Genomic DNA, 57,671 nt, shown 5'->3' with positions numbered 1-57,671 from the left:
GAAAATTCAGAAAATAATCAATTGTTGTCGAATGTACTTAGAATAAAACATCCAAAAATTATCAAAAAATGATATGAGTCTTTATACGTTCTATTAGGTGAACTAAGAAACTGTGATTGAAGATTTATGAAATTTCCTTTTCTTAAAACGGATCAATTACATATTACTTTTTAAATTGTTTATCAGATACTATAGTATGTATTACAAACAAATATATAAATCTTGTGTGTGTAAATAAGGAGAGAATAAAGAAAACAAAAAAAGAACTTGTAAGAATTCCTACAAGTCCTTATTTAGATAATGTAAAAAGGTGAAACAGAATACCTCATTATTTTTAATAGGGAAATTATCTTACTTATGGCTTGGTTTTATAGAAGATTTGTTCTTATTGTTGATTAAAGGGAAATTTAAGACTGGTAAGGGGAAAGTGCATAAAAGAGAAAGTCTCCTTTACTTATTCTGAAAAGATAATTCAAAAAGCTATTTGTGTATAGAATAAGCTATGCATAAATTCATCAACATTGGTGATAATAAATAAGAGAATCAATATATAAGCATAAACTTGTTAAAGCTCAGTGTAATTCTATAAATAGTAGATATAATTATCTGAAAAATAACATTATTTACTTTTCGAGTAGGGTAAGTAGAAAAAAATAGGAAGTTTTTCTTTGAAGAAAGCTCTTTTGACAGGAATAGATTTTTTCATAACTAGAACAAATAAATTAATAATCGCATATACTGTATTGTCGTTAAAGCAAGACATTATTTTCTCAGAACAAGGGAATCACTAGAAAAATACGTGATTCCTTTATTCTTCAATATAATATCAATAGTTGATTTGAAATAACCGAAGAAATAAAATCTTTGTTAATGGACAATCACATAATTTTAGGTATAGTAGGTTTATAATTTAGACTATAAAAATTAATGTGTCTTTTATTATTTAACCAAGAAGACTCACTCCATAAGGAACTCACAGCAAGTATGAGCATGTGGGAGTAGTTCAAAGCATGCAATATTGTTTGATTTGGCTAATACATAGATTTATCATCTCAGAACTGGTGTAAGAATTATAATGTTTATACCATTCTATTGTATTTTCTAAAGTCTGTTGTAGGGACCATTTTGGCTGCCAATTAAGATTGAATTTTGCTTTGCTAATGTCAAGATTCAGTAAATTTGCTTCATGGAAATTTATTGGACCTATATTTTCTGCTGTCCAATCCCCGCAGCCCCAAATATCTAGTAAACTGGTCACTAATTTTTCTACTGGAACAATATTGCTTAGGGATGGCCCGAAGTTCCATGCTCCTGAATAAAGGATACCATTATTTATAATTTTTTCTGTAAGGAGTAAATACCCGCTTAAGGGTTCTAGTACATGTTGCCAGGGTCTAATAGCAGTAGGGTTTCTAATAATAATGTTTTTGTTTGATTCTAATGCTCGTATACAATCAGGAATAATTCTATCTATTGACCAATCGCCACCACCAATTACATTACCAGCTCGAACGCTTGCAATTATTTTCTTGTGTTGAGAAAAGTTTTCTTCTGAAAAGTAAGAATTTCGATAGGAAGAAATTAAAAGTTCACAGCATCCTTTACTTGAGCTATATATGTCATGGCCGCCCATAGGGTCAATTTCACGATAACCCCAATGCCATTCTTTATTTTCATAGCACTTGTCACTTGTCACCATAATTCCTATTTTAGCTGATTCATGTAATCGAATTGCCTCTAGTACATTCATAGTTCCTACAACGTTTACCTCGTATGTTTCTCTAGGATATTCATATGAATACTTAACTAGAGGTTGGGCAGCTAAATGGAATACAATTTCAGGTTTATAATCTGTAAAAACCTTATTTAATTTATTAAAGTCTCTAATGTCTCCACGAATATCAATTATATTATTTTGAAGGTTAGTAATGTTAAAGTTATCATTTTTATTTTTAGGATCTAATGAATATCCGATTACAGTAGCACCTAATTCATTCAACCATAGGGATAACCAAGAACCTTTAAAACCAGTATGTCCAGTAATTAAAATTGTTTTTCCGTAAAAAGCATTATTAAAGTTTTGGTTTAACAATTAGTCCACCTCCTTTAGTACCCTATTTTTAGGGGGTTAGGTATAAATGTTTATTATTTTTATACCAATTAACAGTTTTTATAATTCCTTCTTCAATATTAATTCTAGGTTCCCAGGAAAGAGAGTTTTTTATTTTTTGCACATCTGCTTCAGGAACCCATCTTTCATTTGTTCTAGAGGAAATTGCACCGTAATTTGGTCTGGAATTGGTTTTCAAATGTTTGAATAATAATTCTACATAATGTTTCAAGGGGTGAATAGTGCCGCTCCCAATATTAAAGATTTCATTTTGTACAGTAGTATTTTCTACTGCTAGGATACAGGCATCTATTACATTTTCTATATAACAATAATCTCTTAATTGATTACATAAAGTTAAATTTACATCTTTGTTTTGTAATACTCGCAAGATTATATAGCTAAAAATTTTATGCGGCTCTTCGCCTTCTCCGAATATGCCAAAAGGTCTTAATGTTATAAGATTAGTATTGTTTTCGCTAGCAATTTGATGGGCGAGTATAGTAGCAGCAGCTTTGGTACTTCCATAGATGTCCACAGGAGTTAGTAACATATTTTCATGAATAGGTTCCATCTTGTTACCGTATTCAGAACTACTCCCAAAATTGATGATTTTTTTACAATTCACCAATTTTGCTGCTTGAATAATGTTACAAGTCCCTATAACATTTGTTTCTATAGCATGGATGTAATCTGTATGGGCAGAATTTACACCATAGGCTGCCAGGTGAAAGATATAATCGGGATTAATTTTCTTTATTGCATCTTGTACTTGTTTTTTATCTCGTATATCTATTTCATAGGTTTCAATATATTTTAGAATATCCTTTAGTCTCCAAGAGTTTGATGGTGTTCTTATGAAAAGAACAATTTTTGCTTGTAAATTTAAAAGTCTTCGTGCCAAGTGAGAACCAATAAAACCGTATCCACCAGTAATAAGGAAAGTTTTATTTTTAAATGAAGCAATCATAGTGATAATCTATCCTTTATTAAGATGTATTTTTAGTTGCTGAAATAAATAGATTTATTTTTAAATAAGGAAAGTATCAGTCTTAATTGTGATGAGGGGAGGGGTATTTAAAATAATTTTTTATTGTTGTTGTATCAATTTGGTCAGCAAATAAAGAGGAGGGAGATTTTTGAAAAGTATTATGAAGGGTATGACATGTCTTGTTCAATTGTTCAATATAAGGAATGTATATATAATCTAAAACTGCTGGAGGTAATTCTAAAGTTTCTTGTTTCCATAAATCGAACTCGTTTGGATTAATAATTTGCATACTTCCAAAATGAAAAGCTATTAATTCATCTTGATCAATAAAAACTTTATTATCTGTTTTGGATATAGAACTGCTATTTAAAATGACATTCCAAGGTGCTGCATCAATACCTTTATGAGTCATAATTTTTATATTAGAAAAGATGTTAGGAATGTGATTTAAATATTTTTGGTCACCCCATCTATTCATTTCAACATCATAATGATTATTACAATATTCTAGGCATTTATCTTTCCACCATGTTAAAATTTCTTTACTATTTTGATCGTTTTTGAAGCCTACTAAACCAGCTTGGTATATACCGTGTATGCTTTCAATTGCAGTAGAACTTCTTTGAGGGCAAAGGAATACAGAGTATTTCCACCACTCATCAAGAATGATATTAGGTGCTGTAAAGAAATACATATCAGCATCACAATATATAATGTGATCAACTTCCGGATAAAGACTAAGGACATGTAGACATAGGGGCGCTTTTAATGTCCAACAATATTCTTGTAAACTTCTATCATTTTTTATACTGAGGAGTTCATGATTTTCAATTTCTTTTACTGGAATTAGTATGGCGTGCTTTAATTTTAATTTCTCTAATATTTGATAAGTTAAATCATCCATACAACAGATCCATACAGTAAATTTAGCGTTGAAATTTTCTAAGGAATAATAAGAGGTCAATCCTTGAATTAATCGTTCTTTACTTATAATCATGGAAAAGTTCATAAAATGATTGGATTGATTCATTTTTCTTCTTAATTGTGAATCTTTATATAAAGTTTGAGCTTTATTTATATCTTTTTTACTTAAAAATTGTTTAGTATCTTTATTGAATTTATCCTTTAATTGCTTTAAAACAAATTGAATTCTCTCTAAATACGGAGTGTAAATATGGTTTAATATATTATTGGGTATTGAAATTTCTCCCAAAGACCAAAGGTCAAAATCATTTTCAGTAAAGATAGTAATACATGCAAAATGGTAAACAACTAGTTTGTCGTTTTCAATAAATACATCGTTTTTAGTCTTGTCAATTTTATAATCGTTATTATATATACAGTTCCAAGGCGCAGCATTTATACCTAAGTTATTTGAAATTTTTACTTTTGGAAAATATATAGGGATATAATCTAAATACTTTTGGTCTCCAAATTTCCCCTCCTCAGCCTCGGCACTGCACCAATCTATACATTTATTTTTCCACCATCTTACACTTTTTAGTCCATAGAGATCATTCTTAAATCCAATTAGACCGGCCTGATATTTTCCATACATCTTTTCTACCCAATCACGATCTCTTTGGGGGGTTAGGAAAATAGAATGGTCACCCCATTCCTCAAAAATAATATTAGGGTCAGAGAAAAAGCATAAATCACCATCACAATATAGAATAGATGGTAAATCATAATTGACCAATAAATATTCTATCAAGACAGATTTTAAAGTCCAACAATATTCATTTACTTTTCTTTTTCTCTTAATTGCTTTTAGTTCACGATCTTCTAATTCTTCAACTTGTAAAAGGTTTACATTAATTAAACTCATTTCTTTTAATAGTGAATATGCAAAAGGATCTATACAACAAATCCACAATGTGAATTTTTCTGAGTACTGCATTAGTGATTGCTGTAAAGCAATAATTTTCAAGACATACTCACTACCTACAATGACGCAGAAATGATTATTTAGATCATGTTGTTGATTATAGAATTGGGGATGTCTTTTTTGAGTATTTTTTTTGGAGAGATTTGAAGCTTTAATTCCTGTTGAAAGTGGGTTAACTATTTTCTCATTAGAGGGGATATACAATCGAGGTAAACTTATTTTTTTATCATTAGAGTTCAATGCTTATTCAGTCCTCTCCACTAAAATTTATTTGGATTCCAACTTTCATTTACAGTTTTTAAATCTTTAGGTGTATCGACACTAGCCCAAAAGTCATTGTGTTCATAGACTGCGAGCTCATTGTCTTTTATTAAATTTCGAAGAGGATCTTCTTCTAGAACACAATCATCATTATTACTTAAATAATCGAATATTTCTTTGTTAAATACAAAAAAACCGCCATTAATTACTTCATCAAGTAATGGTTTTTCTTTAAAATCAATAGCAATTCCATCTTCGACCTCCAATAGGCCGTATTGACTATTTTTTTTAATTCCAGTTAATGTAGCAATTTTTCCTTTTTCTTTATGGAATGCTATTAGTTGATCAATATCTATATTGGCTAATCCGTCACCATAAGTTAATAAAAAGGTTTCACCCTGTACAAAGGATTCAAGTTTTTTTAGTCTTGCCCCGGTCATTGTATCAATTCCTGTATCTATAAAGTGTATATTCCAATTTTCTAATTCCTGAAGTAGCGTATATTGACTGGTTTTAAAATTCAAACTAAAGTCATTCTCTTTCCAGCTAAAGTCCATAAAATATTCTTTAATTTTCTCACCTTTATATCCTAAGGGCAAAATGAAATCAGAATGTCCATATTTTCTATACCAATTCATTATATGCAAGAGGAGAGGCTTTCCTTGAACTCGAACTAATGGTTTGGGAATGTCCTCTAAAATTCCTTGCATCCGAAGCCCTTTTCCGCCACACAAAATTATGACTTTCATAGATTTATTTCCTTCCTCTCTATATATTTTACTAATTTAAACTATGTAGTTTGTTTGATAAATGTATACACGGTTGTACCATAATGACAATCAACTAAAAAATATATGTTAGATTTATAATTCAAATGCTGATTAAACGTGAAGAATACGCACTGTAGTTTATTCTCAATCTTATGTAAATTAGGTTATTTTAAAATCAATGCTTTATTTTATTTAATACTAATGAAAGAAATTGCTTGTTTATAAGATAAAAGAAGGGGAGGGGAATCAAAGGAATTGAAGAAGCTTATAATGAAAAATCTAAGAAGGAAATTAACTATTTAAAGGAAAAGTGAACAAATATTAAATTGTAGATTTTACAAATTTAAAAAAGAGCACCGTATAAAGGTGCTCTAGTGATGGAATCAATTTTGTAAAGAACCATTTATTCAATAAAGAAGGACTTATGAATTATTATATGAACGGTTTATTAATTAAGTGTGTATCAATTAGATGGGAATTTTATTTCTCTACACCTATTTTAATTTACTGGAAAAATCATGTTAAAAGTAAAAAGAAAAGTATTAAGTTAATGTTATTTTATTTAAAATATAATCCCAATCGGAATCATCACCTTCCCATCTATCCTGATAACGTGGGAGTTCAATTGAACAAACCCTTGATATTCCCCAATTTTGTTCAACGATATTAGATATATCCTCCTTAAAATTGACAATAAGAATATTAAAATCTTTATTTGTAATTTCGGATAATACGTTTTTTAATTCAATCGCTTCATCTCGATTTCCCCAAATCCTAATGAATAAAATCGATTCACTACTATTTATTTTTTCAAGGAATCGATTAATTCTAGTGTCTAATTTAGCTTTAAAAGAAGGATAAGTTGATTTCCAATCCTTTTCTGATTCAATAGGAAAGTCATGCATTGAAAAACAATTATAATAAGTGTCCTTTATACAATAGGTAATTCGTTCTGCCCATTTAGTTTGATTATCAAATTCTGATTCAATAAGACCGTAACTTTCTGAACCTTCTATGACCATATTTTCCAACTTCATAAATTTTTCAAACCGACTTTGAAGTAATCTGTTTACATCTGAAAGTGATGGATAATAAAACCAATCTAAAGGTCCAGAAAATGTTCTTAAATGGTGCCTTTTGATTTGGTTAGTGACTTGACACAATCCTCCTAAACTTACAATTACGCCATAGGATTTTTGTATATCATCTAGGTTCATCCTCATCATCCTTTTTAAAAGTAATTTAAATTATCTATTCAGTATATGATGCAATAACATATTGATGTGGACATATATATATCAAAGTACATAGAACTAAGACATTGGTATAAATTTGAAAAGTCAAAATCCCTAAGTTAAGGGATTATATCTTTAATGTTATATCATTGAGTTGCTATTGGGATGAAAGCTGGTAGGGATTATACTCTCCAGTAACTAAAATTAGAAACCAGTCCTTGATTACTACAGTAAAATTGTTGTACCTTTAAAAGAATCCTTAGATAAAAAAATCTATTGGTTAGCATTTAACCAGTAGATTTTTCTTTGAGTTATTATCTTTTACATCATAATTATAGAAGATGAAAAATTCCACTTAGAAATAATTTTAAGCAGAAGAATAGACTAGTCTAATTTCTAATGGTCCCAGTATCTTTTATTTTGACGTGTGTCTTTACATTTATTTTAGCCTCTGCTAACGCTTTCAACCAATCTTCTTTTCGTTCTTTCCACTCTTTATATTGAAAAGCTCTAGCATATAATGATAATCCGATTGGATCAATTTTATTCTGCTGTATTTCATCCAACATATTTTGTAATTCCTTATTAATTTCTTTTTCGATAGCGCTTTCTAAATTATTTATGTTTTTTTTATTATCATAATGCTCCTTAATTAAATTCGCATTGGTTTTTTCTACTAAGGCTACATTAGCGTTTATATCGAGATTAAATACAAACTTTCCGTTTTTAAAATTAACATCTATCTTCCTTGTCGCATTCTGTACGAAGATAGAAGTGTTTGTTTTTTTGTTGGATTTTTTAGGAGGAAGCTCAAGGTGTAGAATCATCCGGCCTGTAAGTTTTGACTTATTTATAAGATTGAAGAACTTAACATCTTTTTTAGGGATACGAGTTGAAAATTTTCCTTGGCGATCTAAAAGTGCAATTCCTATCGTGTCAATTTCATTCTTTGTTTTTTTGATAACTGGAACAATTTGCGTCATTCCTTCTTCATTTTGTTCTCTCGTTAGTTGTTGAATCGTAGAAGAAACGGATTGATTATTTTGAATGGAGGATTCGATTACACTACTTATATAAGATGGTAGTGATGGTTTATCTGGCTTATTAATTGTAAAAATTTCTTCTACAGGTCCATCAACAAGTACTACTTTAGCATTAATGGTAGCGTAAGGATCACGGTAAGAAGAATCAAGTTCCTGCAACCAATTTGATTCTTGTGCTAATTTTTTCCCAATTAAAATAATTTCAGCTTTTGAGGCTGTCATATAGCCCGTTAACTTCGTATCTATCTTGCTGAATCCATTATATACAGTGGATGCCTGTGTCCAATGCTCTATAGTACTTTGTTGCTGTTTATGATGAAAGAGTGGGATGCTTGTGCCAACTTTTATGTCTCCATTATGGGTTCTATCCAAGCCAATTAATAGGATTAATGAAACCTTCTCAAGAGGAATTCTCTGACTACAACCAATTATATATACACAACAAATTACAATCCATATCCATTTTTGAATCAAAGTTGTTTCCTCCTAGTAATCCAAGTAAAAAGAATACTGTAAGCGAAAAATAAGATTGGTAATAGAATAAAGAAAACGACATTTAAGATATCCATAAGAGAATATATAAACAAATATTGATCCACATCGGGATTTAGGAAAATAAATAGGCCAACTATAAGTAACATAAAAGCAAGTAGCGCCCAATTGCGGGCGTTTTTTTGAAGTGAAATGGTTACAGACTCAAAACTGAAAAATAAATATGGATATATTGTAGTGGAAAATACAATTAAATAGTAAGCGATATATATAATTTCTAATCGTTCTATGAAAGAAAAACGAACCCCTTTTAACAGATGAAATACTGGCCAAATTACGTCTTTTATCCCCTCCGGACTAAAGTATATATAAGAAAGAATAGTCACATAGAGATAGAAAAACATGGTTCCAGTATTCGCTATTAGTATTCCTTTTATGGCTTTTTGTTTTTTTTGTAAGAACGGATAAATAAAATATGCAATTTCTAAGCCCGCATAAGGGGTAATGGTATCTTTCGTTGCTTGTACAATAGGGTATATACCATCTTTAAAAATAGGTAGTAGGTGTAAAGGAGCATACATACTCTTTAATGAAAAAAGAAGAAATAATGGCATCCAAGTAGTAAAGAAGAAAACAAGCATAGAATAACTAGTAAGAGCCCTTAACCCACTCAGTGCTAAAATAATAAAAGGCAATAATAATAATATGGTGATTTGATAAGCGGGAATGGAAGGGAATATCCACACTTTTACAATATCAGTTGCCTTTAATAAAGTATTAAAGCCAGCAAAAAATAGATAAAAGGCGTATAAAAGAAGAAAAATTGTCCCAAGCCATTTACCAAAGTACGTTTTTAAAATCTGTGAGAAGTTTTTGTTAGGATTTTTTTGTAACATTAATATAATAAATACGCCAATTATAGAAGTAGTTATCCAACCCAGAATGATAGAAATCCAGCCATCTGTGCCAGCGGTAGTAGCAAGTGGGCTTGGCATAATTAGCATTCCTGATGCTAGTTGCAGTGAATGAATGAAAATAATAAATTCAAATAAAGTTATGTTTTGGAATTTACTATTTTCCATGCGAACCACCTTCTTTTTTCTTTTTTTGTTTTGGCTGTCCTGTACTCGAGCGGGTGGTGATCATGGAAATAGGAAATCTTACAAAAGAATCTTTTAGCTCTTGGAGACGAAATGGTGCTATTGGCAATCCGTATGGTGAACCATAGGAAGTTAGTGAAACAAAATGAGCAAATAAGAGCATTAATCCACTAACAATACCTACAATGCCATAAAAGTATGCCAATAACATCATTGGAAAACGAATAAGGCGTATAGAACTTGATAAATCGTAATTAGAAACAATAAATGATGCAATGGCTGTAATAGATACGATAATAACCATAACGTTACTCACAAGACCAGCTTGAACAGCCGCCTGCCCAATTACAATCCCTCCAACGATTCCAATAGTTTGTCCAATTGGTTGTGGTAAGCGAATACCAGCTTCACGTAGCATTTCTAGTGTAATTTCCATTATAAAAGCTTCCAATAAGGGAGAAAAAGGGACTTTGACTCTTGATGTTGCAATAGAAGTGTATAAGTCTATAGGAATAATTTCAAAGTGAAAAGAGACTATAGCAATATAAAATGCGGGTAAAAAAATAGCTATAATAAATCCTGCAAATCGTAATAAGCGAAAAAATGATGCGATGAGCCAATGAATATTATAGTCATCTGGGGTTTGAAAAAATCCAATCAAATTCATAGGAACAACCATTGCACCAGGGGATCTATCCATTAATACTGCTACTTTCCCATCAAGTATATGATTTGAAATGGCGTCTGGGCGCTCGCTTAAATAAGCCTGTGGAAAAGGAGTCCAATTTTGATCTTTTGTATAATTAGATAGCTCTCCAATACTTAATACCGCATCTGTTTTGATTTTACAGATTCTAGTTTCAATTTCTTGGACTACATCTGCGTTTGCTACATCACCTAAGTAAATTAAATAGACTAAAGAAGTGGCTCTTTCTCCAATCGTCAGCTTTTTGATTTTTAACTCTGTAGAAGGAATATATCGACGGATAAGACCTATATTTTTTGTGGCATTTTCAATAAATCCATCATGGGATCCTTTTATAGTAACTTCTGAAATTGGCTCTTGAATTGCTCTCTCTGCCCAGCCTTTTGTATTTATTAGAAGTGAACGCTTTTCTCCTTCCATAAACAGTACACATTGCCCCTCAAGTAATCCTTCTTTAATTTCATTCCATGTATATACTATTTTGGTATGAGTAGCAATAATATTAGAATTAAATATTTGACTGTCTTCATTTACTTCTTGTAATAATGGTGTAACAACATTGGTTTTTAATGCAACACCATCTGTAAGGCCTTCGAAATAATATAGTAAAATATTCGTGTTTGTTTTTAATTGCAAAGGATGTTCAATTAAATCTGCACTAATATCAAAGATGTTATCTAATGTATTTTTAAGTTCTTTTAAGTTACTTGTTTGGATCTTTTCAATGGTTTTATCTGTCTTAGTTTCTAAGGTCTCTTCATTTAAGGACAAAATTGACACCTCTTTAATATATAACGATTAGTTGTATTTATTATTTTTATATGATTGAATTTTATTCACTAATTTAAACTAATTGGAGATAAGAATTAATAAATTTGATGTGCTATATTATTAATTCAATAATTGGGAGCAAAAAGCAGATGTAATTTGTGTGGAAATTTCAGTATTAAGATAGAATTGAAATTTGAATGATTATAATAAAAAGAGCCCTTGATAGGTTCTTTTTTTAGTTGGTAAATATGATGTCAACAATAGATGGCGATAAAGGTAGTAATTTAGATGTCTTTATGTTAATCTGCTAAATTTTGTAAGGAGAATTCTTTTTTTCATACCTTCATACTCAATGAAAAAGGATATTTCATTTATTTGGGTGTTCTAGTGTATTTTAATTTTGCGCACCAACAAATTTTGTTTAGGGACAAAATGCGTTTTCTTAATTATCAGAAAAAACAGTGCGACAAAATTCCTATTAATTATTTTGGTAGGTATCAAATATTTCTTTGACCTTATTTTCTTGATATTACCGTACGTTTATATGTTTCTAAGGGAAAGAAATACTTTCATTTTTATTACCATCTATTGTTTGATTAAGATGGTAACATGAAAGTGAAACGTTTACAACCAGAAAATAAAGAAAAAATATTAAAATACGACTTTTTTCGACAATCATTCTATGTTTATATTTCATTTTATTATAGGAAAAGGCGGGGGAAAGCGGACCTTTTCCTATAAAATGTTTTGTTGGAATTAGAAATAACTAAAAAAGTAATATTATCTTAAAATTAAAATGAAATTCAATGATAAGGTTATAATTGAATTTTTAAACCTCATGTGTATTGAAAGTATGGTCAAATCTTAATCCACGTTGCGTTTCTTCCTTTTGTAACTAGCTTAATATGGCCAAACACTTGCAAGGAATTTAAAGCCTTACTGATTGTACTTTCTGCAATGTCTGGATAAGTGTTACGAATACTTTCCTTAGTAAAGGGTTGTTTTTGTTTAAGTATAAAATCCTGAATTCTCTCAACTTTAGTATGTTTACATATAGAATCTAGAACTGTGTTATGTAGATCTTTGTAAGCCTCTAATATAATGGTTAAAAACGTTTTTAACCAAAAGCTATTATTATGTTCCTCGCAGTACCAATTCACCGAAGATTTATAAATCGAATTGTAATAATCAGATTCGTTTTTCTTAATATATTTATCCAAACATACATATTTTACAAATGTATGTCCACTCTTAATTAACAGCAATTGCATTAACATAAATGCCAGCCTGTTATTACCTTGATTGAAAGGGACTATGCAATAAAAATTTAATATAAAACGAGCTATTAATAAAAGTGAATGTAGCCCCTTACTAGTATTTAATGAGTTGTATTGATCACATAATTGCTCCATAAACCGTGGGATAAGTTCATGCGGAAGAATGCGGTAACTATTCAAGTGCATTCCATGTTCTGGAACTCCTGGAATAATAAAAGGTTTTTCACGCCATTTGGCACTGTCAGAGGTAATATAATGTATTAGTTGAAAATGTAATTCCTGTATAGTTGCTGGATTAATTAATAAAGTACAGGAGTTTTTATGTACAAAAGAAAGTGTTTGATAATAGCAGAAAATAGCATCTTCAGAAATATTTTGAGGTACTATATCATCTAAAATAAGTTCTTTTAATCTTTTATTAGGAACTTTTATATCCTCATAAATAGTTGTGAAATTTTTTATGTAATGTAGTGGTATAGTTTTTTCTAAACTATTAAATATGTCAGGGTTTTGTTCCTGATAAGCAGCTAATTTTCCTTTGAATTCGCTAATTTCACTTATTAAATTGATTAACCTCCTTTTTAATTCAATATTTTTGTACTTATCATCAAAAAAGTCTCTCATTTTTGTTCCTCCTGTAACCCCTTAACACGTTGTTGCATATATCTTTCCATTCTAAAGGTATGCCACGAAATCATTGTAAAATAAAGATATTGTAGGTCTGATTTTGAATATATATATCAGAATCTATATTTTTATTTAACAATTAAAATGTGGAAATTATAAAGAAGAATCGTTACGATTCAATTTTAATAGGCATAATCCTAACATCAAATGCAAAAATGTACAATAAAAAAATATAAAATATAAAACTATCAAATCTTTTGAAAGATTATCTAAAAGAGTTTTAAGAAGTTGTAGGTATAGATGTTCTTTGGTTTAGGAGTAAATAATAAAGCGATAATAAAGTTTTCATAGGTAATTAAAAAGTAGATAGACTATTAATTTGTGACAATTACGTGCCTAATCTATCATATGCTTTTATGAGAATTCTAAAATTAAATCCTAACGAGCTGAATTTTCTATATTTAGCATAAATATTAGGGAGGCGTGCTGATGAAATGTATCATTTTATATAGAAATATGTAACGTTTAACACTCGTATTGTAAAATATTTTGACATACGTTAATTTAAATATTAGGTACAGGAACATTTAATAAAAACTCAGTACTAAAATACCCTTTAAACGTTTCACCCTAAGAACTTTTCTCAAGCACACTGAAGTTCATCCTTTGTTTCTGTGCCTTATTAGATAAAAATAACACAATAAATTATTAGAATGTGATAGTTAAAATTGTATTTTTAAATCTTTTCTATTTTTAAACCTTTTCTCTTTTCTTAAACATTAACAATTTCTTGATAATCTGTTTAAAGTAAGGAAATACAGGATAGAAAATAGCTATTAATAAAGAAAATACAGTTAAGCTAGATACCTTAAGTTATTTTATAAGTAATTAAGCGTTAGTTTGAATTAGTAGGGGTATTATATGTGTTTTAACCTCAAGTGTATATGTTTAAGGTTAAAGAATTTGTGAGTGGTATAAAAGTAGCGGAAGTCTGGAAGAAACGGATATAATCGGTTTCTTCTAGACTTTTTTGCTTTTTGTAATATAAAAAATTTATTTTTCCTACATGAGGAATTTTTTTGTTTTAATATTTGAATTTTTTGTGAAATTAAATGAAGTTTTTATTCTTCTTTTAATACATAATGTTACAAAATTGCTTAATTGTATTTACTTTATTTTTATAGGAGATTAAAAATAATAATAAATGTACCAATTTATGAGAGATATTAATATATTAATTGACGATTTGTTCGTTTATCCCTATATTGCTATTATATTAGCGAAAGCAATATATTGGGGGGACAAAAATGAAATTGAAATTAACATCTAAATTGGAAAGATTAAGAACAAGTAAAAAGGGGATTGGTGCTTGTGTTTTGGCTGCAGGCATGACAGCAATCACAATGACTCCTCAAAGTGCGTATGCACACGGGTTTGTTGAAAAGCCGAGTAGTCGTGCTGCTTTATGTAGTCAGAATTATGGGGCATTAAATTTAAATTGTGGAAATGTAATGTATGAACCTCAAAGTCTAGAAGCACCTAAAGGGTTTCCCGATGGTGGACCGATTGATGGTAAAATCGCTTCGGCAGGAGGACTATTTGGAGGAACTCTTGACCAACAAACAACAAATCGTTGGTTCAAAAACACAATTAAGGGTGGAGTAAATACATTTACATGGAAATATACAGCAGCACATTCTACAAGTAAATGGCATTATTACATTACAAAAAAGGGATGGGACCCTAACAAACCATTAACACGTGCTGAATTAGAACCAATCGGAACTGTGAAACATGACGGTTCGGCTGCATCAAATAATTTAACACATACAATTAATGTACCAACTGATCGTAATGGTTATCATGTTATTTTAGCTGTATGGGATGTAGCAGATACGTCAAATGCGTTTTATAATGTAATTGATGTAAATTTAGTAAATAATGAAACTCCTGATACAGTAGCTCCAAGTCAACCAACTGAATTAAATGCCTCTAAAGTTTCTGCCAATAGTGTTGAAATAACATGGAAGGCTTCTACTGATAATATAGGTGTAAAAGAATATCAAGTGTTACGTAATGGAGAAGTAATTGATACGGTACCAGGTACAACTTTTATTGATAAAAAACTAAAAGCAGATACGGAATATACCTATACAATAAAGGCATTAGACTCTGCTGGAAATATATCAAAAGAAAGCGAAAAACTAAAGGTTAAGACAACACATGCAATCCCAGATATAGAGGCTCCAAGTCAACCAAAAGGATTACATAGTATGGGTACAACAGCGACAACTGTTGATTTGATGTGGAGTCCATCAGAAGATAATGTAGGTGTTGACCATTATATTGTATATAGAGAAAGCGCTGGGGTTATGAATAAAATTGGGACCGCGGCTAATACATCCTTTATGGATAAAGATTTGAAGGCTAATACATCGTATAAATATGTAGTGACGGCGGTTGATTTAGCTGGAAATGAATCTAGTAGAAGTGATGTTTTGAATGTAACAACAAAGTCAGAGGATTCCGTATATGAAAAATGGGATGCAAGAAAAGCATATACTAAAGGTGATAGAGTAGTACATGAGGGGAAAGTGTATGAAGCAGTTCAAAATCATCAAGGAAATGGCGACTCAAATTGGATTTTTGCTTTATCGCTTTGGAAGCCAGTTTTGAATAAATGATAAGCTGAAAAAGGTAGTTAACAATTTTGGATTGCTCTTTAAAAATTAAGGGCTGTTTCAAATATAATTATCTAATGGATTAAATGATATGTTAATAAAGTGAAACTTTAATCAGTGAAGGTTTTGTTCATCCCCCACTGATTATCATCCCTCACCAATCGGGCTTTTACGGGCGCCCGTTAATGCGGGATAAAATTTAAACGCCATCCTAATGTTTACGAAATGAAATTAAAAAAGAATCCCAATGGAATTCCATTGGGATTCTTTTTTTCTAATTTGTAATAGCGTATATTTTCACTGTGAATTTGCTAGTGGCACCAATTGGACTTGCAATATAATATTTAGTATTTGTGTAAGCTTCAGTCCTAGATTCATGTGAAATATTTTTCCAACGAGTGGAATCTATTCCTAGGGAAACATCAATCATTACATTGAAAGAAATAGTAGAAGGATAATCTTTTTCTGAAGGCACAATAACCCATTTTAATTCTTTGGTACCTACAGGTAAACTATCAATTTTAAAGTTTTGGCTGGATCGATTTTGTTGCCCTGATAAAGGACTAGATTCAGATGATATTTGTGAAATTAATATTTCCTTTTCATTTGAATGTATACCATTTAATTTAATGATACTATCAATTAAACCTGGACCGGGAAAATCAGCTGCGATGATACCAGAATGTTTAATTGCGCCTTGTTGTAAGAGTTCGGTCCCAAGTGTATTCATCCCCCCATAGTATACTTGTCCGTTTCTATCGCGAGGGAAATCACTCCACGCATTAGTGGAATTCGTTTGAATCAATTTAGGACTACTGTCAGTATTTCTGCTCTCTTTTCCGCTTGCAACAAACCAAGGATATACATTATTTAAAAATGCGGCTGCGCCCCCCGTACCACTAAAATGGTTGAGATGAATTTTTCCATTATTAAAATTAATATTTGTATTTTGTAGATGGTTTTTTATCGCAATCCATTTTGTATATATTTCGTCTGGTCCGCTTCCAATTTCAAATTTATCTTGTATATTTAAACCTTCGTAATCAATCCCGTACAATTGAGCGGATGTAAAGTTTTGTAAGATTACAATTTTTCCGCGGGTATCTCCTAAAGTAGGGTTATTTCTATCTGAAGTTGGTACGGAATTAGGATCCCAAAAATATGAAGCATTAACGTTTTTATATTTTAAAAATATCTCCTCAAATGATAGAGATCCACTTTCAGGATTAGTTTCTTCTTTTAAGCGCATTAATATTGTTTCTGTTGGATGATCTTTTAAAAATTGAATGGTCTCTTTTAATACATCTTCAAACACAGCTTTTTGATTTACAACGCCATGATACATTGCAAAAGAATCTTTTACACGTTTAACACGCATATCTACATATCGAATTCCAGAATTTAATTGTTGGGATAAACTCATAGTTTGATTTCTTGTCAAATTTTCATCAAGAAAACTCGCTCCATGTAAAGCCATCGTACCGTGAGTCCCTGGAATAGATATTTCACTTATTTTTGTTGAACCTTCTATTTTCGACATCCACGATGGATTTTGATACCCTATATTGGATTCATAGGAGTAACCTGGATGACTATCAGCTAAAATAGTAGATGGTGTACTTAAACTTGCTAGTGTAATACAAGTAAGGATGCTAATTTTAAAGAAATTTCTCATTTTTATTTTGTTCATTTTTTCTCTCCTGACCTTTAAACAATTGTTAGATGATTTTTTACTATATTTATTGTTTTTCATTCTTAAGATAATAAATTTTTGTATTTAAAAATAATTAACAATAGGAGGAGTAAGTTATTTGAGACTTTAATAATTTTTTATTATAAATTGTCCCTAATAGCCAAACGGATTCTTGAAAACTCGAAGTATAGCCTCCAAAAAACAACTGTTTATCGTATTGAATACAAACAAAACAGAAGTCCTAAAAAAGACTTCTATTTTGTGACATATAATGAATGATAAGGTGGTAAACAAATCAAGATAATGTGATTGAGTGGTAAAAATTTATTAATAGCTGTTTTAGAATCTCTTATAACAAGGCTGATTACAAAAAGCGGATCTCTACACTGCTAATAAAAATTGAAAAATTCTACTCATTAAAACTTAGACTAACTACAGTTGCAATTGATTGGGCTGCATGTTCCCAGCTTCCATCTATAACTTTACCAATCTGCTGACCAAGTGCATTTAAATCATTTGGATTAACTGGAATTCCATTATACGCAGCAAGAATTGATAAAAGTGGAGCAGCAAATGGTGTCCAACCACCTCTGTCAATATTAAATACAGGTTTATCTAGTACCTTTCCATCTTGTACTGTAAACTCATAATAAAATTGATCATCTGGACGAAAACTTAAATGATGAGAGATTTGCCCCTTAACATATTTTTTTCCTGCACCTAGATTTACTACTTCTATTTCCTTTACATTAAATTCATGTTCAAATACTTTGATTTTTTTGACTTCTGGACCATTTAAGGCAGCTTGAACGGCTGTTTCCAAATTGTTTTGTGCAAAAGGTTGAATACTTAATTGTGCCTCTTTTAGTTGAATAGGAGCCTCCTTTTCTGCAGCAAACACCGAGGTAGTAGGTAGTGCACCTGTAGCTAACGTAGCTGCAAGTGCCGTTGTCATCATGATTTTTCGTTTCATCTTCATAGTTTTCCTTCCTCTCTTAAAGTTATGATATATAATTTTTTAAGATTGACACGGTACAATTTTTTTCATAATGCACGCAAAAAACTGGTTTAAGAACTATGTGAAAAACGTGTCGGAAAATTAAAATTAATTATATATGTATTTTAAATGATATATATCTACACATATTTTTTCAATTTTTAGATAAATTAAACAGTCATTACTGCATAAGAGTCAATTTAGCACTTTATTTATCTATACACTTCCTATAAACACATTTAGTTCATAGTAAAAGTAATATATTTGATATTAAATGTCTTGCATAATGCGATAAAATTTCACAATTTTTTATCAATATATACAGAAAAAAAGTAACGAAACTTAAGTGATATTTAATACTTTTCATATTTGTGAAGTATGTGAATTTGCTTATTGTAACATCTAAGATGTTAGATGTTGTTTTTTAAACATTACTTATCCGGATTCATGAAAAGTATTTTAATATATTTTTTATTTTATATAAAAATATATAGTTTTAATATTAAAACTAAAATATGGAAGTAACATAGGGGATTTACGCATATAGTAATGTTGATGGTTAAATTAACAAAATTTTCATTTAAATCAGATAAATCTATGATGTTTTTAACTTATAATAATGTTACTACGATGAAAAAATGGCTACTAATTAGTTAATTTAAAAATCAATTTTAGATAGGAAGAGGATAATGAAGACCAGAGATACTTATAAAATTATTGTAATTGGTGCTGGGACTGCAGGAATATCTTCTACTGCACATTTATTAAGAAATATCCCCCTATTGAAAGAAAGTATAGCGATTATTGATCCGTCAAAAAAACATTATTTTCAGCCACTATGGAGTTTAGTGGGGGGAGGAATTGTTTCAAAGGAAAGTACAATGCGTGATCAAGAATCGCTTATTCCAAAAGGGGCAACGTGGATCCCTAAAAGTGTTGTTAAGTTATTTCCGGATGAAAATAAGATACTGTTAGATGACGGACTGCTGCTTGAGTATGAAATTCTTATTGTAGCAGCTGGTATACAAATAAATTGGGAAGGTATTAAAGGCTTAAAAGAATCTATTGGGACTAATGGGGTATGTAGCAATTATTCTTATACATATGTTGATTCTACTTGGAGAGAAATCGAAAAATTTAAAGGAGGAAATGCGCTTTTTACCCACCCTAATACTCCTATTAAATGCGGTGGTGCTCCACAAAAAATTATGTATTTAGCAGAGGAGTATTTTTGTAATAGTGGTGTAAGAAACAGAAGTGAAGTAATGTTTTATTCTGCAAACAGTAACATCTTTCAGGTTCCGCGATATGCAAATACTTTAGAACAAGTACTAGAAAGAAAGCAAATTATAACGAACTATAATAAAAACTTAGTAGAGATTATCGCTGAAAAAAGAGAAGCAATTTTTGAAGATATGCAAACAATGAAAAGAGAAACAGTACCATATAGTATGATACATGTTGTTCCACCAATGGGACCACCTAACTTTATCAAAGAAAGTGAGATAAGTGATCATCAGGGCTGGGTAGATATAAGTCCTTATACTTTGCAGCATGTACAGTATAAGAATATTTTCGGACTTGGAGATTGTACCAATTTACCTACCTCTAAAACTGGAGCAGCAATTCGAAAGCAAATACCTGTCTTAAAACAAAATATTATGGACGTACTTAACGGAAGAGACTTGCAGGCTAAATATGATGGATATACATCATGTCCGATTGTTACAGGATATAAAAGTCTTATACTCGCTGAATTTAACTATGAACATGAGCCACAAGAAACGTTTCCATTTAATCAAGCGAAAGAACGGTATAGTATGTTTTTACTTAAAAGATATATGTTGCCATATATGTATTGGAATTTAATGTTGAAAGGGATTCTATAGGAGAAGATAAAAAGTGGTTACAAAAATTGAAAATCAATTTGAAATAACTAATTGGAGGGAATAGCTATGCTTTTAAAATATTTTTATGATGAAAAATTAGCACATGCTTCCTATTTAGTCGGTTGTCAGAAAGAAGGCGTAGCAATCGTTGTTGATCCCAGTCGCTATATAGAACAATATATAGAATTTGCTAAGAAAGAGGGGATGGAAGTAATTGCTGCGGCTGAGACTCATATTCATGCTGATTTTCTTTCTGGGTCTAGAGAACTTTCTAATCTTTACCATGCAAATTTATATGTATCTGATGAAGGAGATTGTGATTGGAAATATCAATATCTTAACGAAGGTCGATACAAATTGGTTAGAGAGGGCACAGAGTTTAAAGTAGGTCATATAAAATTTAATGTAATTCACACCCCAGGGCATACGCCTGAAAGTATCTCTTTTTTAGTAACTGATACAAGTCAAAATAATTTTACGAATGATAAACCGATAGGGATTTTCACAGGTGACTTTATATTTGTAGGAGATATAGGAAGACCTGATTTATTAGAAACAGCTGTTGGTATGAAAGATACAGCACAAATAGGAGCGAAACAATTATTTGATTCTATACAAAAAGTAAAAATACTCCCTGATTATTTGCAAATATGGCCATCGCATGGTGCGGGAAGCGCATGTGGAAAAGCATTAGGAGCAATTCCAACTTCTACATTAGGTTATGAAAAAATGTTTAATTGGGCATTTCAATGTAATGAAGAAATTGATTTTATATCAACTTTATTGACGGGACAGCCAGAGCCTCCAAAGTATTTTTCATTAATGAAGAATTTAAATAAGTATGGTCCTCCAATCCGTAAGAAGAGAAAGATTACTGCTATTAATACAGTAGAAGAACTTCAAGAAGTTATGAGAAGTGTCCAGCAAATAGTTGATATAAGGGATGTAGAGAGTTTTGCTTCTGGTCACATTGAGAAATCAATTAACATACCGTATAACAATTCTTTCACAACTTGGTGTGGATGGTTACTAGATTATAAAACAGAGACTTTAATAATTCTAGATGAGGAAAAGGTTAAGGTTGAGGAAGTCATTAGGGACTTTGAATCTATTGGGCTAGATAATATTGTTGTTTTTGCACCTTTAAAAGTAATAAAAAAATTTGATATATTAGAAGGCTACAAGGAAAAAACATCAATTGAATTATATCGGTATATAAAAGATAGAAGTGTTAAGGTTATCGATGTACGTAGTAAAAAAGAGTGGGAGGAAGGACACCTTCATGATGCAATACATATTATGTTAGGCAATCTATTTGAGAAGATAGATTCTGTACCGAAAGATTGTCCAATAGTTTTACAATGTCGAACTGGTTTGCGTTCCGCTATAGCAGCTAGCATCTTACAAAAAGCTGGTATAAAGGAAGTAGTTAATTTAAAAGGCGGATTTCTCGAGTGGAAAAAGTTTGGATTACCATACGAGAATTAATTTTTATCTAGTAATTCATTAAATTAGATATTTATCTTATTAATTAATAGCTTATGTTATTACAATTATAATAAAGATTAGGTGATAAAACCAGTATTGTAATACATTGTATATCGTATTAATATTTATATATTCTTGTTAAATATTATAGAATTGGGTGATGATATTGATGAAAACAATTAAATCTATAACATGTATGTCAGTTTTATTATTCATTTTTACATTATTTTTACCAAAAAATTTAGCATTCGCAGAAGAGATGGATAAGGTTTGGGATCCAGAGAAAGGGACTATTTCTGGTTATATCTGGTTTGATGAAAATGAGGATGGTTGGATTGATCCTGAGGAACAAACAATCGCACCTGAAATAGGTGAAATAAAGTTATATTTAATTAATGAAAATGAAGAAATAGTTGAAGAAAAAATAGTGTCTAGATTACAAAATGGGCAAGCTCATTACTATTTTGAGGTAGAAGAAGGAAAGTATAAAATACGAGCTGAGTTTACTGAAAAGGGAAAATATCAGCTTACTAGAGATGAAAGAGATTCATTTTTCAATTCTACAACAAACGAAACAAGGTATTATGAAATTATGAAGTCATACAATATAGATAGTATTCAGCTCGGGTATAAAAAGCTTCTTAAGTCTATTTAAAGTAAGGAAAAAAGCTAAAGGTGATAGTAAAAAGGTTGGATTTCAATTTTAAGTGGGGCATGCGCCTCTCTTTTTTTAACAGATTTGTTGATTATATTATTTGATGTTATATGAGAAAAATGGAGGCGTTTATCGTTGATGATTTTTGGACGATTAGATCGTGAACAGAGCTTTCATGTATTATTTTGTAACTTCACTGTAATGGAATTATGTACGACTACAGCACCAGAACATTGAGTTTTCTAGTTCTTTACAATAGAGACTTGTACTTTATTGTATCATTAGATTTATCTCACAGAATGAGAAAATGTAATATGCTCCTATTTGAAGGATTTTTTATTATTGGTAATTTCATGTACCGTATTTAAAAATAAATCCAATTTGGAAGAAGTGAAGCAGGATGAGCTTCCTACAAAAGTGAAAGAAAAACTTGCTGCGAAATAATAAAAAGGATTTGGCCTTAAAGGTCAAATCCTTTTCTGTTTTCAAAATCTTTTTGTGAAATGAATATAAATCCATATCTTTTAAATTGAGATGTTGTTACGCCGTAACTAGTTTGTTTATTTCCACTAATTACTTAAGTCTTATCATTTTTGCACCAAAACTTATCCGTCCATTTGGTAAGGCATCGAATAAACCTTACGTATACCACTGCGATTTCTGATAACTTACATGTAGAGATATCACTCAATATAACAAAAATGTAATGTTAATGAAATGTAATTCCACCGATACTAGTAATGAAATTATATAAAATGAAGGGGAGTTAAAGAATTTTTATAATGAAAAAGGAGAAGTATTAATGCGAAATATATTAAGTGTAGAAAAAATTGAAAAATATTATGGTAATAAAGATAACGTAACAAAGGCTATAGATAATATTAGTTTTAAGGTAGATGAGGGAGAATTTGTTGGGATAATGGGGCCTTCAGGAAGTGGCAAAACTACATTACTTAACTGTATATCAACGATTGATCATGTTACGACGGGAAAAATAATGATAAATAATAGTGACATTACGCGGTTAAAATCAAAATCACTAGATAAGTTTAGACAAAATGAATTAGGGTTTATATTTCAGGACTTTAATTTATTAGATACTCTTACCGCTTATGAAAATATTGCCCTAGCGTTAACTATAAAAGGTGAGGAAAGTTCAGAAATTGATGGGAAAATACAAGCAGTGGCAAAATATTTAGACATTGAACAAGTATTAAGCAAATACCCTTATCAAATGTCAGGCGGACAAAAACAAAGGGTTGGTTCGGCAAGAGCTATTGTAACAGATCCATCTTTAGTACTTGCAGATGAACCAACAGGATCGTTAGATTCTAAATCAGCTAGATTATTACTTGAAAGATTTGAAAGTCTAAATAAGGATTTAAAAGCTACAATACTTATGGTTACTCATGATGCATTTACAGCAAGCTATGCCCGTAGAATTCTTTTTATTAAAGATGGAAAAATATTTACCGAGTTGGTCAGAGGGAATGATTCCAGAAAAGAATTCTTTACTAAAATTATCGAAGTTATAACCCTTCTTGGAGGTGATGATAATAATGTACTCTAAGATTGCTATTGGGAATGTAAAGAAAAGTTTTAAAGATTATGCCATATATTTCTTAACACTAACACTGGCTGTTTGTATATTTTATAGCTTTAACTCCATAGAATCACAAAAGGCATTTGTGGAAATTAACGCTGCAGATAGAAAGTATGTGCCTACAGTAATGAACGCTATCTCAGATGTGTCAGTATTTGTATCCGTAATATTAGGTGGTTTAATATTGTATGCAAATAATTTCTTAATTAAAAAACGTAAAAAAGAATTAGGAATATATATGACTTTAGGTATGGGAAGAAGAAATATATCCAGAATATTAGTAACAGAGACATTTCTAGTTGGTATTATATCTTTAGTGAGTGGGCTTATAATAGGTATTGGAGTATCACAGGGATTATCTACATTTGCATTAAAGTTATTTGACTTGCCCATCAATAAATATAAATTTGCAATTTCAACAGGTGCTATAGGTAAAAGCGTATTATACTTTGGGATCATGTTTTTGCTTGTTATGTTATTTAATGTATATGTTGTTTCTAAATACAAAATAATTGATTTGTTAACAGCAGGTAAAAAAAACGAAGATGTAAAATTTAGAAATCCTCTTATCTATGTAATCATATTTATTATGTGTGTAGCATCACTTGGATATGCATATGTGACTGTACTAAAAATCGGATTGAATTATAATAATCCTATGCTCATGGTATCAATTATTCTTGGCATATTAGGTACATTGCTGTTTTTCTTTAGTTTATCTGGATTTATATTATATGTTGTAAAGAAGAATAAAAAAGTCTATTTTAAAGGGTTAAATATATTTATCATCAAACAAATAAATAGTAAGGTTAATACAAATTTTATATCCATGTCTGTAATATGTTTAATGTTATGCCTTACAATGGTGGTTTTATCTACAGGAATCAGCTTTAACAGAATAATGGACGAAAGAACGAAAGAAACAACACCATTTGATGCCAGTATTAAATTGGAGAATAAGGATGAAAGTTACACTATAGAAGACGTATTAAATAAAGCTAATTTTAAAATAAGTAATAACGAAAAATATGTATCTTATAATGTATATCCAACAGGGATGGAAGTGGTGGACTTAGTACCAGAAGTACGTAAAGATTATAAAAAAAGTGGTATGGATTTCATTAAAGTATCTGATTATAATAAAATTTTAAATCTTAAAGGTGAAAAGGAAATCACTTTAAATAACAATGAAGTTTTACTTTTATCAAATGATAAGCGGTTGCTTAATTCGATAAATGAAAGATTAAAAAATAGCAATAAGGTGAATATTAAAGAAAAAGAATATCTTGTAAAATATAATAAAATTATACAAGAGAGTCTTTACACTTCTGATACGCAACCTTATTTCTTCACAATCGTTATAAATGATGAGTTTGTATCAGGCTATAAAATTACTGAATCCGTACTTAATGTAAATTATTTAGATGGAAATAGAGAAGAATATAATAAAAAATATGATAACGTTGCACGGGGCTTTTATAACGAAAATGGCCCGAAATTAAATATTATTCATATATCAGGCATATCTAAGGATGAAGTTCGAGCAGAAAGTAAAGGATTGAAAACTATCATACTGTTTATTGGGATATATATAGGTATTGTATTTTTAATAACGAGTATGGCTGTATTAGCTCTTCAACAATTATCAGAAGCCAGTGATAGCATAGATCGATATAAATCTTTGAAGAGAATTGGCTCAAACGGAACAATGATCGATAAAACGATTTTCATTCAAACTTTCGTATACTTTAGTCTTCCAGTTATTCTTGCCCTAATTCATTCTGTAGTTGGAATTTATGTAGTCAATGATTTTATTAACGCATTTCAACAAATAGACATGATTTTACCAGCATTGATGACTGGCTTAGTATTTCTTGTAGTGTATGTAGGATATTTCTACACGACATATGTCGGTTATAAAAATATTGTAAAAAGTAATACTTAATTTTATAATGCTCATTAAGGCTATTACACCTTGTTTCTCAAGATGTAATAGCCTTATATTCTATATAGGAAGGGAAAAATCATGAAAAAAATCATTCTTATTGAAGATGATGAAATCATCAGAGAAGAATTACAAAATTTTTTTATAAAGTATGGATATGAAGTAAAGGCTCCCACAGATTTTAATCATATTATCGAATATATAGAAAGTGAGAATGCAGACCTTATATTACTAGACATAAATCTTCCTGTGTTCGATGGCTATTATATATGCAGAGAAATACGTAAAACTTTAGATGTTCCAATCTTCATGGTTACAAGTAGAGATAGTGATGTAGATGAACTGATAAGTATGAATTTGGGAGCAGATGATTTTATAACAAAGCCTTATAATACAGAAATACTATTAGCAAGAGTAACAAATATTTTAAGAAGAACATCTGGAGATTTCAAGATGAATCATATCTTAATGTATAGGGATTTTACTTTAAATCTTTCAAATGCAACAGTTACTTATCAAGACAAATCTGTAGAATTAACTAAAAATGAAGTTAAAATACTCTCATGCTTAATAAATAATCGTGGGAATATTGTAAAAAGAGATTCACTTATAGAAACTTTATGGAAATCTGATTATTTTGTGGATGATAGCACCTTAACTGTTAATATAAATAGATTAAGAAAAAAGCTTGAAGAGATAGGTATAGAAAATCCGATTGCAACAAGAAGAAGCTTAGGATATATAATGCCATGAATATAGGTGAATTTATTAAAGATAAAATAGTAGTAATACTATCTAATGTACTGGTATATATCATACTAGCAGGTATATTGCTGATTGCGCATGTTCCGTTCATTATCATATTCTGTGTCTTTTGTATTTGGTTTTTTCCATTGATTTCATATATGGCTATAGAATTTATAAGATGTAAAAATTACTATAATGAGATTAATGGCATATTAGAAAACTTGGAGAAAAAATACTTGCTTCCAGAGGTAGTAAAGGAAACAAACTTTATACATGGAGAAAAACTTAACGCTATACTAAAAGAAGTAAGTAGAGATATGCATGAAAATGTAAAGTATTATAGAGATATGCAGTTGGATTACAGAGAATATATAGAGACATGGGTGCATGAAATTAAGACACCAATAGCTTCTACAAAGCTTATAATTGAAAATAATCAAAATGAAGTAACGAATAAAATTGACTCTCAAATGGATCGAATTGATGGGTTTGTAGAACAGGTTCTGTATTATTCTCGAAGCAATAACGTTAATAAAGACTATATTATCAAGCCAGTCAACCTTGATAATGTAGTAAGGAATGTAATTAAAAGAAACTATAGGGATTTTATTCATAAGAGAATAAAATTAGATATACAGGATATTGATGAGATTATATATAGTGATGGCAAATGGGTTGAATTTATTATTAATCAAATAATAGGAAATTCTATAAAGTACTCAAATAACAAAGAACAAATGATACGTATATGCTCAATTAAGAAAACTAACTCAGTAATACTAACTATAGAGGATAATGGAGTAGGGATAGTAACTAAAGATATAAATAGTGTTTTTGAGAAAGGGTTTACTGGAGAGAATGGAAGAAAGTTTAGCAAAAGTACAGGAATGGGCTTGTATCTATGCGAAAAATTGTGTTCAAAATTAGGATTGAAAATTGGGATTGAATCTGAAGTGAATAAAGGAACTAGAGTTACATTAGTATTTCCTTTATCAGATATGTTAACTTTTGAGTCTTATTTATAAAAGGAATACTGCCATCTTCCTACGAATTCCATATGAAACTTAAAGACAAATTAAAACGGTATGAAAAGACTAGAAATTCTCATCATACCGTTTGTATTATTTAGTCATTAAACATATTGTTATATTTAATTGTAAATCGAATCGATGTTAATCTGGATTAGCCATTACTATTTTTGAAGCCCACTATTACTTAACGTAAGATTTGGTTGCTACACAGACCTCGTAAGCGAGAAATTGTACACCATATAAAACAGTAAAATAAATATCCGATCCCTTAGCGTACAAGAAATCGGATATTTTGAGTCTGAATTCTGTTCAAACGCACAGTTTTCTTTTTCTGATATTGTGACTCTATGCCCATCAAGCTAAGATTTTTAATTACCCCTAAAATGAAAAAGTTATTTTTTTACAGTCATTTATGAAAAATTAATTGAATTTCTTTTTTTTACAGATGATTAATTTTTAAAAATTATACTCAAGGGTTAGGGTTTCACAATAACTTTTATGAACTATTAATATTTCATAAAAGTTATTGTGAATTTTGTGAATGAGTGTTTTTGACTTTCTACTTTAATAAATCCATCGTGAGCTTCGATAATTGATTTCGCTAGTGCTAAGCCAATTCCAATGGAGCCTTCTTTATTAGAATTTTTTGTTTTGTAAAATCTATCGAATATATATGGCAAATCTTCTGATGCAATACCTTCACCAAAATCTTGAATTATTATTTCAGTATGAATAGGAGAGTTTGTGACTTCAATATAAATAGAACTATTATCATTTGAATGTTCAATGGAATTCTTTAAAATATTTAATAAAGCTTCTTGCATCCAAATACTGTCATGGAAAAGTGATATTTTTTCATTGGTTTTTAAATGTATGTTCATATTTTTTTTATTTAATTTACTGTTCAAACTAGCAATGACCTCATAAATTGTATCAATAATATCAGAGTTTTCTTTTTCAAATAGTATTGCCCTAGCATCTATTTTTGAAACTTTTAATAAATTATGTATTAAAAAGCTGATTCTTGAAATTTGAACATCATTATTGTGTAAAAAATGATATTGCTGTTCATTTAATTTACCTTGTAATAAGATATCATTGTTCACTGTTAGTGTTGAGAGTGGTGTTTTTAGTTGATGAGAAATATCTTGTAAAGTTTGAATTAAAAATTGTTTCTCTTCCGTTAAATTATGCATACTTTTTCTAATAACATTTTTCAGTTTATGAAAAGAATTAGCAAGTTTAGCTAGATCTCCTTCTCTATTTTCCTTGATATCAATGGTGTAATCACCTTCAATAATTTTATTCGCTGCAGCTGTTACATTTCTAATTTTTAAGAAAAAAGATTTATATTGTAAGTAATTTAGAAAAATTAGGATTAAGCTGAACCCTATTGCTCCAAGGAACATGTATATATTGTTTTGAGATATATGTTTATTTAAATAAGGAAAAAGTCTTGAGTCTAATTCAGCAGATAGACCATATTGATTTAATAGCATTTCTCCATCACTGGAATACTCTTTTTTATTCGCTGTATCATTTGTAAGTGCTTGTATTATTTCATATTCATTTTCTGGGTTTTGTGCAATTAGTTTCCCGGTAATTTCACTCCAAATAGTAATATAATCATTCTTTAAATGGTCATATAGAATATGAACTGTGATACCTTGATATATAATAAATAAAAAAGCGATTAATGCTAATGTAAGTATATTAATTTTTATTTCTCTATTTATCATTAAATTACTCCTTACTGACGTCTTTGTTCCAAAAATATCCAACACCTCTTTGTGTGATTATATAGTTAGGATTTTGGGGAATATCCTCAATTTTACTTCTTAATCTTTTTACATAAACGGAAAGAGTGTTTTCATCGAAAAACACTTCACTTTCATCTACTATTTTTTTCAATATCTCATTTCTTTGTAACACTTTATGAGGATTTAGCATTAACGTTAATAAGAGTTTGTATTCTAAATGTGTTAAATTTATACTTTTCTCATGCTTGAAAGCTCTAGCCGCTTCAACTTCAAGGTGTATATTTTCAGACCTCAATATAGTATTAGAAGCTGTTTTAATTTTTTTTCTTAATTGTACTTTTACTCTAGATAATAGCTCTTTTACCCTGAAGGGTTTTGTTATATAATCATCTCCACCAATATCAAGACCCATTACTACATTTGCCTCCTCATCCAGTGCTGTGAGGAAAATAATAGGTATATCACCTTTTCTTTTAAGATAGGTACATAAATCATACCCATTTCCATCTGGGAGTCCAACATCCAATATAGCTAAGTCAAATTTATTATTTTCGTATTGGTCTTTTGCATCTTGTACAGTAGAAACCCTTATAACCTCAAGTCCTTCTCCTTTTAGAGTAAACTCAATAGCCATTCCTAGATCGTTATCGTCTTCAACGAATAATACTTTATCCACAGTATCTCTCCTCATTTGTCTTTGATTATGGCAGTATTTTAGATTATGACAGTTATTTTACACGTTGATTGGCTAATTTAAAATAGTTTAGTATGGAAATGGACTTTTAGAGGCTTTTCTGAGTATAAGCATAATACCTAAATTGGCTTAAAGCTTTTCAGTATATAATGAGATACAACAATTACTTAAAGCAGAATATTTACGTAATTCATACATGTACTTGCTTATATTTTGAAAAACCTTGTAATAGTGTCTTGTTGAATTTGTACGTTTTTATACAATCAGTAATGTTTTGTTTAAGTTATCTTATACAAAAATCTTAAATGAAATTTGAATTCGCATTAATTATGTAAATGAATTTTAAAAAACAGATCATTGAGAATAAGAGCCGAATGGTAGCGGATTTTTTAGAATTTGAAAAGTATGTGTGTACTTAAATAAGTGTATAAAAGCCGTTTAATTTTAAAGTATATCTTGATCAGAGTTACGAGTATATAAAAAGCTAGATTTAGTAATCTTACTAAACTGTAAGATTAAAGTATATATAGTAAGACAAGCGTTATTCAATTAACAATTAAAGACGTCTATACTGAAGGTAATCATTCTTTATTAAGACTTGTAGCATTTTAGCCACTGTTTATATAAAGAAAAAACCTACTGTTCTAACCCCAGATTAAACATAGTATATGAGGAGGAAGAAAATGAAAAAGATAATAGGATTTCTAGCAGTAACAGCAATTTTTATAGGTATAGGGTTTGCTGTAAATCGTTATATAAATGGTCCCTCACAACCAGTAAACGGTATCATGGTATCTGGATCGAAAGAAAATATATCTGCTGTTAAAAATCTGTATAAAGATCAAAACGTACAAACAGCAGATTATAGTTATAAATTGGTCACAGAATTAATAAAACAAGAACTCACTACCGAACAGAAAGAAGATATTAAGAAAGAATGGAAAGAAAAAGGAGAAAATATGACCGAAGAAGAGATGGACAAAGAACTTGATAAGTCATCTGTTAGAAAGAAACAATACGCGGTTATTACAAAATCTACAGCAGAAAAATTCTTAAAAAAAGGAATTGTAAGAACACCCTTATCTAAAGAAGATAGTTCAATAACTTCAACCTCAGTAAAAGAAATAAAAGAATTAGCGAGTGAAAAAAATTTATTTTATAGAAAAGAAGCGGAAGATGAGGATGGAAATTTAAATTTAAATGGACAAATGATACCTGTTCAACATATTGAACAAAATAATTGGATTGGCTATTTTTCATCACCGATAGTAATTGTTAATGAGGAAACGTATAAACAATTAAAAGAAAAAGAAGTAAGCCTTTCGTTAATTCAGTTTGCAAATGAAAATTTTGATTATAAAAATAAAAATAAGGTAAATAAGGTGGTGGAATACGTTTCAAAAGTGTATGCAGTGAAAGACGAGAATGGTGAGTACGATAAGGATAAAATCTATTTTGTAGAGATCCAAAATTAATTTGTGAAAAGGATGAGTTGTATGGAGGTTGTTAGATTAGAAAATGTAGTAAAAACATATGGAGAAGGAGAAACGCAAGTACAGGCGTTAAAAGGAATTAATCTTTCCATTCATAGGGGAGAATTCGTAACCATAGTTGGAGCATCAGGTTCTGGTAAAAGTACCTTATTGCATATTTTAGGAGGGCTGGATCGTCCGAGTTCGGGAAATGTGTTTATAGGTGATGAAAATATCTACAGTTATAAAGATAATGAACTCTCTATTTTTCGCCGAAGAAAAGTTGGGTTTATATTTCAGTTTTTTAATTTAATTCCTGTCTTGAATGTACAAGAAAATATTGCTTTGCCAGCTCTATTGGACGAAGAACAGGTAGATGATCATTACCTGGATGAAATTATAAGAACTCTAGGGTTAAATGAAAGACGAGATCATTTGCCTTCTGAATTATCGGGTGGTCAACAACAAAGGGTATCTATTGGTAGATCTCTTATAAATAAACCCGATATTATCTTAGCGGATGAACCAACCGGAAATCTAGATACAAAAAATACAAAAGAAGTTCTGAATTTATTAAAAGTAACGGCTAAAAAATATAATCAGACGGTGATTTTAATTACTCATGATCCTGCTATCGCATCAAACTCTGATCGAATTATAACCATTACAGATGGCATAATTATTTCAGATAAACAATTGGTGCAAAATCAAGAAAAATGTGGAGGGGAGGAGTATTGATTCATAGTTACAAACAGTTAAGTCAAAAATATCTCAGAAGTAATATAAAACGTACTCTGCTAACATTAACAGGTATTATTTTAGCATTGGGGCTAATAACAACGATTGGACTTTTTTTTAATAGTGGATACACTTCGGGAATTGAAAATGCTAAAAAAGGTTCTATGGGTTCTGCAAATATTTCAGTTGAAAATTATAATCAAAAGCTTTTCAATATGATAAAAAGTAATCCGAATATATCTTCTTATGGCATCATAACTCCAGGAGAGGTGCTCCATGTTGATGAGATAGCTGTTTCTTATATGTATGCAGATCATCAAGCATTGAAGCTGTTAAAGTCTAGTATTCCTGTAGAAGGTAAGCTGCCTTCAAATGAAAACGAGGCTGTTTTGGAAAAATGGATGCTGCCTTACTTCGGTCCCAATCTTAAATTAGGCGGTATGTTTACTATTCATGAAAAAAAATATAAACTTGTTGGTTTGCTAAATAAGTCTAGTAGTACTCAGGAAAATAAAACTGGTCAATTATTGACATATAAAAATAAGTTCAAAGTTGGTGAAGGTAGCGTATTGATTGAATTGCATAAGTACGCAAACTTTGATGAAGTTGAAAATCAATTTAAATTATTGACGAATAAAGAAAATATAAGAGTGAATGACCAATTAAAGAAAGCCTTAAAGCCTAGTGTGGAGATAATGGCGGCAGCCGCTATTAGTATTGGGATTGTTGTGATTTCTACAATTGTTATTATTTATAATGCATTTCAAATTAGTATAGTAGAGCGAATGAAACAGTTTGGCCTATTGAGGAGTATAGGGGCTACAAAAAAACAAATCAGGAAAATTGTGATAAGAGAAGCAACATTTCTTTCTATTATTGCTATCTTTTTTGGGATTTTGTGCAGCATATTAGTAGTCTTTTTACTTAATCAAGTACTGATAAACATACTTAAAAACTCTATGGGATATACAATTAAATTAGATTGGTTAATTATATGTGTATGTTCTTTAATTACATTGATAACAGTTTATATTTCAAGCTATTTTCCTGCTTTTTTTGCAGGTAGAATTTCACCGTTATTGGCCGTAAGTAGCCGATTAGCTATAAAAAAAGAAAAAATAAAGAAAAAAAAGAGAACAAAATTAAAGAAACCACTATCTTTTCCGTTAAGTATGGCATTAAAAAATATCCAAAGGAATCCCAATAGATATACAGTTACAATTTTGTCTATTATTATAAGTAGTGTACTGTATATCACGTTTACGTTTCTCATAGATACTGTCATTCAGCGTAAACAACCGGAAATTCAAGCTCTAAAATCGGATATATCAGTTACCGTTAATTCAAATTTAGACAAGCCTAGCATAGATCGTATGAGTCAAAATATTTATAAAGTTAATAACGTAGAGAAGCTGTACAAGCAATATCAGGCAAATAATTTTTATACGAAAGTACCAAAAAATAAACAAATTAAAGAATTACAAGGAAATGAATCGCTGTATCAAAAAGTAAAATATAATAATCAAACTGTAGAAATTATGAAAACACAAATAAAAGCATACGATGAGAATAGTTTAAAGAAACTAGCTGGAAATGTAACTAGTGGAAGAATTGATATTTCAAAATTAAATCGTGAAAAAGAGGTTGTTTTAGTAAAACAAGCTGCATCAAATGATATGAATACAAGTAAAAAATATATAGGTTCTCTAAGCACTTTTCAGGTAGGGGATGAAATCCAAATAACAAGTCAGCAAGAAAGAAAATCTACAGAGGAAATCTCCTACAATGAAGAAAAACTAGAAACTTTAAAAATAGCTGCTATTGTAGAATTGGACATTTTTAATATGAGCAGAGTGATGGATACCATAACTTTTATTACTAGTGAACAAATAGCCGAATATATTACACCATCTCCACAAAAATTAAAAGGTTTTGAAATTGATTTAGAGAATCAATCTCGGGCTGATGCTACAATTTTAGATATACAAAAGAAACTGGGTGGAGATGCATCTATAGATGTACAAAATAATATTGTTCAAAGTAATTTCCATACAGACAATATACTTTATATAAAAATATTAGGGTACGGATTTATAGCTGTTATTACACTAATTGGTTGTGTAAATATTTTAAATACCATTACAGTCAGCATCATTATGAGAAGAAAAGAATTGGCTGCTTTAAAATCGATTGGTATGTCGCAGAAGGATTTGAAAAAGATGGTTATATATGAAGGACTTCTGTACGGTTTCTTTGGAAGCATACAAGGAATCTTTTTCGGCTGTATGCTGTCGTATATTCTTTATGTAGCACTGTCAAATACGGTGTCGTTTGAATGGATTATACCTTATCAATCTAGCTTTATCACATTTATAACTGCACTTTTGATTAGTTATGTATCGGTACTAATTCCGCTTCGGAAAATTAAAAAGGATAACGTTATAGATGTAATTAGAGAAGAATAGTAGTAGTTAAAACAAGATGTGCTTCTGAGGTTCAACTGAGATACGTATAAAACGGTTTGTAATCTGTATTATATTTCAATTTTACAGTTCAAATCGAGGAATTCTAAAACATAAAATACAAAAGTACCATATATTATATAAGGTACTTTTGTCAGAGTGTTGGGAACCCTAAAGGGTTTCCCAACACTCTGTAAAAATACACCTAGTTAATAGGTGTATTTTTTAGACTTGAAAACCACTTATGTAGTAGAGATTTCTCTCGGGTACAGTGTATCACATTAGAAAACATGCGTATACATCATATTTGTTACGTAAAATAGATTTCTTTTGGTATACGATTCATTTGAAATTTAATTTGATCCCCTTTTGGGAACTTAGATACCTTCGCCAGGTTCTGTATTAGAAGGAGCCCCGCCATGGTCCCCATCTGCTTCTAGTTTTGGAGCTGGATAATGTCCATGCGTATCTTGTATCGGAACAGGTGTTCCCAAACGGTTTAAAGCAGGAGCACCACCAGTATGACCATGAGATTCTAGCGAAGGAGCGATTAAATCTGCATGAGTCTCTTTTTTAGGAGCCATTCCTTCCCCATGTGTATTTGTAAAGGAAGGAGCCCAAGTATCTCCTTTGTTGTATGATGAAATAGGAGGTCTTCCGTGATCATAAGCAGGAGCCCATGAATCCCCATGCGACTCTAATTTCGGAGCAAAAGTTTCTCCATGTGCAGCTTTTACAACTCCGCCATCTCCAATGTTTACACCAAAAAGACCAAAAATAAAGACAAATAATCCTACAATCGTTAATCCAAGTTTTCCTTTCAAACTATACCTCTCCTTTTTGCTTTGTTTTTTCTATTTTGTCTAAACGTGGTAGATAAAATGAAACGAATCGTAAAAAATCACCAATTTTATACGGTATACGACTAATTCTGTGTAAGATTTTGTAAAACCTTCTTAAAACTAGAGTTTTCTAAAAAATATTTTCGACAAAAATCAACGTTCGTAGGAAGTTGTTTTTTAGAAGTGCCGATTTATTTGAAAAAGGGAGAGTGATCCACTGAAGAATCCAAGTAATTACTTAATTGAACAAAAGTGTTAAGCAAAAAAGAGCATCTAACATAAGTTAAATACTCCTTGTTTTAAGACTATTTTCAGTTATATCTCTAATGGAATAGTTATCACTAAAATTAACAATAACAGAAACTTTTTGATGTTTATTGTTTATGACATGTCCATGCAGATAAATTTCATGTGTTCTATATTCTTCTGATGGTTTAATTGTTTCGATTACAATATCGAGATTTCTTTCTTTTTTGAAGTAACCGATAGTTATTAGTTCAGCAGTCTTTTTTACTTCTGGCCATTCCTCATTGTATTCTTTTGGAATGAAATGAGCTGACGCCAAAAGTATAAATACAATAGGGATGGTAATAAAAGCTATACTTATAATTCCATAGCGTAATAAGTTTCTTCCCATTAAGTGACACCTACCAATGATGTTGTAGTGAACTACCCGCCACTTAAGATCCTAACGGACTGTTTGAAGTGGGGGCTTCTCGGTTAGTCGTTACTTTTGGTAGCTAACGAATTCGTCCTAAGACAGCCGAGCTAACTCCCTTGTTCCAAGGGTTATTTTATTGCTATCTATGCTAACGCTAATAGGCGTATTGCTTCATTTTTGATATTGATAGCTGCGTTATAATCTCTATCGATATTTACACCGCATATACAAGAGTAGACTCGCTCAGACAATGACATATTTTTCACATTTCCACAACTGCTACATGTTTTTGTGGAAGGAAACCATTTGTCTATTTTCACAAGCTGTTTGCCTTGTTCATTTAGTTTATAAGCTAAGAAAGAAGTGAACATACCCCAAGCATTATCAGCGACGCTTTTTCCAAAATGAAGTGCTTGCGATATTCCCTTCATATTTAGATCTTCAATAGCTACAACATCAAAATGAGTAGCTAACTCTTTAGACTTATGATGAAGGAAGTTCTTACGTTGGTTTGCTACTTTTTCATGCAGCTTAGCTACACGGATACGTTGTTTATTCCAACGCCCTGAACCTTTTGTACGTCTTGATAATACTCGTTGCGCCTTTGCTAATCGGTCTAACATTTCACGATAGAACTTAGGATAATTGGCTCTCTCATCCTCAGAACTGACGTATAATTGATCCATCGCAAAGTCTAATCCAACAACTGTTTCTACTTCTTTTTGTACGATCTCTTTTTCGTATTCAGTCAAAATGGACACATAGTATTTACCAGTAGGTGTCATAGAAATCGTACATGATTTGATTATATGGCCTTGTGGTATTTCTCTATGCTGTTTGATACGTACCATTTTCAGTTTTGGCAATTTGATATGACTGTTAAGCAACATAATATTTCCGTTCACTACATTCGTTGTATAAGACTTTCTGTCTTTTTTGCTTTTGAATGTTGGGAAGTCATTTTGACCACGAAAGAAATTTTTATAGGCAGTTTGCAAGTTTAGTTGAGCATTTGCCAAAGCTAATGAATCCACTTCTTTTAACCACTCAAATTCTGCTTTGTATTTCGCAGGAGTGGGAAGCTTTTGTTTCTTTAGTTGATCCTTATCATCTTTATGTTTTTCATACGCTTCTTTCCGTTCAGCTAACATTCTGTTATACACGAAACGTACACAACCGAAGGTTTTACGCATAAGATGTGCTTGGTCTTCTGTTGGATACAAACGGAATTTATATGCTTTATTCTGCTTTGTCATATCATTTCACCTCACTTTTCACTTTGATTTTCAATATATGTTTTTACTACGTCTATTGGCGAACCACCAGTAGTTAGCAAGCAAAAGCTTCTTGCCCAAAACATCTCTTTCCAAAGTTTCTTTTTCACTTGTGGAAAGTCTCTTTTAATAAGTCGAGAACTTGCACTTTTATAAGCATTGATGAATTTTGTCATTTCTGTATTAGGGTGTGCCTTGAACAAAATATGAACATGGTCTACATCATGATTCCATTCAACTAATGTGATGTTATAGTTTTCAGATAGTCGAACAAACATATCTTTTGCATAGTCTGACATATCATCATCAAACACATTTCTTCTGTATTTCACGACCAACACAAGGTGATAATATAACAAGAATACTGAATGGTTATTACTATCTAATTTCATTTATATACCAGCCTTTATAATTTATAAGACTGCTTATATCAGAGGCAAAATAAAAAGGAAAACCTTTTGGCTACGCCAAACCGAAATTCATCTCCCACCTACCGTTGGGCTACGCCCTTCACACGCTTGAGGAAGGAGAATTCTTTCGGGAAATTCGTTAAATATGGTCAATAGTCTGTATAATAAACCAACATTAACCAATTTACTATCAATTAAGGTGACAATAGTATTACAAATTTGTAAGGTTTATCAGGTAGAGAAACTAATGAAAAGGATATACAGTCGTTATTTTTCAGCATATCCTCTTCGGAATTTATCAAATACTTAGTTGAATGTCGTTATCTCTATATAGATATTTTATTTGAACAAAAAAATGACCCTTCAATTGAGTAAGAGTCCTAAAAGCAAAGAAAAAGTCCTAGAGGGGACTAGGACTTTTCTACTGAACGATACGATTTATAAAAAGAATATAATTAATATATTATAAGAATGTTTCATAAATGTATCGAAAAAGTGAACATTTTGTTATTCGAATCTAAGTTGAAAACCACATATTTAAGCATGTAGTTTAATAAGAAAAGAGGAACTTAAAATCTGATGAATCTCCACCAATATCGTTTAATTGTCCAATGTAAAGGTGAAAGGATATGAACGAAAAAGCCAATTTAGTAGGAAGTAAATTTAAAAAGTCCTGTATTTTGACAGGACTTTCAAAAAGGGAACAACAGTTAACAACTGAAGATACCTTTATATTACCATTAATGGTAATGTTATTCCATGTGTTATGTGTTGAGAAATAATCTCCTATGAGATGAAAAAAGTAACCAATGAAGTTAAGTGAAGAATTGATGTAAAAAGGACATTTGGACCTGTAAGTAATGGATATGAAACATATATTTATAGTCGAGAAAATGAACAGTTCATAAGCTAGAAAGTTTAGCTTGCATATAGCATATGTTGTAAAGACAGGGTGGGGATGAAGTATGGAACGACCGAACGTTAGTATTCGTGGGCTGTACGTTTCTTGGCGCGGGAGTGGGATCTATGTTTGGGAGCGCCCAAGCTGGGTGGCTGATAGGGATGGGCGCTGGGTTTCTTGGTATGGCTTTGACGAGATGTATTGGGAAATAATATAACAGGTTCACTTTCTTCAATAAATAAAGCGATAGGCACATAAGAATGTACTTACATAGGATTTCAAAAAGAGACACCAAAGGGCGTCTCTGCATACTTACATTTCCACTTTAATTATTAAAATACCCTTTTAACATACCTTTAGAAAAACGATTTGGATATAAAGCAATAAGCATCCCGTAGGGGCTTCCTTTCCAATAGCGTTGTAAGGGTGTCCGTAATTTTTGTTTTATGAGCCATCGTTGATTAAATACGTTTAATAGCTGTTTTTCATCCAGTTTTTCTTTCTCTTCAATGGTCCATCTTAATGCTTCTAGTGCTTTACATTTGGACCAAAAGCCAACTGGTGTAACTTTAAATTCCCATTCTTTAAAGCGACCTGGATATAAGTCGTTTATCATTTTAAATGGACTATTTCCCCACATTAATTGACATGGAGACGCTAATCTGTGAGTCTTTAGCCATTTTATACTGTATACATCCAGTATTTGTTCGGGCGATAATTTTTCTTTTTCTTCAATAGTCCATTTCAATGCTTCTAATGCTTTTTCTTTTGTCCAGAAGTTATTGGGCGTCATGAGAAATTCCCATTCTTTAAAACGATTAGGGTACAAATCGTTAATCATTGCAAACGGACTACTATTCCAGTACATAGCCAGAGGGGCACTAAGTTTGTTTTTCTCCAACCATTTTTTGCCGTATAGGCGTAGGAGCTTTTCGTTCGATAAACCTTTTTTTTCTTCAATCATCCATCTCAAAATCGTTAATGCCTTTTCTTTCGTCCAAAAATTTAAAGGAGTCATACCAAACTCCCATTCTTTAAACTCACTTGGGTATAAATCATTTATTGCTTTAAAAGGGCTATTTTCGTATCTATGTTTAAGTAATCCTCGTAATTTATACTTTACAAGTAATTGAGTGTTCCATTTTTTTCTGATATCTTCCTTATCCCATTTTAAGATATTGTGTAATAAATATGTGATTACTCTGCGGGCGAGCTTATTATCCATATCTTCTTTCCAAGTATTCGGAGGGAATCGTTTCCGTTTTCCATCCAATATTTCTTGATAAATATCTTCTATGGTAATGACTTTCATTGACAATATGTAAATCCTCCTACATTTGTATTTATATTTATACAGTATTAACATTCGAATTATTATATCTATATTATATAATTTAAATGAAATCAACATTAAAAACAATATATAATTTAGTTTTTTCTAAAAAATCTAATCATTTAACGAATTAATATTTATTTAAATTTTCTATTTTTTGTTATATACTTAATTAGAATCATTATATCTGTATATTAGGAGTGTATTTTATGGAGAAGCTTAACAAAAGCAATATTATTCGCACCGTTCCGCAAAATGGTTTCTTTGGACATCCCAAAGGACTATTTACTTTATTCTTTACAGAATTTTGGGAGCGATTTTCTTACTACGGAATGAGAGCAATATTACTTTACTATATGTACTATTCCATTTCAAAAGGTGGCTTAGGGATGGATCATGCCACAGCTGCATCCATTATGGCTATCTATGGTTCGTTAGTTTACATGTCAGGCATTATTGGTGGGTGGATTGCTGACCGCCTATTAGGTTCAAGTAGAACAATATTTTGGGGTGGCGTTTTAATAATGATCGGTCATCTCATATTAGCTCTACCAGGAACGGTTAGTACACTATTTATCTCAATGGTATTTTTAGTACTTGGAACAGGGTTATTAAAACCGAATGTATCTAGTATTGTTGGTGATTTATATAGTGAAACAGATACTCGTCGTGATTCAGGTTTCAGTATTTTCTATATGGGTATTAATTTAGGAGCACTATTATCTCCGTTTGTGATTGGAACACTCGGTCAAAAGTATAACTTTCACTTAGGTTTTGGTGTGGCTGCAATTGGCATGCTATTTGGATTAATTATGTATGTTCTTACGAAAAAGAAAAATCTAGGATTAGCAGGAACGCAAGTACCAAATCCTTTAACAGACAAGGAAAGAAAAAAGGTCCTTATACAGTTTAGTATTGGTATTATCGCAATTGCACTAGTTTGTGTGTTAACAATTCCAACAGGTATTTTAACGATTGATCGATTTACTTTACTTGTAAGTATCTTAGGTATTCTAATTCCAACAGGCTACTTTGTCTTTATGTACCGTAGTCCAAAGACGACAGAAGTTGAAAAATCTCGCTTAATTGCTTACATACCATTATTTATCGCTGCTACAATGTTTTGGGCGATTCAAGAGCAGGGAGCAATCATCTTAGCTAGTTATGCTGATCAACGTACGCAGTTAAACTTTGCAGGATTGGAGGTTCAATCTTCATGGTTCCAATCATTAAACCCTATTTATATTGTTTTACTAGCACCAGTATTTGCTTGGCTTTGGGTAAAGCTGAATTCACGCCAACCAAGTACAGCAAATAAATTTGCTATCGGTTTATTATTTGCTGGTTTATCATTCTTAGTGATGATTATTCCTGCATATATCCATGGTACCGAATCCCTTGTTAGCCCAATTTGGTTAGTCATTAGTTTCCTTCTAGTCGTAATCGGGGAACTTTGTTTATCACCTGTAGGTTTATCTATAACTACAAAACTAGCACCAGCAGCGTTCTCTGCTCAAACAATGAGTCTATGGTTTTTAACGAGTGCATCTGCACAAGCTATCAATGCGCAGCTTGTGCGATTATATAATCCTGAAACAGAGATTATTTATTTCGGTGTAATTGGCGGAGTATCCATTGTTTTAAGTGTTATTTTATATTTCATGGCTCCAAAGATTCAGGTACTTATGAAAGGGATTAAATAATAGAACTGTGCCAAAAACTTGTTACCATGCAGGTTTTTGTGCACAGTTTTTTAGTGCTTTATCGTATGTAAAACTAGCTCCTTTTAAACGAAGAACAACAAAGGCAAATTGATCAGAAGTAAGTCATTTATCGATATGGATGATTAGGAGAAAGCATTTACGGTAACCCCAAGTCGAGAATATTCCGATGCTAATATAGTTTATACATCTAACCCTATTTAATAGGTTAGTTTTGAAAGATGGAACTCCCGCATTCGAAAATGATGTACATAAGTTTTCCGAATGGGCAGCTTATTTTTTGTTTTGGGGTTACTTCAATATCTAAGCTAAATGCCTATGGAGCAAAACTAAAAAAAGACGCCAAATGGCGCCCCCAACTTGGGTTAATGAGGTTTTAGTTTTCCAATCTAAAGAAATATTGTATCAGCTCACAAACAGAGTATATCATAACATCCAAGAGAAATAATATGCATTATTACATATCGAAATAAATTTTGTATTCTTGTACTGACGGACTAGGAATAGCAAGATATAAAGCAAATAAGCGCTGTAAAAATATCAATTCATAGAAACGATTAATTTCTGATATAACATGTTTTAATATCACAAAAGCCATCACGAAATGATGATTGCATGATGGCTTTTGTTGTTTTCTTATTTCTTTGTCTCATTGACCCATGTAACGATGTCCTGGATGACATACGCAGGAACATTAGAAGGGACTTCGTATTCACTAGGGTGACTGAATTCCCCGTCGCCCTCCGTGAAGATGTGATTCAATTTCGGATATTCTTTGAACTGAACATTACTGCGGCTTGAAAGCCCTTCTTGCCATCTCGTAAAATCGTCTTTTACAGTTACTTGATAATCACGTGCGCCTTGCAGAATCAGTAATGGCTCTTTTCGTGATTTCGTTTCCTCAACTGGACGCCAACGAGTCACATCATACATGAAATGTGGAGAAGGATAATTATAACCAGCTGGTGGGTGATCTGGATCAAAAGTAGGATCCTTAATATAAGCGAATTGTTTTTTTAGTTCATCAATAAAATCCTTAGGTGTCCCGAGGTACTGATACTGATCAAGGAGCATGTCAGTAAAAGGACGTGCAGGAGGTGCCATTAAAATACTTCCTCTTACAAGTGATGAAGGTGCTTTGCTTAGTATACGCGGCATGGTGCCAGCTCCTTGGCTATGTCCGAGAATGAAAATGTTACCTGGGTCAATACTTTCCTGCTGCGCTGCTGATTTCGCTGCATATATGGCATCATCTGTAGTATCTTGGTCTAATGTAGCAGGTTCTGCACTCATTTTAAAACCGTGTTCTAAGGAACGTTTCTCGTAACGTAACACTGCGATACCGCTTGATGAAAGACCGGCTGCAAGGTCTCTAAAGATTTTAGCTCCCATAATTGTACTGTCACGATCTTGCGGACCCGAACCGTGAACAAGAACAACAACAGGCACTTTTTCGCCAGGTTTATGTTTTGGAACCGTTAATGTGGCTGGTAACGGGTATGTAGTATTTCCAATTACGATTTCACGTTCTTGGTAGGAATCAGGTTGGTCATAACTAGGATGCGGGATGGTATAAGATTTCTGTTGCATCGTCCTTACGCCAACTTCATCAACTTTACCACCAGGTGTGAATTTAAGGAGTAGTGGAATAGTAGTTCCTTCGATAGCTCCTGGAATTTCAACCGTTTGGTGGACTAAGTTTCGTTCTTTAATAACAGGTGTCCCCATGCTTGTAATCATACTCCCGCCACTTTGTGTCCACCAGTTTTGTAATATGTTTGCCGTAAACTTTGATTGAAAAGCAGCAGACGTCAACTGGAGTGCCTCTGCATATTTACCTTGCTGGAGATAGTCAAAAAATAAAGACGTACGTTCCGTTAAAGAGACTGGTTTCTTTTCTGCGGTTTGTGTCACTTGTGTATCCGCATGAATTGTTGTTGTAAGCGGAAAAGAAGAAACACCTAAAGAAAAGAGTAGGGTAAAAGAAAGTGCTGATTTTTGGAACTTCTTTTTTTTCATCTTTTTCATCCTGTTTAACCTCCAAAATGTAATGGTATGAAATAGAAATGGTAATTAGTGGAATGTTTCCCTATTGGGGTTTCGGTACATGTATGGGGGATTCCTGCATACATATCATAAAAATTCTGTTTGAAAGAGTAGAGGAGTTAATCAATGGTTTTATACATAAACCTTGGCTAAATCATAGAAATCTATAGTTTTTCAAACAATGATTCCAATCTCGTTATGATGTAAGGGAAGAAAAACAAGAAGAGAGGGAGGCATACGATGAAGAAATTTTTATATTTCTCTTCTGTCATCGTTTGATCTCTTTACATAATAAGTTACAGCATTAGTGTGCGTAAATATCGCCAGTTTACTATAACACAAGTCAGATATTTAACTATATATCGTAATATTAGAAAAGAAAACGATGCCAAAAAACGCTTGGATAGGGGAATATGGACAGTAGAAACAGAATACATATAAGTGTTTTATTATTTTATATAAATAATATTTATCATAAAGAAATCAGGGGTGTTCTATGAAGAAAGTAAAACTGTACATAGTAGCTATTACTTTATTATTGATTACGGGTTGCGCAAAGATGGATACTTCGAAAATAGAAGAAGAATTGCGCAGCTATGATAAAAAGATTAGTTTACATCCATATTCTGACCGTAGTTTATCTTATGAGAATAGAGAAACGCTTGAGGATATGCAATATCTTAATTTTGTTATAACTGGGAATGAAACTTTTCATAACTTGTCACATAACGAAAAAGTAAAAGTGTTAACAGATTGGAAAAAAGAAATTGATAATCAGACTTTGAATACCAGTTTCGATTGCGGAGATTTTAAATGTAGTTTTGATTATGGATCAGTAGTGGTCAAAGACAAAACAGACTTCTATTCGTTTTCTTTCAAGTCAGCACATACAGACATGAAGAAAAATGATGAACGATTCGAACATATAAAATCAAAAGAAGAAGAAGCGAGTGAAACGTTTTATAAAGAGCTAAATCAAAAGATGGAATGGTTTGTGTTGTCTTTGTATAATTTCAAGTTGCGTGGATATCCCTTTAGCTATGAAGAACCTTATCAAAAAAAGAAGACTTTTACACGTTCTTTTGACGAAATAGTGGGGTACAGTGATAAAATTCATGAACTGATGGTCCAAACGAAACAAGAAAATTTGATAGAAACATCTAAACGAATTCAAAATTATACACTTCAATATAATGATGTGTATCAGCCATTGCGTAATAAAAATAAAGAAGAAAAGAAACAGCTAGATTTATTGACATATGAAATTGCAAAAGAATTACTTGTCATTGCCAAGGCGTTTCCAACTCCTAATATGATAGACGAGAAGGTGAAAGAATTCAAAGACATACTTACTAAAGGTCTTTGATTTGTTCTACCTAGTTCTAAAGAAAAAGCTGATTATTGCGCGTCTATTTATCATAGAGAGGATTACGAAAAAGTGCATGAGGTAAACAATAGCACTCAAAATAATGATGATGTGTGGATTTGGTCTTAATTTGATTAGTAATATCATAATCAAAAAAGAAAGATGTTCTTAGGTTATAAAAGCTATACTGAAATGAGTATGGATTATAATATTCATTTCAATTAAATAAAGGAGAGGAGTCTATTCTATGACTTCTCTCCTTTGCTTTATTCGAACTTTGTTTGAGTCTATTTATATGACCATATTTAAGCGAGAATAGCTTTTAAAATCGACACTTTGTTTGTAGTAAATAATACATAATTTTGTTTTACAGTTCTAATTAATATACGGTCAGTTGTCCCGTATGCTGTTCCAATACGGATTGCAGTTGGTTCTTCAACTCCCGCATAGGTAGCATCTTCGGTAACCTCAAGCACCTCACGTAATGGGATTGTAACCTCCGCCAATTGCCATGAAATTATTAACTCTTCTTTTGTTTTTTTTACATCAATACCTAGCATTATACCAAGACCTTTCTATAATAGAATGCTACACTTCTTATCTTATTATAAAAAATTTCAGATTATTTTTCTACACGTATGAATAGAACTGATATTTTAATGGTGTCAAAAGTACGGGAAGATATACTATCAATCTATTAGGAAATACGCTATGAAGAAAAGTTCACAGGGAATTAATATGGATTTGACATGGTTACAGTATGATGAATGAATAACAGTAGGCGTTGCAGGAAGGAAATGTATGATGAGATTTAAATTAGTAGGAACCTTAACTTGTATAGTAGTAATATTAGGTATCTTTATCGTTTACACTAATGTATCTATTGGTAAAGAACCATATAAGACAAACCATGAAACTAGTGAAAACTCCATAAATAATGAAAAAAATAGAAAGCAAAATGTGACTTCAAGAAAGATAGCAAGCTCTTTTGCTAGTATACAGGCTGTAGTAAATAAGGAATATGGTTTACCCGAAGACTATAAGCCAGAGGATTTAGTTGTACCAAATGTACCGTTCTCATTTAGTGGAACGGTAGAAAAGAGTCATCTTCGTAAAGAAGCAGCGGAAGCGTTAGAAAAACTATTTCTTTTAGCTAAGCAAGATGGTATACAGTTGAATGCTGTTTCAGGATTTCGTTCCTATGAGTATCAAAAAGGTCTGTATGCCAGCAATGTTAAAAAAAATGGGCAAGAGCATACGGATCGCTTCTCTGCAAAGCCAGGGCATAGCGAACATCAAACAGGGCTAACAATGGATGTTTCATCTAAAAGTGCGAACAATGAACTAGAGCTATCCTTTGCAAATACGAAGGAAGGCAAATGGCTAAAAGATAACGCACATCGTGCAGGGTTTATCATTCGTTACCCAAAAGGTAAGGAGAATATTACTGGATATGCTTATGAGCCTTGGCATGTACGTTACGTAGGAGATATTGCTGAAAATATATATAAAGAAAAACTAACTTTAGAAGAATATATGAATCTGAAAAAATAAAGTATTGATCTAGTTAATATTAGTAGTGAGAGTGTTAAAAGATAGGGTATATACGCATCTGGCACAAACACCATTACAATCCCAGTTGATGATTAAAAGATTAAACGATATATACTGGAGCACAGTTATATAAATCAAATTGGCATATATCATGTAAGTGCGAATGCGGATGTACAGATTCGCACTTACATGAAGCCAAAAGCATACATTACAATAACTTACTTATAATCAGTTTACATAACACATCTCATAGGTATTTGTAAAAAACAAGTGAATAAATCTCAAAATAAAAAGAATACTTATGTCATTGAGATAGTAAGAGAAATTTAGTAGTTATATGTTGAAATCTGCATTTAAATAATATTTAGCGGAATGCTCAGCTAAATCAAGTACAATAAAAAGAATTAAAGGAAATGCTCTATTTCGACATCACAACAATTATATTTTGTAAAATACACCATCTATTTAGTCTTAAGGATTTAAAGTTAACTGATTTGTATTAAAATGTTATACACTGGCTATATCCTATAAGCGACCATTTAATCAATATTAATAATGTATAGCTGAATGTATCTGAAACTAAAAGATATTTAGACTGATGAAAGGTAAGGTATATGATACCTTTATAAAGAGGTGGAAAAATAAATACTCACAACTTCGCACGAAATACCAATTTTACGAACAATAAGATATATAAATAAAAATCTAATACAGTATTTAGGGATTTCGAGCTCAATTGCATGAATTTTATTGTATTGGTATGTGTCTATATAATTCATATTTTATATAGACATCATTAAATGCTGAACTATTCATTGAAAAATTACATAGTAAATTACCTTTTACTATATAGGATTTTTTCTTATTTTGATCTAATTACCTCCTCATAATCATGATTAAATTAACCAATTCATGTTAGATGATGATTTTTAAACTATTTTCATGTATTGATTTTTTGTATGAATTTATATATCAAATATGTTTTATTTTACATACATTTATATGTAGTTTTTGTACGGATTTTTATGGTCTAATACAAATTTATCACTTAGTTAGCTATAATTTTTATTTGACTAACTACACTATACCATTCAATTTTGAATATATTTTAGTATTTCATAATTTAATTATGTAAAATAAGTTTGTGTAAAAATTGAATTTCACGCGAACTTGTGTTCGTGTATTTTTTCTGTTATAGTATATATGAGGTGATTTTTATGGATTACAGCAAGCAACGTCAAAAATCCGTACATCGTAAAAAATTATACGAGAATCTAAATGAAATGCCCTTTTACATAGAAGAATTTGTGGAGTACAAAGAATTGCATGATGCTTCTCCCTCCACCCTACTGAATTATGTATATGATTTTAGAGTCTTCTTTAATTGGTTATTATCCGAACAAATTATTGAATTAAAACCTATTAAAGACATATCCTTCTCTGATCTGGAGAATTTAAAGAAAAAAGATGTTGAGAACTTTATGAGATTCTTAAAATTACAACAAAACATGCAGAATTCCTCTGTTAACAGAAAAATTTCAGCCTTAAAGTCCTTATTTAAGTACCTTACCTCCCTATCAGAGAATGAAGATGGAGAATGTTATTTTTATAGAAATGTAATGGCTAAAATAGAAATACATAAAGATAAAGAAACATTAAATGCTCGTGCAAAACGTATGAGATCTAAAATATTCCATAATGATGACGATCAAGAATTTTTGAATTACATTAAATATGAACATGAAAAATCTTTAACAAAACATCAGTTGTTCTATTTCCTAAGAGATAAAGATCGTGATGTAGCTATCCTCTCCCTCTTTCTTGGTAGTGGTATTCGAGTAAGCGAATTGGCCGATCTTCGTATGGAAGATATAAACTTAAAAGAAAGACTGATTGATGTAATCCGAAAAGGAAACAAAGAAGATTCTGTATGGATTACCCCCATTGCATTGAATGATCTTGAAAAGTATATGGAAATCAGAGATAACAAATATGCTCCAGGGAAAGAATTGAAAAATGTGTTTTTATCGAAATATAAACATACTGCACAACCTCTTTCAGTTAGAGCTATCCAAGATATAGTAGAAAAATATACTAAGGCCTATGGAAAAAGAATGTCTCCTCATAAATTAAGACATACATTGGCAAATAAATTATATATGGAAGAAAAAGATTCATTACAAGTGATGCAGCAACTTGGGCATACCAGTCAAGATACAGCTTTGCTATATACACAACTTGGGGAAACAACTATTAAAGATAGTTTAGGCAGAATAGGAAAGAATAAATAATAAAAGTTCAGCAATTTTGCATTGCTGAACTTTTATTATTTCCCTTGATAAGAGAGAGGATTTAAAATCTATGATAAATTTACTTAATTCCGAAATTTATTATATAAAAAATATATAGTTTAAATTCTACTTTAATTAGAGTTTAAACTGGTATATTAAATAACAGTTTTAAATCCCTAAAATTAGTGTTTACGTTAAATACACTTTTAACGAACAGTTTGACTTATATTCATTGTAAACACTAATTATTTTACATGATAAGCGTTTTTGTACTCATCGAGTGTATAAATGGTTTTAATATCTCGGAAGGGGATTGATACAGGTCCTTTTAAATGAGAATAACAGGTTTCTTCATATCCATACCTTTGATTTTCTAATACTTTGTCTATGATCCAAATCCTTTTTTCTAATTCTTGATTGTTAGATTCGACACCTCCAAAGCTCATGCAATCAAAATTACTTAAATGTGATTGGAATTTTAGTACATAGCAACAATGCTTTTCTTTCCAATCATCGTTAATCTCAGGGGCATTTAATAATTTCGATAGATTTTTTAAAAATTCTGGTCGCTCGTGAACTTTACCGAGGTATTTTGTAGCATCGTCAGTTGTAAAAAATGAAGTTATTGCATAATCTATAAATAACTTATAGATAACCCAATCTAAACTATCATTTATACTAGTAAAGCTTTTACCTATATCAATTATTTGTCCATTGTATACAATGGTTTTCCTTTCAATATCTATCGATATATCTTTTTTTAATAGATATTTTTGTAGGGGTGTTTCTAATGTAACAGCTTGTTGCAGATTTACTAGTCCAAACTTTTTTATTGAGTCTAGTTGATCATTTACTGTTGTTACGTGGAGAGAAGTAAGATAAATTTCTTTTTCTAAAACTCTAGCACTATCTATTTTAAAATATTTAAGAAAAGATTCTGCATTAGATTGAATTCCTTTTAAAGCAATTACATTAAAAAAATCTAAAATATCCTCTTCTTCAATATTGAAATGTGTACATAAACCTTTTAAATCATACGTAGTGATATCATATAGAACGTTATTATTCATACATTTTCTCCTTAATGCGCTTTAATAATAATAAATGCCTTCATCATCTATAAAATTATGATTTGCGAATTTTTTTCTTTTCCTTTTCTTGTATGTATCTATTAATTTTTGAAAGGGTGTTTTTTGACTTTCGCTTTTTTTAAAAGAACAGACGTTACATATACAATCATTATACTTAAATATATTTAAAGTTAAGCTGTCTCGCTTTAATGTTTTTGCGATGCAAGTCCGATGCTGACCGCTAGCCAATGCTACATGTCCACATTTGTAGTGATCTGCATTAATTAAAGTATTCCTCTCAAACCAATTTTCCTTAATCATATGAGAAGCTAAGAGTCTACAGTAATCAACTGATCCAGCACCGAAATCTTTATTTTTTTCACGTTCTTTTGTTTTTTGATACTGTGCATTAGTTAAATGTAAAGAACAAGTTCCAGTTCGTACTTTAAAACAGGCGTATCTGCTAAATCTAAATGCATACGAGTAATCTTGAGGATTAATGCTAATGTCTTCTTTCAAAAATTTCCACCTCTATACATGATTTGAATAGTATAATTATAACATATATCTTTTCACTTTTAACTGTTCGTTAAATGAGAATTTAACGAACACATGAAAGATGAGAGTTAATCTCCCCTTTTTGATGTATTGTACAAGGACATGAAAACGGATACTTTTTAGACATGAAAGTAGATACTTCATGAATATCTTTTATTACTAATATAAATATATAATTTAATTGGATTTTAACTTCGTATTCAATTAGGTTTGCTGAAATGCAAAAAAAGAGAGAAAAACTCTCTCTTTTATTTCTAATTACTATTTAATTTTGTTTCAAATTCAGTTAAAGTACTTGAAGCGCTACTAAACTTTTGTTCAGAAAGTTGTCTTGATTTTTGAGCTTTCTTCATTCTGTCTTCCATTGGATCTACGCCTCGTATAGATATTATCTAGGTCCTAGATACGGAGCATCCATTAACGCAAACACTTTTCGGAAAGCCGAAAGATTACGTTTAATTTCTATTGGCCCCTCCCATACAGTGATAACTGACCATGCGGTTGGCCCTCCTGCCCCCACTCCGGTTCCTCCACCAGCTCCTCCTGCAGAAGGAATTTTTCTTTCGCCATAACGATACCAAAGTATCTTTCCATCGCGAGTAAAGGCATAGAGAACACCATCCGCTGCAGCCACGATATCCTGGAACCCATTCCATCCAGTTCCGATTTGTTCGTAGGGTGCCCAGTCCAGAGAACCGGTCAGATAGCCAAGATGCTTGTATCTAAGGAGTATACCATCCTCTCGAATAGCGTAAATAATTCCATACCCACCTGAAAAGACTTTAACGAAATTTGCCCAGCCAGTTCCGACTTTGATTTGCCCACTCCAGGTTGTAACGTCGCCTCCATTTGCAGCACCATGATGTCGGTACCAAAGCAAATCACCATTGGGTTGGATTCCGTACACAACGTATTCACCACCTGAAAAGATTGATTTGAAGCCATTCCAGCCCCAGCCAACTGTACGAGGACCTCTCCAACGGGGTGAGCCATCAAAGTAGCCATCATGCCCATACCAAAGTAAATCACCATTAGATTGTACACCATAAATTGCAGCGCCGCCCCCAGAAAAAACTGAGGTAAATCCGCCCCAACCGGTACCAATCCCATTAGGCCCTTGCCAATTTGTTGAACCACCCGGTCGGCTCGCCTCCTCATTACGGTACCAATGGAGTTCTTCGTTTTGTGTAATTACGTAAAGAATAGCTGGTGGGTAGACTTCTGTGATAGGAAATTGACCAATAAACTGTTTTTTTAGTGATCCTGTGGCGGCAACGTGTTCAAGGGTTTCAGATATCTCATGTAATAGTTCACCACCAGCTTCGATCTCAGCTCCAAGCTCTAGGGAAGGTGATCCGAGGTTTTCAGGATTAATCGTGCACATAACATTGTTATCTGCCATTTGAAGATCGAAAAAATCGCCTTGTTTTCGTTGTCCGTTCATCCAATTTTGAACATCGTAATAAAAATTGCACTTATTGTTTATTGGGTATTTATTGCTAGAAATAACAAATGCACGAATTCTCCATTTTATGTGTTCAGCAATAGAGCGAGGTATACTCGTAATATATGGATCCTCTATTTGGGTATATTTATCAAATTTCGGACGTGCAGATCGGACTGAGACAGCAGATAAATGGCGTGAAATTCGCCCTGAATCATCATCTAGCCGCCCAATCTCTCCTTTCTGCACAACCCTCTCGCGTGCAGAAAGCCAGGTCAGTACAGCCATCTTGTATACGGGAAGTGTTGGCAAGTTCTTAAATTTTCCTTGTGCTGGATAGAGTTCTCTATTAATTTGTCCAGTTTGTGGATTGAAAGCATTTCTCGCCTCTACGTCAGTCCATTTCCAGATATCATAGTCGCTTCGAAGGAACTTATCAATTAAAATACCGGCCTCATTGGCAAGTCGTGATGTTGTAATGACGTCGTCAGCTGAAGTGTTTAACAGATCCAAACTGAGTCTCTTTGCATTATCACTATAATCCATCAATCGTTGCAATGTAGCTCGGTTATCGGTGATAGCAATCGCTACAGCGAATTCATCTAGCCTTTCTTCAATTCTTTCAAGAATGAATTGAATAGCATTGAGTTGATTTTGTATTGACTGCAATGCTTGTTCCGTCGTTGCTTCTTCCTTCATCCAACCTATAACCTCTGCAAAGAAAACGGCTGCTTTGATTCCTATTGAGATGGCAGCACCATAGGGCCCAGAAGCCGCGGCTACTGCCACTGCTGTATCCACCACAGAAGTTTCTAGCTCAACACCGTCCTCTGTGAGCTTTGTATCATCTGCCATGAAATACCTCCTTTTTTTAATGAGGAATTTTGAAACACATTATTAGATTTATGACATTGTTTTTCAGTATATGAATTTAGAAGTGAAAAAAGAAACATCTATTGTACTCAAGACATGTAAGAGAACAGAAGTGGAGTATAATAGGTAAATCTACATTTCTGTTAAAATTTGGTTTTGTTGAGTGGGAACAATAAAAAAGAGCTTAGAAACCACAACCTATAAGGCTTCTAAGCTCTTTATATTTTTCAGTTCCTTCATTTACTCGAAATACACTTTTACAGCAAAAACAAATAACCTCATAAAATATCATGACCTTCCCCCTCATCAGGGTGATATGTTACTTTTGAGTTGTCCGCTCAAAGATTGTAATAAGTTCTTTTGTGTAATCTTTAACGTTTAGATCGGGGTTCCTCATTAGCTCGAGGCTAAATCCGTCTATGGCATGCCTGATTGTTAACGCCATCACCCTTAAGGCCGTTTCGGAAAATTCTCGAAACACCCCCTCTTGCATCCCTAAACGTAGAATATTTTTAATGGGAAGAAAAATAGTTTCATCATGGTCTGCTACAAACCGAAGTTTCCCTTTATCTATCCTTTCATTTGAAACAATTTTGCAATCAGCTATACCATTTTGAAATATAGTTGTACTAACACTTGCAATTATATGTACTGATTTTAATTTATCCATTTCATAATTCTTGGCAATAATGAAAGATTTATTGGTGTTGGTAGTAAATATGCATCAATTTTTTCTGTATCTGTGACCTTATCACAATCTATATGCTCGACATGAGCAAGAACGCTTCTTTGCCGATTTCCTCATATATTTTTCAAAAATTTAAATTTGATAATTCTTGAAAAGAGAAACGATTATTTTATTATCACTATTAAACATAAATCTCATGTAATTTATAAAGACTTATTGGGCAAGATATAAAAAGTATTATAGAAAATCACAATTATAATTTAGGAGGAATTATTTTTATGGATTCACAAGGAGTAAAAGGTTTTGACCCTAAGTTTTTAGGCAATGATTTTGAAATACCGTTTCCAAGACTAACGGGTACAACAAGTGATGATTCTCTAAATAACGGAGAAATTTTTAATTTTGTTCACTTTTCATTAACAATAAATAAAAAGCTTAAATTTGCTATCTATGGTGCCAACAATATAGATCAAAATAGAATGAAAGAAGTACCAAGAGTTGATTTTCATTTCGCTCCTAATATTGATATGGAATATCAAGTAGGAAACGAGCTATATCGAAAAAATCCATGGGATAGAGGCCATATTGTCAGAAGAAGAGATGTATGTTGGGGTAGCAAGGAAGAGGCAAAACAAGCGAATTACGATTCATTTTCATGGGCAAATATTTCGTTACAACATCATGTTTTTAACACAGGAGCTTGGAGTAATTTGGAAAATTGGATACTTGATCATCCTACTCACCTAAATAAAAAACTTTCTGTCTTTACAGGACCTATTAATGCGAATAGTGATAGGGAGTATTGTGGTGTAGGGAAACCATTAGGCTGTGGTATTAGAATACCTGCTGCTTTTTGGAAGGTTGTTTTTTATATAGGTGTAGATAATAAAATAGGTTCAGCAGCTTTTATTATGAAGCAAGATGAATTTTGGAACGATGAACGTTTAAATGACTTAACTTCACTTGAAACATATCAAGTACCTTTAAATACAATTAGTCAACTGACAGGTATTGAATTTAAAGACTCACTTTATGATACCAATCCACTCTTTTTCTCGCCTAATATTGTTACTGAAAGTGAAAATATTAGAACACCTGAGGCTCGTATAATTCGTGATGCAGCTGATATAACTTTAAAAAAATAATTCAAGGTGATCACTGCTTTGTTTAAGTGAGAAAAATAAAGGTAAGCTAATTGTGCTTACCTTTATTTTAATGTTATTAGTACATTACCCCCTCCCCATCAACATAAGGACAATTTGAAAGTTATGGAGGGATTTTTAATAATTATCCAGTTTACATATTCGATAGATAAGAATGTTCACCCCAGTGGCTAACATTTTGTTTTCGCTTATCTTAGAGAATTATAAAAAATACGCCCGCTAAAATTGATGGGACAATTAGGTTCGGTAAAGCAATTGTTCGTACAATGCGTCAAGCTCAGAATATAGGTCATGTGGAAAAGCAATCAGAAGTTAGGACTATATTCATTCCAACAGGATCTATTACAAATATTCAATATTCTTTAAGTGAAAGTGATCAAGAATTTTTATATGAATCTAGTTATCAGGTTGCTCAAAAGTTTCTTGAAATATGGAATTTTGAGGCATATAAGAAAAACTATAGAGATGTACATTAAAGGAAACCGCTCTATTCTTATAACAATTGAATTCTGTTCCTATGTTTCTGTTGACATTTTGTGACTTTACACATAAAGCTGCCGCCATAACTTTGCCGCAAATAAAAAGAACAATTCAACATTTTACACTATATAATTAATTTCTAAATTCCTGTCCTTTTATATTGTAAAAAGACAGGAATTTATTATTTTAATACTATGAATATGTATTAAAAAAGCAAGCGTTAGACACTATATTGTCAAAATCAATTACTCAGATTGCTCTGTTTTTTTTAAAATCCAGCCTTAAGGCGGTTAGTGCATAATAGAATTTGAATCGCAATAAGAGACTTGTACGAAGACCAGCCTGCTCTTATTACGGTGATTTTTTCTGTATATTTGAAGAGTTCGTAGGTAGTTTCTTAAGAAAATCCTATTAATACTAATCAAACAAGCCTAATTACTTCACTTTTGAAATCATTAATTATTCTCAAGTGTCAAGGTTAAAATGTTCTGAACACCTGGAACTTGTGAAATTTCAAGGAGTGCATTCCCTAAGTAAGAAGATATTGCAGCAACATGCAGGATTACTCCCCTAGCAGGTGGTGTAACTCCGATTACCAATTGTTTTGCATTTCCTAGAGACATACTTCTTAATGCTTCTATATTAATGTCCGGTCCTTCAACCAAAATTAAACTTTCAATCATATTGTATCCTCCTAACTGCTACTATAGTTTTTATTGGAATTCGGCTAAACTTTAAACCTTATTCAACCGGTAATTCTTATGTAGTGAAATCTGATGCTGTAGCTGGATTTATTGATATTATTGGATGTTTTAAAGCTATAGCAACTATAAATCCTGATGGATTACTTATATCTACCGTTTCAAAATGAGTAAACCCAAGATTCTCAACTAAACTTTTCAAAAGTGTGCTATATGCTCAGCTTCATCAACTGCTCTAGAAGCATCTACTAGACCAAATCCTGTTGCAAGATCCGGACCTTGATGAGCAGGATTATTTTGTTTGGAATGACCTTTTATTACATCTCGTGCAGTTTGCTTTAAAACATCTCGAATTTGAAAAGGAGTTAGCCTTTTATTTACCTGTTTTAATAATGCGCATATTCCAGCTATTTGTGGTGCTGCAGCTGAAGTACCACTAAATGCTGCCCAGCCATCTCTAGAAGACGTTTGATCACCTTGTGGATGTTTTTTCCAGCGCTTTGTTCATCGTACTTCCCCCCTGGTTCAACTGGAAGCATTATATAAGCAGCTATAGGCTCGAGACCACATAAGCCACAAATATCAGGGCCTTGACGTTCTGAATATATTTTACTTTTATAACCGTTCGCAAATGGTGTTGCTTCCATAGAACCATCCTTTGCTACAAAAACACCTCCAACAGAAATTATATCCGGATGTATTCCAGGAAAAGATTCTCCAGGGGTATTACCGCTTGCAAATATAACTGTAATACCTTTTCTTACAGCATCTGCTATTTTAGCTGCAAATAATATTTGTGTAGCTGATAACTCATTTGGAGGTGTAGGAAATCCCCAACTACACGTGATAATATCAGAGTTTTGTGCTACTGCAGTTTCGAAGGCACCCATTGTTACAAACTTGTTCATTTTTACCATTGTAAAATCCACTTCTGGTGCTAATGAATATACATTGACAGCTTCACCTGTCCCATGCCCTGTTTCATCATGTATTGGTTCAGATGCTTCAGGCCCAAGGATAACAGGGTTCAAGTGATATTGTCTTTTAGTAAAAAACGGATGTCTATAGAATCCTGAATCAACCATTACAACTTTTATTCCTTTTCCTGTGATTCCAGATTGTTGCGCTCTTTCTGCTAAAAGATGCTGAACTAAATCATGTGGAGGTTC

The 57,671-nt window shown here is 31.6% G+C and carries 44 protein-coding genes and 1 pseudogene (1 of these 45 only partly in view); 17 read left to right on the top strand and 28 right to left on the bottom strand.

Annotation, left to right across the window (positions count from 1 at the left end; genetic code table 11):
- Positions 1-1,003: 1,003 nt before the first annotated feature.
- The 9 genes from rfbG to BUA87_RS21170 form a co-directional block, all read right to left on the bottom strand.
- The gene (rfbG, locus tag BUA87_RS21215; RefSeq protein ID WP_071714637.1) at positions 1,004-2,092 is read right to left on the bottom strand and encodes a CDP-glucose 4,6-dehydratase; all 1,089 of its coding nucleotides are present in this window, start codon (positions 2,090-2,092) and stop codon (positions 1,004-1,006) included.
- A gap of 28 nt (positions 2,093-2,120) precedes the next feature.
- The gene (locus tag BUA87_RS21210) at positions 2,121-3,080 is read right to left on the bottom strand and encodes an NAD-dependent epimerase/dehydratase family protein (RefSeq protein WP_071714636.1); all 960 of its coding nucleotides are present in this window, start codon (positions 3,078-3,080) and stop codon (positions 2,121-2,123) included.
- Between the two features lie 82 nt (positions 3,081-3,162).
- Positions 3,163-5,229 (bottom strand): hypothetical protein, encoded by a 2,067-nt coding sequence (locus tag BUA87_RS21205; protein WP_016512476.1) that lies wholly within the window; start codon positions 5,227-5,229, stop codon positions 3,163-3,165.
- Positions 5,230-5,249: 20 nt separating this feature from the next.
- A complete protein-coding gene (locus BUA87_RS21200) occupies positions 5,250-5,999 on the bottom strand; it encodes a sugar phosphate nucleotidyltransferase (RefSeq protein ID WP_000864429.1) in 750 nt (249 codons plus the stop codon).
- Positions 6,000-6,562: 563 nt separating this feature from the next.
- Positions 6,563-7,237, bottom strand: coding sequence for a papain-like cysteine peptidase (locus BUA87_RS21195; RefSeq protein WP_072940734.1), 675 nt, complete (start codon positions 7,235-7,237; stop codon positions 6,563-6,565).
- Positions 7,238-7,644: 407 nt separating this feature from the next.
- Positions 7,645-8,772, bottom strand: a complete 1,128-nt coding sequence (locus tag BUA87_RS21190) for a Ger(x)C family spore germination protein (RefSeq protein ID WP_072940730.1) — start codon at positions 8,770-8,772, stop codon at positions 7,645-7,647.
- Positions 8,769-9,872, bottom strand: coding sequence for a GerAB/ArcD/ProY family transporter (locus BUA87_RS21185; protein ID WP_072940727.1), 1,104 nt, complete (start codon positions 9,870-9,872; stop codon positions 8,769-8,771). Before BUA87_RS21185 ends, BUA87_RS21190 begins: the two co-directional genes overlap by 4 nt.
- The gene (locus BUA87_RS21180; protein WP_072940724.1) at positions 9,862-11,367 is read right to left on the bottom strand and encodes a spore germination protein; all 1,506 of its coding nucleotides are present in this window, start codon (positions 11,365-11,367) and stop codon (positions 9,862-9,864) included. Before BUA87_RS21180 ends, BUA87_RS21185 begins: the two co-directional genes overlap by 11 nt.
- An 857-nt stretch (positions 11,368-12,224) precedes the next feature.
- Positions 12,225-13,268: a Fic family protein gene (locus BUA87_RS21170; RefSeq protein ID WP_001204217.1), complete on the bottom strand. Its 1,044-nt coding sequence runs from the start codon at positions 13,266-13,268 to the stop codon at positions 12,225-12,227.
- Positions 13,269-14,578: 1,310 nt separating this feature from the next.
- On the opposite strand from BUA87_RS21170, the gene BUA87_RS21165 reads away from it, so the two are divergent.
- The gene (locus BUA87_RS21165) at positions 14,579-15,955 is read left to right on the top strand and encodes a lytic polysaccharide monooxygenase (protein ID WP_072940715.1); all 1,377 of its coding nucleotides are present in this window, start codon (positions 14,579-14,581) and stop codon (positions 15,953-15,955) included.
- Positions 15,956-16,226: 271 nt separating this feature from the next.
- Here the strand turns inward: BUA87_RS21165 and BUA87_RS21160 are convergent, their stop codons facing one another.
- Together BUA87_RS21160 and BUA87_RS21150 are read right to left on the bottom strand one after the other, a co-directional pair.
- The gene (locus BUA87_RS21160) at positions 16,227-17,642 is read right to left on the bottom strand and encodes a phosphatidylinositol-specific phospholipase C (RefSeq protein WP_072940712.1); all 1,416 of its coding nucleotides are present in this window, start codon (positions 17,640-17,642) and stop codon (positions 16,227-16,229) included.
- 412 nt (positions 17,643-18,054) lie between these two features.
- Positions 18,055-18,624: a hypothetical protein gene (locus BUA87_RS21150; protein WP_000782798.1), complete on the bottom strand. Its 570-nt coding sequence runs from the start codon at positions 18,622-18,624 to the stop codon at positions 18,055-18,057.
- A 707-nt stretch (positions 18,625-19,331) separates the two neighbouring features.
- On the opposite strand from BUA87_RS21150, the gene BUA87_RS21145 reads away from it, so the two are divergent.
- The 7 genes from BUA87_RS21145 (at position 19,332) to BUA87_RS21115 (ending at position 27,994) form a co-directional block, all read left to right on the top strand.
- Positions 19,332-20,531 (top strand): FAD/NAD(P)-binding oxidoreductase, encoded by a 1,200-nt coding sequence (locus tag BUA87_RS21145; protein ID WP_000857342.1) that lies wholly within the window; start codon positions 19,332-19,334, stop codon positions 20,529-20,531.
- Positions 20,532-20,597: 66 nt separating this feature from the next.
- Positions 20,598-22,019, top strand: a complete 1,422-nt coding sequence (locus BUA87_RS21140) for an MBL fold metallo-hydrolase (RefSeq protein ID WP_072940704.1) — start codon at positions 20,598-20,600, stop codon at positions 22,017-22,019.
- 169 nt (positions 22,020-22,188) lie between these two features.
- On the top strand, positions 22,189-22,674 hold the full coding sequence (locus BUA87_RS21135; RefSeq protein ID WP_000849081.1) for an SdrD B-like domain-containing protein: 486 nt from the start codon (positions 22,189-22,191) through the stop codon (positions 22,672-22,674).
- Between the two features lie 802 nt (positions 22,675-23,476).
- Positions 23,477-24,244, top strand: a complete 768-nt coding sequence (locus BUA87_RS21130) for an ABC transporter ATP-binding protein (RefSeq protein WP_001244396.1) — start codon at positions 23,477-23,479, stop codon at positions 24,242-24,244.
- Positions 24,234-26,222: an FtsX-like permease family protein gene (locus tag BUA87_RS21125; protein ID WP_000286983.1), complete on the top strand. Its 1,989-nt coding sequence runs from the start codon at positions 24,234-24,236 to the stop codon at positions 26,220-26,222. The genes BUA87_RS21130 and BUA87_RS21125 overlap by 11 nt, the downstream gene beginning before the upstream one ends.
- A gap of 81 nt (positions 26,223-26,303) precedes the next feature.
- A complete protein-coding gene (locus BUA87_RS21120; protein ID WP_000720528.1) occupies positions 26,304-26,975 on the top strand; it encodes a response regulator transcription factor in 672 nt (223 codons plus the stop codon).
- Positions 26,972-27,994: a sensor histidine kinase gene (locus tag BUA87_RS21115; RefSeq protein WP_001020441.1), complete on the top strand. Its 1,023-nt coding sequence runs from the start codon at positions 26,972-26,974 to the stop codon at positions 27,992-27,994. The genes BUA87_RS21120 and BUA87_RS21115 overlap by 4 nt, the downstream gene beginning before the upstream one ends.
- 512 nt (positions 27,995-28,506) lie before the next feature.
- On the opposite strand, the gene BUA87_RS21110 is transcribed toward BUA87_RS21115, so the two are convergent.
- The gene (locus tag BUA87_RS21110; RefSeq protein WP_000610351.1) at positions 28,507-29,739 is read right to left on the bottom strand and encodes a sensor histidine kinase; all 1,233 of its coding nucleotides are present in this window, start codon (positions 29,737-29,739) and stop codon (positions 28,507-28,509) included.
- A 4-nt stretch (positions 29,740-29,743) separates the two neighbouring features.
- Positions 29,744-30,436 (bottom strand): response regulator transcription factor, encoded by a 693-nt coding sequence (locus BUA87_RS21105; protein ID WP_065230006.1) that lies wholly within the window; start codon positions 30,434-30,436, stop codon positions 29,744-29,746.
- 701 nt (positions 30,437-31,137) lie between these two features.
- Between BUA87_RS21105 and BUA87_RS21100 the strand changes: the two genes are divergently transcribed.
- Genes BUA87_RS21100 through BUA87_RS21090 form a run of 3 tightly spaced genes read left to right on the top strand, consistent with a single transcriptional unit; the run spans position 31,138 to position 35,129 of the window.
- Positions 31,138-31,929: a lipoprotein BA_5634 family protein gene (locus BUA87_RS21100; RefSeq protein ID WP_072940701.1), complete on the top strand. Its 792-nt coding sequence runs from the start codon at positions 31,138-31,140 to the stop codon at positions 31,927-31,929.
- 21 nt (positions 31,930-31,950) lie between these two features.
- A complete protein-coding gene (locus BUA87_RS21095) occupies positions 31,951-32,664 on the top strand; it encodes an ABC transporter ATP-binding protein (RefSeq protein WP_000454409.1) in 714 nt (237 codons plus the stop codon).
- Complete coding sequence (locus BUA87_RS21090; RefSeq protein WP_072940697.1) at positions 32,661-35,129, top strand: ABC transporter permease; 2,469 nt, start codon at positions 32,661-32,663, stop codon at positions 35,127-35,129. The genes BUA87_RS21095 and BUA87_RS21090 overlap by 4 nt, the downstream gene beginning before the upstream one ends.
- A 374-nt stretch (positions 35,130-35,503) precedes the next feature.
- On the opposite strand, the gene BUA87_RS21085 is transcribed toward BUA87_RS21090, so the two are convergent.
- The 4 genes from BUA87_RS21085 to tnpA form a co-directional block, all read right to left on the bottom strand.
- The gene (locus BUA87_RS21085; RefSeq protein ID WP_072940694.1) at positions 35,504-35,950 is read right to left on the bottom strand and encodes a hypothetical protein; all 447 of its coding nucleotides are present in this window, start codon (positions 35,948-35,950) and stop codon (positions 35,504-35,506) included.
- A gap of 301 nt (positions 35,951-36,251) precedes the next feature.
- Positions 36,252-36,605 carry a hypothetical protein gene (locus tag BUA87_RS21080; protein WP_000533251.1) on the bottom strand — a complete coding sequence of 118 codons (354 nt, stop codon included), beginning with the start codon at positions 36,603-36,605 and terminating at the stop codon, positions 36,252-36,254.
- Between the two features lie 167 nt (positions 36,606-36,772).
- Complete coding sequence (locus BUA87_RS21075) at positions 36,773-37,885, bottom strand: RNA-guided endonuclease TnpB family protein (protein ID WP_072940691.1); 1,113 nt, start codon at positions 37,883-37,885, stop codon at positions 36,773-36,775.
- Between the two features lie 11 nt (positions 37,886-37,896).
- A complete protein-coding gene (gene tnpA, locus BUA87_RS21070; protein ID WP_009327546.1) occupies positions 37,897-38,295 on the bottom strand; it encodes an IS200/IS605 family transposase in 399 nt (132 codons plus the stop codon).
- Between the two features lie 647 nt (positions 38,296-38,942).
- Here tnpA and BUA87_RS31415 point away from each other — a divergent pair.
- Positions 38,943-39,095, top strand: a complete 153-nt coding sequence (locus BUA87_RS31415; RefSeq protein WP_157405095.1) for a hypothetical protein — start codon at positions 38,943-38,945, stop codon at positions 39,093-39,095.
- Between the two features lie 444 nt (positions 39,096-39,539).
- On the opposite strand, the gene BUA87_RS21060 is transcribed toward BUA87_RS31415, so the two are convergent.
- Positions 39,540-40,532: a DUF4046 domain-containing protein gene (locus BUA87_RS21060; protein WP_072940687.1), complete on the bottom strand. Its 993-nt coding sequence runs from the start codon at positions 40,530-40,532 to the stop codon at positions 39,540-39,542.
- A gap of 224 nt (positions 40,533-40,756) precedes the next feature.
- Here BUA87_RS21060 and BUA87_RS21055 point away from each other — a divergent pair, with 224 nt between their 5' ends.
- Entirely contained in the window at positions 40,757-42,250 is a 1,494-nt protein-coding gene (locus tag BUA87_RS21055; RefSeq protein ID WP_072940684.1) for a peptide MFS transporter, read from the top strand.
- 654 nt (positions 42,251-42,904) lie between these two features.
- Here BUA87_RS21055 and BUA87_RS21050 read toward each other — a convergent pair.
- Complete coding sequence (locus tag BUA87_RS21050; protein WP_072940809.1) at positions 42,905-44,287, bottom strand: alpha/beta hydrolase family protein; 1,383 nt, start codon at positions 44,285-44,287, stop codon at positions 42,905-42,907.
- 523 nt (positions 44,288-44,810) lie between these two features.
- Here BUA87_RS21050 and BUA87_RS21045 point away from each other — a divergent pair.
- Positions 44,811-45,680 carry a hypothetical protein gene (locus BUA87_RS21045; protein ID WP_000756235.1) on the top strand — a complete coding sequence of 290 codons (870 nt, stop codon included), beginning with the start codon at positions 44,811-44,813 and terminating at the stop codon, positions 45,678-45,680.
- 305 nt (positions 45,681-45,985) lie between these two features.
- On the opposite strand, the gene BUA87_RS21040 is transcribed toward BUA87_RS21045, so the two are convergent.
- The gene (locus BUA87_RS21040) at positions 45,986-46,240 is read right to left on the bottom strand and encodes a SunI/YnzG family protein (protein WP_000900587.1); all 255 of its coding nucleotides are present in this window, start codon (positions 46,238-46,240) and stop codon (positions 45,986-45,988) included.
- 244 nt (positions 46,241-46,484) lie between these two features.
- Here BUA87_RS21040 and BUA87_RS21035 point away from each other — a divergent pair, with 244 nt between their 5' ends.
- Both BUA87_RS21035 and xerS read left to right on the top strand, forming a co-directional pair.
- Entirely contained in the window at positions 46,485-47,234 is a 750-nt protein-coding gene (locus BUA87_RS21035; protein ID WP_033657586.1) for a M15 family metallopeptidase, read from the top strand.
- A 1,217-nt stretch (positions 47,235-48,451) separates the two neighbouring features.
- Positions 48,452-49,525, top strand: coding sequence for a tyrosine recombinase XerS (gene xerS / locus BUA87_RS21030; protein WP_072940681.1), 1,074 nt, complete (start codon positions 48,452-48,454; stop codon positions 49,523-49,525).
- A gap of 245 nt (positions 49,526-49,770) precedes the next feature.
- On the opposite strand, the gene BUA87_RS21025 is transcribed toward xerS, so the two are convergent.
- The 4 genes and pseudogenes from BUA87_RS21025 to BUA87_RS21005 all read right to left on the bottom strand — a co-directional run.
- On the bottom strand, positions 49,771-50,595 hold the full coding sequence (locus BUA87_RS21025) for a hypothetical protein (protein WP_072940677.1): 825 nt from the start codon (positions 50,593-50,595) through the stop codon (positions 49,771-49,773).
- Positions 50,596-50,616: 21 nt separating this feature from the next.
- Positions 50,617-51,114 (bottom strand): hypothetical protein, encoded by a 498-nt coding sequence (locus BUA87_RS21020; protein ID WP_240527546.1) that lies wholly within the window; start codon positions 51,112-51,114, stop codon positions 50,617-50,619.
- Between the two features lie 427 nt (positions 51,115-51,541).
- Entirely contained in the window at positions 51,542-53,452 is a 1,911-nt protein-coding gene (locus tag BUA87_RS21010) for a tachylectin-related carbohydrate-binding protein (RefSeq protein WP_072940674.1), read from the bottom strand.
- A gap of 337 nt (positions 53,453-53,789) precedes the next feature.
- Positions 53,790-54,065, bottom strand: a pseudogene (locus tag BUA87_RS21005) (TetR/AcrR family transcriptional regulator); the annotation flags it as partial.
- 371 nt (positions 54,066-54,436) lie between these two features.
- Between BUA87_RS21005 and BUA87_RS21000 the strand changes: the two are divergent.
- The gene (locus tag BUA87_RS21000) at positions 54,437-55,303 is read left to right on the top strand and encodes a DNA/RNA non-specific endonuclease (protein WP_072940667.1); all 867 of its coding nucleotides are present in this window, start codon (positions 54,437-54,439) and stop codon (positions 55,301-55,303) included.
- 953 nt (positions 55,304-56,256) lie between these two features.
- Here the strand turns inward: BUA87_RS21000 and BUA87_RS20990 are convergent.
- The 4 genes from BUA87_RS20990 to BUA87_RS31940 all read right to left on the bottom strand — a co-directional run.
- Positions 56,257-56,484, bottom strand: a complete 228-nt coding sequence (locus BUA87_RS20990; protein WP_072940661.1) for a hypothetical protein — start codon at positions 56,482-56,484, stop codon at positions 56,257-56,259.
- A 216-nt stretch (positions 56,485-56,700) separates the two neighbouring features.
- The gene (locus BUA87_RS31950) at positions 56,701-56,913 is read right to left on the bottom strand and encodes a hypothetical protein (protein WP_338141385.1); all 213 of its coding nucleotides are present in this window, start codon (positions 56,911-56,913) and stop codon (positions 56,701-56,703) included.
- The gene (locus BUA87_RS31945) at positions 56,910-57,587 is read right to left on the bottom strand and encodes a S8 family serine peptidase (protein ID WP_255285303.1); all 678 of its coding nucleotides are present in this window, start codon (positions 57,585-57,587) and stop codon (positions 56,910-56,912) included. The genes BUA87_RS31950 and BUA87_RS31945 overlap by 4 nt, the downstream gene beginning before the upstream one ends.
- Before the next feature lie 83 nt (positions 57,588-57,670).
- On the bottom strand, position 57,671 holds a 1-nt sliver of the coding sequence (locus BUA87_RS31940) for a hypothetical protein (RefSeq protein ID WP_255285304.1). 509 nt of this gene lie beyond the right edge of the window; only 1 of the gene's 510 nt is visible here; its start codon lies off the right edge, out of view; its stop codon straddles the right edge of the window (only 1 of its three bases is visible, at position 57,671).

It is taken from the genome of Bacillus sp. bc15, from assembly GCF_900142585.1.
GTDB lineage: Bacteria > Bacillota > Bacilli > Bacillales > Bacillaceae_G > Bacillus_A > Bacillus_A cereus.
This window is presented reverse-complemented; position numbering and strand designations above follow the sequence as displayed.

What these genes read in the sequence shown, in the direction of transcription:
- BUA87_RS21150 (WP_000782798.1), bottom strand. Translation starts at nt 18,624, where the DNA reads ATGAAGATGAAACGAAAAATCATGATGACAACGGCACTTGCAGCTACG.
- BUA87_RS21170 (WP_001204217.1), bottom strand. Translation starts at nt 13,268, where the DNA reads ATGAGAGACTTTTTTGATGATAAGTACAAAAATATTGAATTAAAAAGG.
- BUA87_RS21055 (WP_072940684.1), top strand. Translation starts at nt 40,757, where the DNA reads ATGGAGAAGCTTAACAAAAGCAATATTATTCGCACCGTTCCGCAAAAT.
- BUA87_RS21165 (WP_072940715.1), top strand. Translation starts at nt 14,579, where the DNA reads ATGAAATTGAAATTAACATCTAAATTGGAAAGATTAAGAACAAGTAAA.
- BUA87_RS20990 (WP_072940661.1), bottom strand. Translation starts at nt 56,484, where the DNA reads ATGATTGAAAGTTTAATTTTGGTTGAAGGACCGGACATTAATATAGAA.
- BUA87_RS21195 (WP_072940734.1), bottom strand. Translation starts at nt 7,237, where the DNA reads ATGAACCTAGATGATATACAAAAATCCTATGGCGTAATTGTAAGTTTA.
- BUA87_RS21130 (WP_001244396.1), top strand. Translation starts at nt 23,477, where the DNA reads ATGCGAAATATATTAAGTGTAGAAAAAATTGAAAAATATTATGGTAAT.
- BUA87_RS21110 (WP_000610351.1), bottom strand. Translation starts at nt 29,739, where the DNA reads ATGATAAATAGAGAAATAAAAATTAATATACTTACATTAGCATTAATC.
- BUA87_RS31945 (WP_255285303.1), bottom strand. Translation starts at nt 57,587, where the DNA reads ATGGTTGATTCAGGATTCTATAGACATCCGTTTTTTACTAAAAGACAA.
- BUA87_RS21025 (WP_072940677.1), bottom strand. Translation starts at nt 50,595, where the DNA reads ATGAATAATAACGTTCTATATGATATCACTACGTATGATTTAAAAGGT.
- BUA87_RS21145 (WP_000857342.1), top strand. Translation starts at nt 19,332, where the DNA reads ATGAAGACCAGAGATACTTATAAAATTATTGTAATTGGTGCTGGGACT.
- xerS (WP_072940681.1), top strand. Translation starts at nt 48,452, where the DNA reads ATGGATTACAGCAAGCAACGTCAAAAATCCGTACATCGTAAAAAATTA.
- BUA87_RS21140 (WP_072940704.1), top strand. Translation starts at nt 20,598, where the DNA reads ATGCTTTTAAAATATTTTTATGATGAAAAATTAGCACATGCTTCCTAT.
- BUA87_RS21115 (WP_001020441.1), top strand. Translation starts at nt 26,972, where the DNA reads ATGAATATAGGTGAATTTATTAAAGATAAAATAGTAGTAATACTATCT.
- BUA87_RS21010 (WP_072940674.1), bottom strand. Translation starts at nt 53,452, where the DNA reads ATGGCAGATGATACAAAGCTCACAGAGGACGGTGTTGAGCTAGAAACT.
- BUA87_RS21035 (WP_033657586.1), top strand. Translation starts at nt 46,485, where the DNA reads ATGAGATTTAAATTAGTAGGAACCTTAACTTGTATAGTAGTAATATTA.
- BUA87_RS21000 (WP_072940667.1), top strand. Translation starts at nt 54,437, where the DNA reads ATGGATTCACAAGGAGTAAAAGGTTTTGACCCTAAGTTTTTAGGCAAT.
- BUA87_RS21045 (WP_000756235.1), top strand. Translation starts at nt 44,811, where the DNA reads ATGAAGAAAGTAAAACTGTACATAGTAGCTATTACTTTATTATTGATT.
- BUA87_RS21080 (WP_000533251.1), bottom strand. Translation starts at nt 36,605, where the DNA reads ATGGGAAGAAACTTATTACGCTATGGAATTATAAGTATAGCTTTTATT.
- BUA87_RS21040 (WP_000900587.1), bottom strand. Translation starts at nt 46,240, where the DNA reads ATGCTAGGTATTGATGTAAAAAAAACAAAAGAAGAGTTAATAATTTCA.
- tnpA (WP_009327546.1), bottom strand. Translation starts at nt 38,295, where the DNA reads ATGAAATTAGATAGTAATAACCATTCAGTATTCTTGTTATATTATCAC.
- BUA87_RS21210 (WP_071714636.1), bottom strand. Translation starts at nt 3,080, where the DNA reads ATGATTGCTTCATTTAAAAATAAAACTTTCCTTATTACTGGTGGATAC.
- BUA87_RS21050 (WP_072940809.1), bottom strand. Translation starts at nt 44,287, where the DNA reads ATGAAAAAAAAGAAGTTCCAAAAATCAGCACTTTCTTTTACCCTACTC.
- BUA87_RS21135 (WP_000849081.1), top strand. Translation starts at nt 22,189, where the DNA reads ATGAAAACAATTAAATCTATAACATGTATGTCAGTTTTATTATTCATT.
- BUA87_RS21125 (WP_000286983.1), top strand. Translation starts at nt 24,234, where the DNA reads ATGTACTCTAAGATTGCTATTGGGAATGTAAAGAAAAGTTTTAAAGAT.
- BUA87_RS21160 (WP_072940712.1), bottom strand. Translation starts at nt 17,642, where the DNA reads ATGAACAAAATAAAAATGAGAAATTTCTTTAAAATTAGCATCCTTACT.
- BUA87_RS21120 (WP_000720528.1), top strand. Translation starts at nt 26,304, where the DNA reads ATGAAAAAAATCATTCTTATTGAAGATGATGAAATCATCAGAGAAGAA.
- BUA87_RS31415 (WP_157405095.1), top strand. Translation starts at nt 38,943, where the DNA reads ATGAACGAAAAAGCCAATTTAGTAGGAAGTAAATTTAAAAAGTCCTGT.
- BUA87_RS21200 (WP_000864429.1), bottom strand. Translation starts at nt 5,999, where the DNA reads ATGAAAGTCATAATTTTGTGTGGCGGAAAAGGGCTTCGGATGCAAGGA.
- BUA87_RS21100 (WP_072940701.1), top strand. Translation starts at nt 31,138, where the DNA reads ATGAAAAAGATAATAGGATTTCTAGCAGTAACAGCAATTTTTATAGGT.
- BUA87_RS21185 (WP_072940727.1), bottom strand. Translation starts at nt 9,872, where the DNA reads ATGGAAAATAGTAAATTCCAAAACATAACTTTATTTGAATTTATTATT.
- BUA87_RS21095 (WP_000454409.1), top strand. Translation starts at nt 31,951, where the DNA reads ATGGAGGTTGTTAGATTAGAAAATGTAGTAAAAACATATGGAGAAGGA.
- BUA87_RS21075 (WP_072940691.1), bottom strand. Translation starts at nt 37,885, where the DNA reads ATGACAAAGCAGAATAAAGCATATAAATTCCGTTTGTATCCAACAGAA.